Below are 57671 nucleotides of genomic sequence, written 5' to 3' on the forward strand. Positions count from 1 at the left end.
GAAAATGAAGCGGGCATCCGTAAAACAGGCGGCTTGATCGGCGGAGCCGTCAATCGTGTGAAGCTCGCGGAAAAACGCCAGGCCGAAAAATATCCGGAGCGCGGCAAGCCCCTCGATGGCATCAAGCCGGGCGAGTGGATCGACGATGGCTTTACCGATGCCACCGGCTTTCTGCCTTACAACTGCCCCGTGCGTCCACTTGGCTATGACGGCGAGCATTTCTATTTCGTCGACACGATGGGGCAGGTTTTCAATTCCGGCGACGGCGCGCTCGGTGTCGAGCGCCTGCAGAAGCTTTTTGCGGGTCATGAGGAATGGCTCGATTGGGCCTTCCCGGCCTTTGACAAGGGCGGCAAGGTTACGGGCTTCAAATCTGAGATGGTCCGCCGCGCTCTTTTCGCAGCCTGCCGCCAGCGCGGCGCATGGTCCTCAACTGACATGGTGCGCGGTCGTGGTGCGTGGCGCGACAGTCAGGGCAAGCTTTTGCTGCATTGCGGCGATCACATGTGGATCGACGGCGAGATCGAAGATACCGGCGAATATGGCGATTATCTCTATGTGCGCAGGCCGCGATCAATGTCGCCCTGGGCGGATCCGGTACAGCCAGAGGATAATCCTGCCACGGAAGTCGTGAAGATCCTGCGTACCTGGAATATGGATCGCGGCGATGTCGATGCCATTCTGATGCTCGGTTCGATCGGCGTTGCAATGCTCGGCGGTGCGCTCGATTGGCGCCCATCTCTGTTTATCGTCGGCGATGCTGGTACAGGAAAATCGGAGCTTACCGGCAAGTTTGGTCTGCTGAAGGCGATCCTCGGCAGAATGATGGTTTCGACGACGAACGCCTCCGAAGCCGGTCTCTACCAGCTGGTCGGACACGATAGCGTACCGATCGCGATCGACGAGCTCGAGGGCGAAGACGGTCAGGATCAAGCGCAACGTGTCATCAAGATGGCGCGAGACGCCGCCAGCGGGTCGGTTCGTATCCGTGGCGGGCAGAACCACAAGGGCGTTGAGTTTCAGGCGCAATCTACATTCTTCTTTTCGGGTATCAACCCGCCGCCGTTGCCTCCGGCCTCCCTGACCCGCCTTGCCATTATCCAGCTGCTGCCGCTGAAGGCGACCAGCAACAAAGCGCCGGTTCTTCCTGCCGCTGAGACAGTCGGACCCCGGTTGCTGCGCGTCCTGGCTGATGGATGGGACAAGCTACACTATCACCTCGAGGATTATTCAAACATTCTGCGCGAGCATGGTCACGATAGTCGTGGTCAAAAGACTTTCGGTACATTTCTGGCTGTCGCTCACACCATGCTCGGCGATGAAGGGCTGAAGGCTCTCGGCCTGCCTTCCGACGATCTGTCTCTGTGGGGGCAGTGGCTCGCAGCGGACAAGCTGCCGGAGCTCGAGGGAAAGTCAGCGACGTGGGAACAGTGCCTCGGCGCTATCCTCACCTCCGTGATCGACAATTTCACCGGCGGTCAACGTCGCACCGTGGCGCAGGAGCTCGAGCGGCTTCGAGAGGATCGGGAACAAGGCTTCAATGACACGCGCGACAAGCTGGCCGCTATCGATCTCGGGCTCCACGGTACCAAGGCGCAGCCTTTCCTTTGCATTCCGAACCAGAGCCGCATTCTGGCAAAGGCGCTTACCGGAACGCCATTTTCGAGCGGAACGCAAGGAAGCTGGAATTATGCCTTCAGGCGCGGCGAGCCGGGGATCGTGCATTCCAAGATCGATGTAGGCGGCGGCAGGATCGATAATCGCGTCACTGTCGCAGGGCGGCAGGTGCGGTGCTGTTTCATCGATCTCAACAAATTCGAGGAGTGGCAGAAGCGGTGATCGTCGCAACCATAGGCGGCACCGATCCGCCAATTTGTCCAAATTTTAGGAGCGAAACCCGGACCCCCACCCCTTGGCGTGCTGAAAACAGCGCGGTTGACGGTTTTTGGCCTGTTGTAGCCTAACGCATAACGAGTACTGCGCCATGAAAAACTGTCTAATTGTCTAATGGGTGTCTAATCGACATAGCGCAGTGAAAACAGACAGTTAGCAGGAGAATTAGACGCTTAGACAGTTAGACAGCAAATCCTACCTAATGCACGTACATACGCATACGCATGAGGATATTTATATGTCTAATTGTCTAAGTGTCTAAATATAAGAATAAGTGACTGATTTAATTGAATAATCAGCATTAGACAGAAGCTAGACAGTCATTAGACAGCGTGAGCGATGACAGAGAATAAAATAATCGGAAATGGTGAAGATACGGGGCTCGATTGGCGCTCCGACGCGGCTTCGTCGCTCGAGCGTCGCGAGCCGGAGAAGGCCGCACAGCGTGGTCGCGGCAGGCCGAAGGGCGCGGGAAACCGCAAAACCAAGGACTTTCAGGCTTGGTATGAGGCGCAGGGTTTCAAGGATCCACTGCAATTGCAGGCGGAATTCATGTCATCGGACCCGGTGGCGCTGCAATCGTTCTTCCTCGAGCACGAAAAAACCATGAAGGCCATCGGCAAGAAAACCGGCATCGCAGTGCCAGCACTGATCGACATCGTGAAAGAGCAGATGGCCTGCGCCCGCGATCTCGCACCATACCTGCATGGCAAAGCGCCAGTGCGTGTTGTGGTCGAGGATGAGCGCCTGCCGATGCTGGTCATCAATTCCGGCACGAACCAGATCGACCAGGCGCGGCAGGTTGCGGCGCAAAAAGGTCTGACGGTCGGTCGCCCAATGATCGATGCCACGCCTAATAAAATCAATGACTTAGCAGAAGCACAAACCGAAGGTCGGACGGCACAAGATCGGACGGAAGATAAAAGCAAATGATTGCAACACGTTATGCGATAAAGCAGATGATACGGTATCACCTACTTAGCACTGGTCATTTTGAGGGGACCGGCCCGTTTTGCCTGATCGGACTTTTTTCCCATCACGCCGCCAGCTCCGCGCGGACTGTCATCGGCAGCGAACTGGGCCCGGCTCGCCGGGCCTTCCCCGAAGACGGCCCCCCTCCCCCCTACCAGGGGTACGCTTGCGCGCACCGATCCCAATTTTGGCAATTCAGTCTCGGGGCTGGTTCTTTGGCCGCGAGCGTTTTGCCTCGCCTTGGGGCGGGGGTGCGGGTTGCAAAGTGCGCCGCGACCGTCCTCGCCCCTCGAGGGGTCGGGGGAAAAAGCTTCATCGTATTTGGGGAAGGAAAGGAAAAGCGGACGCCGCGCAGTCTACGCCTTCGGCTTAGCCTGCTCGGCGACTTGCTTTGGGTCGGCGCGCATGCGCTGTCGCGCGCGCCGACAAGCGGCCTATCCGGAAAGGTGTTCTGATGGCTCAACACATTGCGGATATAGTCAGTCGCGATGACATCAAGCTTTTCAGCGAAGAGGAAGTCCGCGAACTCGTCGGCAAACTCGAGATCGTTGGTGACTTCGATCCATTCAATTACACGCCGCCTGGCCCCGTTGGAGAGGCCTTCCTCAACTCGACCTATCTCACGACCTTCATCATGGGGCCGCTTGGCGGGGGCAAGACAACGCTCTGTGCCTTTCGCCGGATCATGGCAGCAACGCTCGCGCCGGTCGCATGGCACCCTGAAGACGGCAAGCCCACGCGCATGTGCCGCTGGATTGTCCTGCGCGATACCTTCCGATCAGCGGAAAAGACGGTTCTGGAAAGCTGGAAACAATGGTTTCCGAAAAACTTCCACGGTTCAAAGTGGGCTGGCGGGAATGATCGTCCCGTAACGCATACCCTGCGCTTCATGGGATCCGACGGGATCCGGATCGAGGTTATTACCGAATTCGCAGGCCTCGGCGAAAATTCTATCGAGACGCTGATGAAGGGCCGCGAATATTCAGGCGGCTGGCTCAATGAAGCAGATACGCATGCCGATGGCTCGCTCGACGATCTTGAACAGCGCGTCGGTCGTTATCCATCCTCGAATATCCTGCTCACCGTCCAGGAGCTCGAGGAGCTTGGCCAGCAGTTGGGCCGTCAAATCATTTCGGGACAGCGCCAGCGGTTTGTGATCGGAGACTTGAACGCTCCGACAGTTGATAACTGGGTCTACAAGGTTTTTGTCAAGAAGGTTACGGATGATCGCTTCCTGTTTCGCCAGCCTTCAGGGCGTTCGGAACAAGCCGAAAACTTGTTCAACCTGGAAAAGGACTATTACTCCCGCATCATCCGCAACCAGGACGAGCACTTCGTCAAGCGCATGGTGGATAACGAATTCGGCTACTCGCGCCATGGAAAGCCTGTGTTTGAGAGATACAATCGATCCATCAATGTTGCCCGTTATCGGATTGATTTCGAACCGAAACTCACGCTTGGCATAGGGATTGACGTGTCAACAAACACGCTCAACCCAGCGGCAGTATTCGGCCAGGTTAAGGGTTCGGGGCGAATTGCAGCTATCGATGAACTTTATATGGGCCATGGCGTCGGCGCTGCCAGATTTGCAGAAGGGCTTCTGCGAAAATTGGAAGCAAACTATTCAAACGCTGGAACGGTCCGGATCTGGTGCGACCCCGCCGCCGAATACGGCGCTGATCGCGAAGGCGGTCAATTAGCTGCATTGGACACCATAGCGATAATCCTCGGGCTACCGGTTCTCATTCCCGCTGGTGGTTCCAATGAGCTCGGAATGCGCCTCGACGCCGTGAAAACGGAGCTTCGCGGCTATCATGAGCCGAATAGTGAACTAATTATCTGCCCGGAAAAATGCCCGTACCTCTTGGAAGGCTTCGACGGAAAGTACCGCTTCAAGCGGAGAAAAGAAACGGCATCGACCGAATTTGAGGAGGAGCCAGAAAAGACGCACCCATGGTCTGACATTATGGATGGTCTTCAGTATCTGATCCTTGGATTTCGCGGTCGAGCTGGCGTTATTCGTGGAGCGGCAGATCAAGAAAAGCAGGGTAATCGATTTTCTGCAAATCGTCCTCGCGCCGGTAATGGCCCTTGGGGCTCCGGATCTCGCGGTGGCTTCGACCCGCATAAGGTCGGTCGCAGATGAAATACCAGATCGAATCCCCTGCCACCATATTCGACATGGCGGAGCTATCGGGATCGCGGACGCAACTTCATTGGGCTGTTGTGCGCGAAATGTGGTCCGCCGGTGAAACCTTTTCCCTTCGTGCTGATAGAAAGCTGATCGGCGTTTTTGGCCTCTACCCGCTCGAGAACGGCGCGGAACCTTGGTTCAACGTCCTACCTGAAGCGGCACAACACATGAATTTTCTCGTCCGCCAGATCCGGTTGACGCTAGCTTCCCGCTCTTACCCTGAGATTGTGGTGCTCTGCACCTCCAAGGCTGGCAGTCGCATTGCGCGGCTTGTCGGCTTTCGTTTCGTGGAAAACACAGAGTGCGGAGAGATCTGGCATGCCAAACCTTCTTGGGTCAAACAAGGGCGCAGAACTGCAAAAGCAACAGGCGGAAGCGCAGCAGCGGCAGACGCTCGCCAATCTTGCAGCTCAACAAGCTGAAACCGATCAGGCTGCGGCAGGGAAAACCGGGCGCAAAACCGGCAGTCGCATGCTCACCTTCCTGACTGATACGACTGGCGGCAATTCCAAATTCGGGCAGGCATAATGTTCGAAACAAGCAAGCTGAAAAGTCGCCGGAGCGCGGCGAAAAAAGAGCGGGACAGCTTTCAGCCTCTCATGGACGAAGCTTATCAGTTTGCTATCCCGTTCCGAAAATCCACCCGAGACACCGGCACTGGGGAAAAGCGTGTCGATCAGGTGTTCGATCATACCGCGATCGATAGCGCCTTTCGTTTTGCTGGCAAGGTACAACAGGATTTTTGGCCTGCTGGTGAAGAGAATTTCGAGCTCGAACCCGGTCCTATCGTCATGAACGTGAAGGAACGCGAAGCCATGACAGAAGCGCTTGGCCCGATCAGCGCGGTTGCGCAAGCGTTCTTCGATGATGGGGATTGGGATATGGCGTTTCATGAAATGGCGCTGGATCTGTCTGCCGGAACCGGCGCAATCCTGATGAACCCGACGCAAGATCCGGAGCTCCTTTGGGAACCGATATCGGTATCGATCGACGAGCTTTTGATCGAGCAAGGCCCGAACAACAAGATTTCCGCGATCTTCTGGACGCGCAAGATGTCCGTTCGCGTGCTCTTCGACACATGGTCTGAAGGCAGCTTCGGCTACGATCTGAAGGAAATCCACCGCACACATCCGGAAAGCGAGATCGAAGTTTACGTCGATACTGTTTACGACCGCAAGCGCAAGCGCTGGAACATGCTGGTGTGGTGCCAGAAACAGGAAAGCATCATTTTCCAAACGGAAAGCCGCACATGTCCGTGGCTGATCCCGCGCTATTTCCGCGTGCCTGGCGAAACTTATGGCCGTGGTCCGGTCATGCTCGCAATGCCGACGATCAAGACGCTCAACACAACTGCTCGCCTTCAGCTTCAGGCGGCAGCTATTGCCATGCTTGGCATATATACTGCCGTTGATGACGGCGTATTCAATCCAGATCTGGCCCCGATCGAGCCGGGAGTGTTCTGGAAAGTTGCTCGCAACGGCGGAACGCTCGGCCCATCCATCAATCGCTTTCCGGATCCGCGCCTCGACCTGTCGAACATGGTGCTTCAGGACATGCGCATGTCTGTGAAAGCTACCATGATGGATCAATCACTCCCGCCAGATGGCGGCGCTGTCAGATCCGCAACCGAAATTCTAGAGCGCGTCAAGCGCCTCGCATCCGATCATCTTGGCGCATATGGCCGATTGATCAAGGAAATCACCATTCCCGCCGTCAAGCGCGTGATCGAGCTCGCGTATAATCGCGGTCTGATTTCAAACGAAATTCCGATCGACCAGTTATTGATCCGCGTCAAGATCAAGTCGCCGCTGGCCATGGCACGTGAAGCACAGCGCATCGAGAAAATCGTCCAGTGGCTTCAGATGGTGATCATGATCCTTCAGCAGCGCGCGGTTCGTGTAGCCAAACTCGAGGACGCGCTCTCCGATATCGGTCGCCAGCTTGGTGTACCGGCAACATACATCGTCACGTCCCAAGAGCGTGAAGCGATGGACAAGCAAGAACAGGGCGCGGCCTTAGCTGCGGCGGGCGCTGCTGCACTTGGCGCTGACCCTGCAATGGCGGGCGCAGCAACAGCTGCATTAGGAGCGGCAGGATAATGCAACCACAAGATTTTCAGAACATTATTGAGAGCGCCTCCGGCGACGGATGGGATTTTTTTAACAAACAGATCGATCCAGCCATTCGAGAACGTCTGGGCGTCCAGCAAGCCAAAGACGATGGCGATAAAAAAGCCATTGCTGCCGCATGGGCTCGCTTCGCAGATAGCCCGGATGGACGCAAAGCCCTCGAGCGCCTCTTCGATACCACTCTTCGCCGTACCGTGTTTTTCGCCGCCCTTGGTCTCGATCCGACATCAATGGCTGTGTTCGGTGCCTTTCGCGAAGGCCAGAACGCGGTAGCGCACGAAATTGCCAGGCAGATCGGCATTGGCAATCAAGAGGCTGTCCAGCCTCGCGACATCTGAAAGGAAAGCGTGAAATGTTTAGACTTTTGACGAAGTATAAGCCTGTTTTCGAAGCCGAAGGTCTCGGAGGCGGTGGCGGCGGCAGTGGTGATGGATGGACCGCTCCGCAGGGACTTCCTGCCGAATTTGCCGGTGCCAATGCGGATGAAACGCTCGGCAAATTGCTCGGCGGCTACAATGATCTCAATACACGGTTCGGGGGTATGCGCGACAAGCTGTCAAAAATGCCAGCTGCTCCAGAAAAGCCGGATATGTACACTTTCGAACCCGGCGATAATCTGAAGCCATTCTTCGGTGACATATCGCAGGATCCCGCATTTACCTCTGCGCGCAATGCTGCCCACAAGCACGGTCTCAGCCAAGAGCAGTTTGCAGGCTTCATTTCCGATGTCTATTCGCCGCTTGTCGAACAAGGCGTACTGGCTGCGCCATTCAATCCAGCGGCGGAACTGAAAACGTTCCAGTCTGCAACGGGCTTGGACCAACGTGCAACGCAAGAGGCGCTTGTCGCAACCGAGACCTTTGCCAAAGGCCTTATCAATCAGCTGAAGGACGTTCCGGAAGCGCTGAAGAACGATGTCAGTGCGATGTTGCTCGGCATGACTGATACAGCAGCCGGCAATGTTCTCCTTCGCGCCCTCTCTGGTCGTTTGTCCGAAAACGGGATCCGTGTCGAGGGTCATGGCGGCGGCGAAGGCGCGCTCACGGCTGACGATCTCAAAAAGCTCGACAGCGATCCACGGATCGATCCGCGCAATCGCGATCATGAAGATCCGAAGAAGCGCTTCGATGAAGGTCTGCGCAAGCGCTACGACGAAGCCTATAATCGCCTCTATCCGGCCCGCTAAGTTGACCGGACTTGCCCTGTTCTATCGTCGAGATCAGCACAGGGCGGACCTGCAAAGCTCGCGGCCTCTCCGGCTTTGACCGGACCCGCGAGCCGCTGCGGCCTCTCCTCCCCGGTGTTTTCCCTTCAACATCGGAGATTAAAATGTCGCAGAACTCTCCTAACTGGAATACCACGCAATACGAGAACCGCGCGATGCACATCTACCAGAAGGAAGGCAACCGCCTTCGTCCAACCGTTACGCAGGCAATGCGTATCGAAAACAATGAAAAGGGCATCTTCTGGCTCGCTGGCAAAACCAAAGCCAAAAAGATCGAGCGCCGCGAACGCAATCAGCCAGGCAACGGTGAACGCAAGAAATTCGAAGTCCCTCTTGCCACCTGGAAGGCATTCGACGTCATCGAAGAATACGATGTTGATCGTATGTCTGTCGATGAAAAGGAAGTGATCTACCAGAGCGGTGCGAACGCACTCGGGATCGCCACCGATATTGAAATCTACGCCCAAATGGCAGCAAAGAAGCCCGCCGCCGATGCTGGCCTGGATTTTTCTGCCGGTCCCTTCTCCGCAGCGAACGCGCTTATGCTCTGCAAGGCGCTCCAGGAAGACAAGGTCAAGTGGGATGGTCAGGTTTATTGCGGCCTGCCTCCGCTCCAGTGGAACCAGCTGCTGGCGAACAAGATCGTCAATTCGTCGGACCATGTTGGTTCTGATCTTCCGTTCGTAAAGGCAACTGACACCCGTTTCTGGAATGGCGTCAATTGGTTCCTCTTCCCGGAAGAAGATCTGCTCGATCTTTATCCTGTTCCTTCGGCAGACAAGCAGGACTTGTTCATCTGGCACAAAACCGCGATGGGTTGGTGCAATAACACCGATCTCAGCGTCATCACCCAGTGGGACAACTATGAAAATTGGTGGACCGTCAACATGACGTGTAAAGGCGCTGCCTCGACGCTCCAGGAGGGCAAGGGCATCAAGCGTTTCACCACGTCGTCCAATTCGGCCATCGTGGTCAGCTAACAACCTTTCCCGGCAGAAATGCCGGGATCCCTTTTCGCCAACAATCAAGGAAAAGCTGCAATGGCTTATGATGCAAAAGGGTTTCGTACCCACGACTTCATGTTCAACCCGAGCGGTCTGGCTGGTGCCAATCTCAGCAAGCACAGCTATGTGACCAATGACGACCAAGCGGCGGTCGAAACCGTTGGATATTTCAACCCACTGGTGAAGCGGGTCAAGAAGGGTGATCACATCGACATGACGCTCGACCTCGACGGGACGCCAGTACGCCGCAACTACATCGTGTCGAACGTAACCGGCACTGTCGTCACGATCGCTGCGCAGAACGTAGCTTAACAGCTGCCGTTCGCGTTGCCCCTCGCGGGTTTTCACGCGCCCGCGAGGGATTTTCCCGGAGATCTCCATGGCCCTGCTCACCGTTCTGGATATCGTCAACACCGCCTGCGCGCGTATCGGTGAAGAACCGGTCGAAAGCCTGACCGAAGATCTGAACGGCGGACAGTCGGCCTCCCTGCTTTATGAGGAAGTCGTCGATTTCAATCTCGGCCTTCAGCCTTCCGGCTTCGCCTTTGCGCGCGAAGTGCGCCAGCTCACCAGGCTGACCGACGCGGTTCCCCTGACCGGATTTCAGTTCGTCTTTGACATTCCGCGCCCCTATACCGGCCTCCCCGTTTTCCTGTCCGACGATATCCGGCGTCCCGATCGCGTCTTCGACGATTTCATTCTGACCAATGGTCAGGTGCATTCCGACGCCGATCCACTGTTCGCCATGGTGAAGTTTCGCCCCGATCCGCATCATTGGACGGCGACCTTCCGGACGGCAACGATCACGGCGCTGGCCGGCCGCCTCGCCTTCGCCATCGCATCCGATCGGAACACCATGGATAGCTTCTACCAGGAGGCCTATGGCTCGGTTTCCGACAATTTTCGCGGCGGCCAGATGCGCGCGGCCATTTTTGAAGATGGTTTCGCCAATCCGCCGCGCCGGATGGCGACTTATCGCAACCCCCTCGAGCGTGCCTGGAGGTCCTGATCATGGTCGGCCGTCCTGGGCGAATGCAGACTGCCTTCACTTCCGGCGAGCATGATCCGCTCCTCGAGGAGCGCACTACCCTCAAGTATTTCGGGACCGGCCTGAAATATGCGGAAAACATCGCCGTCGCTCCGCAGGGCGGTTTTCGCCAGCGCGACGGCCTGCGCCATGTCGGCCCAGTGGCCGGCAGTGCCGAAAAGATCATTCCCTTCGACGCATCGAACGGCACGTCCTTCGATCTGGTTTTTGCCGGCACCAATTGCCAGGTGTGGTCCGCGACCTCCGCGATCGCCAGCTTCACGGTCGCCGGTATCGGCGGGCTGATTTCCGAAATGACCTATGCGCAGCGCCTCGATACGCTGCTGCTGTTTCATGAGGACCTGCAAAGCAAGCGCATCATCTACAGCAATAGCGGATGGGCGGTCGACAATCTGCCCTATGAGGCGATCCCGAATTATGACTATGGGGAGGACTATACGAATGGCGTTCCGGCAATCTGGCGGTTGGAATTTGTCGGCTTGGAGAGCAATACCTCGATATTCGTTTTGACCATTTCCGGACAGGAAACCCAGTCGATCACCTTCGTCAATGACCGGCCTGCCCTGATATCTGCAATCGAAAGTGCCATCGCCGACCTTCCGAACATCAACCCCGGTTTTTCTGTTGATACGGATCCTCCGTACATTATCGGCGATCCGGTGGAATGGCCGCGTGATCCCAAGAGGATCAAAATTACATTCTCTGGATCGGGCAATGAAGGTGACGGGTGGGCTGTATCAGGCCGCATCATCAACAAGGCCGACGCCGCGATCGTTTCCGTGAAGGAACGCGCTGGCGTTTCTCCCGGTGAACCCCTGATCTCGGCCACGCGCGGCTGGCCGCAATGCGGGACCTTTTTCAATCAGCGCCTTCTGGTCGGCGGCTTCAAATCTCTGCCCAATGCCTGGATGGCATCTAAGAGCGCCGACTACTTCAATTTCGACGAGCGCTTCACGGAAGCGAACGGGCCGTTCCTCGTGCCCATGGACAGCGCCGGCGGCGAGCGGATCGAGGCTATCGTTCCATCCCTCAATCTGCTGATTTTCACCAGTCAGGCCGAATACTGGATCGCCGAGCGCGCCCTTTCGAAAACCGATGCCCCGAACCATGTCCAGTCTTCCCGCTACGGGATCAAGCGCGGCGTCCCTGTTGTCGACAATGAGGGTGCCGCGATCTGGTGTCACCGCAACGGCGCGACGCTCGGCGAGCTGCGTTACACCGATGTCGAGGGGAATTTCGTTGCGACAGATATTTCGCTGCTCGCCTCGCATCTTCTAACCGATGTGACCGACATGGCGGTCCGCCGGTCCAACGCCTCGATGGACGGCAACCTGCACGCCATCGTGCGGGCCGACGGTCAGGCTCGGCTCGCGACTATCCTGCGCGAACAGGAAGTCACCGCCTTCACGCGGATGACAACGGACGGCCTGTTTAAGGCCACGGGCAAGAACGGCCGGAATGAGCTTTCCTTCATCGTCGAGCGGAACGGCAGCCGCAATTTCGAGCGTCTCGAAACCGGGCTTCTTCTCGACGAGGCGCAGGATTTCGTCTTTTCCAGTCCGCAGAATGTCATCGGCGGGCTTTCTCGCTTCAACGGCCGTGCGGTTTGGGTGATCGGCGACGGCAATGTATTCGGCCCTTTCACCGTTTCGGGCGGAACTGTCGTTCTGACCATCCCCGTGTTGAGGGCGACCGTGGGGACATGGAAACCTCCTGTCATTTCCACATTACCGCCACCGCGAGACATCGGGCCGAACACCATTCTGAAGCGGAAAGCCCGTATTCACACCGTGCATCTTTCGTTGCTCGACACGACAAGCGTGGCGATTTCGGTGAATGGCGGGATGCTTCAGGATGTCGATCTGTATCGCTACGGGCTTCTGGCGGATGTGCCGGAACTGTCGCAAGGCGTCACCACCACCATCAAAATCCGCAATCTGCGCGGTTACGCCGATGCCCCCTATGTGACCGTTTCGCAGCTTCGGCCCGGTAGACTGAATGTCCGCGCGATTACCGTGGAAGCAGCATTATAGGAGGTCGCTTTGGAACTAGCCATCGCAGCAATCGGCAAGGTCGCGGCAGGCCTCGGCCTATCATCCGGCGGGGCAGCGGCGACGGCCGGCACCGCTGCCGGCGGCGCGACGGCTGCCGGATCCGGCGCGCTCACCGCGCTCCAGGGGTTCTCGACCGCGCTTCAGGTTCTTGGCGGCATTGGCGCCGGCGCTGCCGCCGCGCGTGCTTCCGAACAGGCCGCAGACCAGGCTGACCTCGAGGCCGGGCAGGAACAGCTTGCCGGTGTCCAGCGCCAGAACAAGATGCGTCGCGAGCTGGCGCGTGTCCTCGGGCAGAACGATGTCGCCTATGCGGCCGCCGGCATCGATCTTACCCAGGGCGTTGCCGCCGACAGTGCGGCACGCGCCCGACAGCAGGCCGCGACGGAAATCTCCATCGATCAGCAGGACACGGATTTCCGGCGGTCGTTGTACCGCATGCGTGCGCAGGGCTTGCGGCAGCGGGCGAAATCGGAACGTGGCGGCGCGCTTCTGGGCGCGCTTGTCCCCGTCGCACAGTATGGCATCAGCGTAGCGGAGCGCGGATAATGGCAAACATGCAACGTCGTTCTCCTGGTGAAGTTGCCCGCTTCTCCGGCAATGCTCTCATTTCCACCGATCTGCCCTCCTATGCGGTCGATACCGGCCAAGCCTCTCGCGTCCTCGCCGACGCCGCCGGCAGTCTGTCCGGTGCGCTATCAAAGCTCGCGGACAAGGCAGCACAACGCGAAGGCATGATCGAAGGCCTTTCCGCCGGACAAGCCTCCGGTGCGGCCTATCTTCAGGCGCGATCTGTAGCAGTTGAAGCCGCCGGCGCGGCCGGTTCAGCCCCATGGCAAGAACAGGCGAAAGCACTTCTTCGAAAAGAGGAGGGATTTCGGGACAGCCCCTATTATGATGTCAATGCGTGGCGCGTTGGTTATGGCTCCGACACGATCGTGAATGCGGAAGGTAAGGTTATCCGCGTCACCCAGGGGATGAAAATTTCTCGAGAGGATGCCGAACGCGACATTGAGCACCGCCTTAACAATGTGGAGGGTGCGCGGGTTCGTCAGCAGCTCGGCGGCGTATGGGATGCGTTGCCCGACAATGCGAAGGCAGCACTCGCTTCCGTGGGGTATAATTATGGCTCGCTCCCCAAGCCAGTGGTTGCAGCTGCCAAAACAGGCGATTTACAGGCGATAGCATCCGCCGTCAGCGGTCTTTCGGCCAATAAGCAACGGCGGCAGCGCGAGGCGGCCCTTATTCTCGGCAGTGGCGCAACATCGGCCGCGCCCCCGGCATCGTCGGCTTCCAATACGTATCAGGCACCCGTACTGGATACCAAGCCGCTGGCGCTGCGCCGTGATGGCACCATTCGCGGCGAGGCCTTCGACGATGCCGCCATGTCTTCCGTCGCCTGGCGCATGCAGGCCGGTCTGTCGACGGATCTCTACAATGCGCAACAGCAATTCCGGGATGATCCGGCGGGTTTTCAGGCGGCATCAGCGCAGATCCGGCAAAACTACCTCGAGAGCATCGACGATCCGCAGGTTCAGGAAACCTTCGACAAGGCTTTCCAGCAGCGCACGGAGGCATACCGGCAGGATGTCGCCGCCCGATACGAGGCGCGGCTTCGCCAGCAGCAGGAGGCAGATTATGCCTCCGGTCTGGCGGCGCGCCAGATCGACCTCGAGCGCCAGGCGCAGGTTCTCGGCGCAAATCCGAAGGGCGACGAAATCCTGTCGGAACAGGTGCGCACCACGCAATTGTCGATTGACGCCGCTGTCAGATCCGGGACGATCACGCCGGCGCAGGGTGAAAAGGCCAAGATCGATATTGCCACCACGGCAGCGCGCGGCCGTATTCAGGGTGTGTACGATGCGCTGTCGACGCCGGAACAGAAAGAGCAATATTCGCTTGGCCTGCTCGAAGACTGGAAGGAAGGCAAAGGGCCTCTGTCCGCCCTGCCCTTCGCGACGGTCAAGGCCATGTCGGACACGCTGCGCCGGGACGCGCTTGAGCAGAAAAATATCGCAAGGGCACAGAACAAGGTCGAGGCGGCCAAAATCGGCGCGCTCATTGAAGATGACATTGCCAGCGTTTCTGCCAGTGGCAAGGGGCTCGATCCGACTGAAACGAACCTGACGCCGGAGCGCGTCCGATCGCTGCTCGGCGAGGAAGGTTTGCAGAAGTGGCAGCAGAAAAGAGAGACTGCCGGCCGCGTCTTCGATGCGACCAATGGCATGAATACCCAGTCGGCCGATGACATTGCGGAACGCCTGGCCATCATGCAGCCGAAACCGGGCACGGCTGGTTATGCTGAAGATCTGGAAATCTTCACAGCCGCACAGAAACAAGCCACGGCTGTCATAAAAGAACGTTCGGCAGATCCGGCGCTGGCTGTCCAGAAGGCATTTCCGGAAGTCCAGGCGGCGGCGGATGCGGCGGATCCTCAAGATCCGGCGTCGATGCAATCCCTTGTCGCAGCCCGCATCAATGCTCAAAAAGCTATCGGCATATCCGATTTCGAGCAATCTCCGCTGACATCGGACGAAGCCCGTGCGCTCGCACGTCCCATATCTGCGCAGGCGGATCCACGGCTTGCCTCTCAAGCCATGATGGATACTGTCACACAGATCCAGCAAACTTACGGTCCTTATGCCGACCAGGTGGTTTCGCAGATGCTCGCTTCTCAAGGCGTTAGTAAGGAGATGGCTGGCCTCGGCGCTGGCTACTTCCGGCGATTGATGAAGGGGCAAGGGCCAACAGCTTCCGACAAGAGGAAAGGTCAAGTTATCAGCGAAACCGACGCGGCAGATGCTGCCGGTTCTCCGATCGCGAGCGATGCCTTCCCGCTGCCGAATTATAGGCAGCGCCAGGCGCTCATATCGCAACCTGAAAAAGCGGCAGAGTTTGATCAGAAATTCGGCCCCGGTGCGTCCTTGCAAATCCTTGGGCGATCCGCTCCCGCTTGGGAGGATCCGGACAAGAACTATCGAACGCCAGCTGGTTTGGTGGAAACAGGAAATATTGACCTCAACAATCGTCCTGTTGTGAAAAATGATGACGGCAGCATAAGCACCGTAAGATCGATTTCGATCAATGAGGATGGCGTCGAGGTGCTCATTCCCACTATTTCGCCAAGCGGTACGGTTCTCACGGATGAAGGCGCGGTCGAGCTATATCGTTCCACCGGAAAACACCTGGGCAAATTCAAATCATCCAAAGAGGCCGATGCCTACGCGCAAACTCTTCATAGTGCTCAAGCCAGACAATATCGCGGCAGCAAGAGTTGACTTAACTCTCTGCGAATTACGCTCATCTCGTAAAAATCTGCGAGGTGAGCCATGGCCCCGAATTACTTTGATCAGTTTGATGAAGCTGACGACACTTTATCTGCCGCACCGGATCCGGGGCTCGTCGATCGTTTCAAGCTGAATTTCGAAGCGGGCAACCGCTACAACACAATTCTCGGCGCGACATATGATGCATCGACCGAAAGCCGTCAGGCAGATCGCGCCCGTTTCGATCGCAATTATGAAGCGTATCCCGAATGGCAAGGCTTCCTCGAGGGAACGACGGCTCTTGCCGGTCAGATTGCAGGCACCGCCGCGAGCCCCGAAAACTTCATTCCCATCGGTCTGGGAGAAAAGATATTGGTCGCTGGAAAGGCCGGAGTTACCGGGCTTTGGGCAAAGATTTTCTCGGGCGCCGTCGATGCGGCCGCAACGAACGCCGTCACCGATGCAGCAATTCAAGGCATCGATATAGCGGGCGGAAACGCAGAAAAGTTCGATCCGCAAAGATATGCCATAAGTGTTCTTCTGGGCGCTGGAATTGGCGGTGCTGCCGGTGGGCTTGGTCACGCTGGCGGGCGAGCGCTCGAACGTTTCAGATCCTCAACCTCAGAGGCTGAAGCGGCTCGCGTCGAAACCGGCAAGGGCGCCAATTTCTTTGACGCGCTGGACGATGATGCCCCCTCGCCTAACGCGAATACTTCTGATGTTGCTGCGCAAATTGCCCCGCCTCCGGATCCTGCTGCAACTGTCATAGAAGCTGCTCCGCCTCGCATTGAAAAAGTACCGTCAGCAGAACCGGTGCCAGCGCGTTCCGGCGATACTGCCGTTGACGCAACATCTCGAATTATACCTGAAGAGGCCATCGAGGCGCAGCCCGCAAGAGTGGCGCCCGAAACGATCGGCGAGCGCCTTTCCGATCAAGCTGCTGAAACGCGCGGCGTCGAGAAATTCACTCCGGCACAAAATATCAAGCCGGCGCGTGAGGCTGCACTTATTGCTGATACGGCACCACGCATAGATGACGCCGCTGCTCAATCGGCACCTGAAGCGAAGTCTCCGGTCAAGATTGACGAAACGCCGATAGCGACAGCTGCGAAGGACGTAGGTGACTTCCTCATGTCCTCGCCTTCAGCCGGTCTGAGGGCGCAGCGCACACGATCAACCGAAATGGCGGCGCAGATTCAGAGCGCTGCCGCACATATCCAGCGTGTCCGTGAAACAGCAGACGCGCTGGCGAAGGCACTTGATATTACCGCGACCCGGCAAGGTCGTATTTCTGGCGGAAAGCGGGTTCTTGGCACTTTCGATAACCGCGATAGTGTTGTGCGGGTTCGCTCCCTCGACGATTTCGATACGCTGACGCATGAGTACGGCCACCACATCGATGCGCACATTCCCGATGTGAAGGACTTCATTAAACAGAATTCGAAGGCGCTTTCGGTTCTCGATTATGATCCTGTGGCCGGTCGCGACTATGAAGGCTTTGCCGAGTTCTTCCGGCTCTGGATCACAAACCGGGAATACCTCAAAAAGAGCCAGCCGGACCTTGCCGACAAATTTGGCAAACTATTGCAGGAAAAAGCGCCTGACATGGCGAAGGCCGTGGACGATGCTACCGATGCCTGGGACAAGTTTCTGACAGCACCAAGCACAGTGGCTGTGCGTTCCACTATCGTCTCGGCGAAAAAGGATGGCTGGCTCAAGTCTGCCCGGAAGGAACTGAAAAAAGGCGGTTTCGGCGGAACGATCGCTGACGTTCTTCAGCGCATGTACACGTTCACCTTCGATGACCTTAACCCTGTCAATCGTGCGGTTTCATATCTGAAGGATTTGCACCTGGCGAATACCGGCAAGCCGCTCAATATCAATACATCGTCGGATCCGTACAAGCTCGCCCGTATGTCGCGTGGTGCTTATGCGGCTGGACATATGGATGTGATGTATGGGGTTGCCCCCTATCGTGGCATCAATCCGGAAAGTCCTTCGCTCCGGGACGCGATTGTCGAGGCAACCGGAAAGCCGAACGCGCTTTCGGGATGGGATGAAGAACGGGTCGCGGATTTTGGCTCCTACCTCTGGTCGCGTCGGGCCCTCGGAGAATGGGAGCGATTTCGCAATGGTGAAATTCCCAATCCTCCGGACAAGCTCACTCGCGCCGATCATGAGGCCAATGTCGCCGAGCTCGAAAGGCAGTTTCCGGCTTTTGCTTCAGCTGCCGCAAAGGTCCACGAATTCAGCCGCGCGCTCTGGAAAAAGAAATATGACGCTGGCCTTATCGATCTTGAAACCTTCGAACGGGGCAACCTGATCAAGGACTATGTTCCCGGACTGCGCGATTTTTCAGCAGATAGCGAGGTAAAGGCAGACGGTAACAAATCCGGACGTGGTGGATCCATGAAGGGCGGGCTTGCCAAGCGCTTCAAGGGTTCCAAGCGCGACGTTATCAATCCGCTGGAAAGTCTTGCTGCGGATGCTTACGAAACGAGCATGACGATCGCTCGCAATGATGTCGTCAAAGCCCTGCATCGGCTGGCTCTCAATGCCGGTCCGGGAGGCGGTGCAATCGCCGAAATCGTTCCGGCGAAAGAGCTCCGCGCCAATATGGTTGATCCGATAGAGGCGGTGCAATCCGCCGCAAAGAATGCCGGTTTGAGTGAGGCCGACATTACTGTTTTGCGCGATGCTGTTGAAAGTGCCGTCGGCTCGGAAAAAGCTGCCGTGTTCCGTCCAGCTATGATTAATGAAAAAGGCGAGCCTATTGTCTTCTTCCGCGATGGCGGGGATCTCAAAGCCCTGCGCCTGGCCGATGGCAAATTCGGCCACGAAATGTACAGCGCCATCACCATGATGAGCCGGACGGAAAAGAACTTCTGGCTCGACCTGGTCGCGATCCCTGCCCGCTTGCTGCGAGCCGGCATTACCCTGTCGCCGGAATTTATCGGCGCAAACTTCATCCGTGACCAGTTCATGGCCGCCGTTATGTACGGAAAGCCCCTGCGCCGCGTGTCTGCAACGCTCCAGGGGGCAACCGACGATATCGTCGGCAGCGATGCCGCAAAGTCCTACTCCCGCATGTTCGGCATATCCGGCGGGGCCGAAACTGCCTCGCTGTCGGAAGTGATGGCGCAGCGCGACATCGATGGCCTTCGCCGCCGGGGCTGGGTAGCAAACCGCCTGTCCTCTTTCCGCGGCGTTCTCCAAACGGCGGAGATCGCGGAGACCGCCACACGCATCGGCCTGTTCCGCACGTTCAAGGAAGAGGCGAAAAAGCGCGGGCTCGACGATTATGAAGCGCTCCTCGAGGCGTCGTGGCGCGCCCGCGACTATATGGATTTCGACCGGCGCGGATCCGGCATGGCCGCGCTGTCCCGCGTCACGCCGTTTCTCAACGCCTCGATGCAGGGGCTTGATAAAGCGGGCCGCCATATGATCGCACCGCTCGCAAAGAAGGTTCTCGGCCTGAATGTTTCGGCAGAAGATCAGCTTGCGATGTCGCTGGCCGTGAAGACCTGGGCCCGGCTTGGTGCGCTCGTCGTCGGCTCCATTTCTCTTTATGCCCTCATGAGCCGCCATGAGGATCACGACGAGATTTCCGAAATGACGCGCGCCACGCACTGGATGATCAAATCCGGCGACAAGTGGACCGCCATTCCCAAACCATTCGAAATGGCGACGGCCATCAATCTTGGCGAAGCGATCTATGATATGTGGGCGCACAAGGATCCGCGCGCGCTGCACCGCTGGGGCGACAGCCTCTACGAAACCATGATCCCGCCTTCCATCATGGAAGGCAATCCTTTGATCTCGAGCTATTTCGAGCTCAAATCCAATACGAATTTTTTCACAGGTGCGCCGATCGTGCCGGACCAGCTTCAGGGCATGGAGCCATTCCTGCAATATACGTCGCGGACAAGCACTCTTTCCAAGCAACTCGGCCGTATCTTCAACGAACCGCCCGTCGTGATCGACCACCTGATCACGGCGCATCTGGGATCGTGGGGGCGGAATGCTCTTTCGCTGTACGATCTGGCCCAGCCGGACGCGCCCGGCTTCGCCTGGGACGATGCGGCTATTTCACGCCGCTTCATCAAGGATGCTGCTCGCGGCGCGCAATCCACCACCATGTTCTGGAAGATGGCCGGCCAGCGCGAAGGAACGCTCGAGGGCAAGGTGAAAAGCTGGCAGGCCATGGTCGAGGCTGGCGACGATGCAGGCGCAGCCGATTATTACGCCAAGCTCGACAAGATCTCGAAAGCCTATGTCGCGGTTTCCAGCCTCGATGCCGACGCCCGGCGGCTCCATCCCATGGTGCGGGCTCGCAACGCCATCCAGGCGATCGGCATGGTGCGCCGGGAAATGGCGGCTGGCAAACTCGTCGACCGCGAGGGCGAGCCGATCTTTGTCTCGCCGGCCGAGCGGACGGCGGCCGACGACGTGCTTTCCACGCTTTCCATGGCGTTGGCCAGAAACGGCCTGAAAGAAGCCGGTGTCGAGGGGTGGGCGCAGCGGGAGCTGATACCCGAAGACGGGTTTTACCGTGAGATCACCGCCATCAATCCGGGCATTGCCGAGCGGCTGGGTGATGCATATGCGAACAAAAAAGTCTGGACAGCCGAGGCGACAAATTCAGCTTGGCCGGAGGTTCGCGATCGCGCGCTTGCTGATGGTTCCGCCGCTTTCGTCGGCGACCTAGTGGCGGAAGTGAAAGCCGGTGGACTTGCTCTGGAAGGGATGAAGCGCTCGAGGAAGAAGAAGCCCGCCCTCATGCCCTGACGGTTGACCAGAGTACGCCCCTGCGATGATCGGCTGATCCAATCGCAGGGGACTATCCATGAGCGTTGCACTTCCGATCGAAGAAGATCCGCGTTTCCGCCGCTATACCGCCAGTGCCGGACAGAAGGTTTTTTCAATACCATTCCCCTTTCAGCAAGCCGAAGATGTCGTCATTTGCCTTGTAGTCGATGACCTTTACACAGAAATCGGCCGATCTCTTTTTGAGATTTCTGGCGCAATGGCTCCGGACGGTGGGAGCGTCACTTTCGCTGTGGGGCGAAGTGCAGGTGAAGTGATCGCAATTATCGGATCGGCAGTCTTGGAGCGGCTGTCTTCCATCGTTCGGGACGGACGGTTTTCATCCAAGCTCACGGATGATGAACTAGATCGTAATCGCATAATTCAACAGGAACAGCAGCGCGATATTGGCCGAGCGCTCAAAGCTCCCTATGGGGGCAAGGGCGGCTCTATTCTGGCAACGTCGCCGTCAACTCTTCTTCACCTGGACACCGAAGGTAATATCAGGGCGAGCGAAACGCCTGTGAACGAAAAGACGCTTCGTGAAGAAGCTGATCTCGCGCTGGCCTCGCTGCTCGGCCAGGCTGGCCCGATAGAAGTCCCGCTGTATGACACATGCCTTGCTGTCACCTTCGCCCAAATCAAGCCCACGATTAACGCAATCCATACTGGTGGTTATTCAGCGGCGGGCGACGGCGGTGATGCTCTGTACAAGCGCGTGTCATCGGAACCATCCCATGATGGTAAAGTGCAGTCGGCAGACGGGGCTTGGTGGGAGATGGTTGGGTTCTATGCGGCGCTTCCCAATGCTCTACCTCGCCCTTATCTCAAGAAGGTCCGTGAGCAAATCAGCGTTTTTGATGCGCTTCCCATTTCTCTGGCTGATTCAATTGGCCAACACGAAGACACATCCTCTGAATACCTCGAAGTAACTGCGGCCATCTCAACAATCGTTGACGATCTATCCATCAGAGGCGGCAGACTTTTCATCCCTCGTGGCCTTTATATGATGAGCACCGTCTTTCCGAAAAGCAACGTGCACATGGTCGGTGAAGGAAGGGGGATCAGCATTCTCCGCACCGCGCCGGGCATTGACAATATGATCCTATACAACCCTTATTCCACGGCCATCGAGATCGAAAACGTATCTCTGTCGGGGATTACGTTCGATGGGAATGGTAGCGGTATCCTTGCGGCACGATCTGCGGTTGATCTGTCTTTTGTCAACGGCTTCACCGCCAAAGATTGTGATTTTGTCAACGCAACAGGATATGGGTTGGGTTTGCAAGCAAAAGGGTATGGCCTTATTGGGCAACAGAAAGATGTATTTATTGAGAACTGCCGCTTTTACAATAACGGCTCCGGTGTACCGGGTGGCGAAACTTATGACGGTATCGACATAAAAGACGCTGACCGTTTAATAATGATCGGCTGTTTAGCTTGGGATAACTACGACAAAGGGATAGATGTTCGCGGTCGCGATATGACCCTGATCGGCAATGTTACTTATGACAACGGCGTGTATGGATTGGGAATCGGCGTCGAAAAGACAGGAGACCCACGGCCCGGAAATATCGTTGTAATAGGGCACCACGCTCACAGTAATGGTAATGATGGGGTAGTCGTCTATGGCGGCCCCGCATCCGGGCCACGAATGAATTTAGATATGATTGGATTAAGCTCTCACGAAAATGCGGGGCATGGATTGAATTTAAACGCAATCGACAACTCGCGGATTGGCATCACAGGTGGGCGGCTTTGGTCAAACTCGGGCAGTGGTATTAATTCTATTGGTTTTGAACAATTTTGCATCGCAAACACTCAGATATCGTCAAACCAGAGGTTCGGTATTGAAGCAGCTAGCGGCGTCATAAACATGGTGGGTGGCTCTCTTAATGGTAATACTCTCGGCCACGTTAATAATCCTGCTCGTCTTTCTGCCGAAAATGTCAGATCATATCAGTCCATAAATTCCGTTCGCGTTCAGGCCGCCATAGATATTTCTTCTACAGGGGTAAAAACTTTCTCTATACCTCACGGGCTATCGTTCACCCCGGGAATTAACAAATGTTCACTCACTCTTTGCCGGGACGATTCGGGATATGTGCAAGATTTTTCCATTGGCTGGATGTGGGTTGCATCTGTAAGTTCAACGGACATAGTAGTTCAGGTGAACGTGTCTTCTGCTTCTGCCACAGCAGGCGCAAAAGCAGGGATTAATCTCGATATAAGCCGGTAACGATCGCTCCTGTATATCAGCGGCGAACCTGTCAGCTGCTTGCGGAGGACAATTCCCTTCTAGCCAAGCCAGTGCGGAACTGTTCCATAGGTCTCTCAATTGAAATATGGAGCAAGGCAGCCGCAACAACCGAAATAGAAACGATTATTAATGACCACAAAAGGTCACCCCTATGCCCCGTAATGAGAAATCCGGTAATCGGCCAATGGACAACATAGAGTGGGTAACTCAGTTCACCAATTGCGCGATCCCACTTTATCCGTCTTGTGTAATGAAATATGACAGGCATAAATAGGGCAAATATAATAAGAGAAAGGTCGTTCCTGAAAGGGGTAAATATACCAACCATGAATGGAATTATTGGAATGTGTCTGATATATGTTAATCCTGCTGCTAACAGTACCGCAAAAATAGATACGGAAAGAGCGGGGAAACTTATCTTGTCCAGTATGTGTGAATACAGTTTCCATACATGAAATCCAACCACACCGGCCATATAAAGCCAGAAATAGTTTGCTGAATTCCTCATGAAGATTGGGCTAAGTGGATCGTAATTAAAGACGATATGGCAATGGATCAAAAAGGCGGCGATTAAAATCAAAATTGAAACAAAAAACTTACGGACGAAAAATGGCGATATGGCATAAAATAGAATCTCGATACCGACCGACCACATTTGAGGAAGGTTGGTGAAATTAGATAATCTTCTTGTGTCCGTTATCGATGTAACCCATATCAATGAGCCAGTATTATCGGGTTTAAACCACCAAAAGGTTTCTATGCCGAAAAGAGTCATTTTGCTGAAAGAATAATACGCCCATTCAAGGGCACCATTAAAATTAGGTAAAAGCTCAGGACGGATCAATAACGCTACAATTGCCGAAACGAATAAGTATGTAGGTATGAGCCTAAGGTATCTGGCTAAATAAAAAGCAGTAGGGTTTATATCAGTATACTTTTCATTAAGTACAAGAGTTATAAAAAATCCTGATATAATGAAAAAAATCATTACGGCAAACGTTCCGCCGATAAATGGATTACTAAAGCCATTGTGAGTTATCACAACGCAGATTGCCAAAAATAAACGTAAAGATCCCATAAACCGCCCACCTGTCGCAAATGGCACGCTTATATCGTCCAGCCTCCGATGAAACAACACTCTTTGTTCACTGCCCTTGAGACGGCGGCGCTTCTGCTGTGCTTTGCGCCATGCGCACGATCCTGAGATTTTCCGAACAACGGAAGCACACGGAAGCGCGTACGTCATCTCAATCGGTTGATCGAACCGGTGGCGAATTACCATCAGGTTTCAGCAAACCGAGGCCTGACATGTTTGAAGCAAAAACCTACCGGATCATTACTGGCGTCGCGGAAGCGCGGGGCATCGCACCAGCCGCGCTCGCTGCCGTCGTCGAGATCGAGAGCGGAGGCGTAACCTTCGCGCGGATCGAGGGTCGCGACGTTCCCGCTATTCGCATCGAGGGGCATTATTTCGATAGGCTCGTGCCTGCCTCCAAACAAAAGCAGGCCCGCGCCGCCGGCCTCTCTTCACCAAAGGCCGGGGCGATCAAAAATCCGAAAAGCCAGACTGACCGCTACCGCATGTTCCAGCGCATGTGCGACATCGATAAAGACGCCGCCATCATGTCCTGCAGCTGGGGTGTCGGCCAGGTGATGGGTGTGCACTGGCGGAAGTTGGACTTCGCGACGCCGGCCGCATTTCATACCTTCGTCATGGGTGGATTGCGCAACCAAGTGGAAATCATGGTGCGCTTCATCGAAGAGAACGATCTGCTCGACGAACTCCATCGCCGGGACTGGGCTGGCTTTGCGCGGGTTTATAACGGTCCTCGCTACAAGGACAATGCCTATGACACCAAGATGGCGAAGGCCTATGCCGCCTACGGCGGCGCTGCCTCGCCCTCCCCTGCCGCCGGGATGCTGCGCTCGGGATCGTCCGGCGCAGGCGTCCGCGAAATTCAGACGCTGCTCCAGCGGGCAGGCTATGCCGTGGCGATCGATGGCGATTTCGGCCCGGCCACACGGCAGGCGGTTCGAGACTTCCAGGACGGGCTCGGCCTCGAGGTCGACGGCGTCGTCGGGCCAAAGACACAGGAAGCCCTGAAGGAATATCAGCACGCGCCAGACGAACAGCCAGGGCAGATTGCTCCGGGGGCCGTGCCGGCAGTAGAGAATGCCGTCAAGGGCGGCGGCCTGATCGCCGTGGTTCTTTCCCTGCGGGATCAGATTTCGGATGTCGCCAGCCATCTCTCCGGCCTTGGCATGAAGTTCGCCGACCATATTTCGTCCGGCCTGCTCGCCGCGTCCGGGGTGATCGGTGCCGGACTGGCGGTCTATGCGCTTGTCGGCATCTGGAAATCACGGCGCACGATGGAGCAAGGATGATGCAGGTTCTGATCCTCGCATTCCTGAAAAGGCATCTGGCTGCTTTCGTGCTTATCGGCTCGATCCTCCTGATCGGCTCCTTCGTTTACCTGAAGGGGGTGGTCGGATCGCGGCGACCGGGACAAGGCAGCCGCCCAGGAGCACCAGATCAATCGAGCTACCAATCGGGGGAAGATCAATGAAAAGGTTCGCAAACTGGATGACGCTGGCCTGTGCGGCGCTCTTGGCGGGGTGTACCGCGACGACAAATGCCAATGACGGCGCAGGATATGAAATGCTTCGCCCCAGTGTGGCGACGAGGACCTTCATCCTTCAGCATGACCGGCCCTTCGCCAATGAAGTCGCCGCCCACAATGTTCAATGCGGAAAAGACCGCGCCTGCCGGAAGTAGGGCCGATGATGTCGATCAGTGAATTTCTCGACGTGCTGGGGATCAAGCTCGGCGTGTTCGTTGCAGGCCTCTCCGGGGGCATCCTGCGCGGTTTATCGCGCCGGCGGTACACTGCAAAGGAAATGATCGCTTCGCCCATCTGTGGCGCTCTGGCGGCCGCCTATCTCACAATGCCGGTGCTGCATTATCTGCGCGCCGTGAGCTGGCCGCTTCCCGACGAGCCTATGGCGGCCATGAATGCTACGGCTTTTGTCGTGGGCGCATGCGCTATGTGGATTTCCGATCTGCTGATAGAAATCGTTGCGCGCTGGATCCGTGGCGGAAAAAACGCGCAGTAATTTTCTGTGGAAAACCGTGTCCGACACTGGATGATAAATCAGGATAGAATAAATGTGATCGAGGTAGAAATATCAAAAAGTCGGATTTGCTTCTATCAATAAGTAACTGATTTTGTTTAACCTCATGGTTACTCTTAATCAGCGGGTCGTAGGTTCGATCCCTACATCACCCACCATTTTCTCTTCTGAAAACAAACGCTTCCGCTGATAACTGATCCTGAAGGATCAGACAAAATATTCCCGTTCGGATAGACATGTGTCTCCGTATGAGCAGATGATTCCCTGCTTTAGAGAATGCTTCAGCTCCGGTTTTCTCATACACACCCCAATACATTACCGATAATTAATTGGCATATTCATATGCGGTTCATCTAAAAAGACAGACATTACTCGCATGCCTTTAATCGGCGCCCCTGTAAAAGAGTAACGGAGTCAAATAGCCATGAAATCGAAGACCGCATTTATCGCTGTAATTGCAACATCTTTGCTTTCTTTCCCTGCACTAGCACAAGAAAACAGCAGTGCAAATACTGATAAACCGGCAGCAGAGACGGCCGTTACACCAAGCAAAGATATGAAGGGCAAACGGGGCCCTATTGATCTTGAGAAATTCTCTCGCATGGATGATCTCAAGGCCGCCGATACCGATGGCGACGGCATACTTTCTCGAGCCGAAATCGAAGCACTGGCGCTCAAGCGTATCGTGAGCCGTGCAGCCGACCGCATGGAACGTCGTCTCGATATCAATGGCGATGGCAAGGTTACGCTTGCGGAAGTGGAGAACCAGCGCAAGAAGGAATTCGCTGCACTGGATCGGAACGAGGATGGCAAAATTGATCGCAGCGAAATGCGTGCTGCGAAGATGCATCACCAGACCAGAGGCTCTCACCACAAAGGCCCACATCACATGGGCAAACACAAGGGTGGTGAGCACAAAGGCCCGATGAAGGATCAAGCCGAGAAGCCACAGGAATAAAGCTGAAAGCAAAAACCCGGGCTCAATGCCCGGGTTTTTAATGTGCCAATATTAATGTCACCGCTCAGGAGCGGACGACGCCCTTCTTGAAAATGACATTGCCATAAAGTCGTTTCTCGCCCGTACGAATGATCGCGAAAGCATCGCGAGCGCGGTGATAAAAGGCAAATCTTTCAATCGGATCGACAGAAATCTTCCGTCCCTCGGCCGCTTCTATGACCGCTTCAAACTCCTTGAAAATCGCTGGCGTTTCATTGGGCGCCTGCATGACAGCAGCTGGCTTGTCGACAAAATCGTCCAAAGGCAGCAGTGACAGAACGGCTTCCGCCATATCCGTTGCGGTGGTTCCCGGAAAATCCAGTACGTGGACACCAGAGGACTGCGCCGGATAATTGGCATCGACAATCACAAGATCGTCTCCGTGCCCCATATCGGCAAGAACCTCGAGCAACGAGCCGGTCAGCAATGGATTGATATTCTTCAACATAAGACGTCAGTTCCCATAAAAATTCTGTCGCCTCACACTAAACAACTCGCTTTCAGAATCGCAAGGTCCAAGTATGGGAAGGCGACCGACATTATCTCGTCGTCGGGTCCAGCTTGTCGCGTAGCCAATCACCCACAAAGCTGATCGATAGCGTCGTGAACATGATCACAAATGACGGCGCGAGCATGATCCACGGTGCACGAGTGAGATATTCGCGACCATAACCAACCATATTGCCAAGACTGGTCATGGGCGGCTGCACGCCCAATCCCAGAAACGAAAGGCTGCTTTCGAGAAGAATAATCTCCGGGAATGTCAGCGTCATCGAGACGATCAGCGTCGAAGCAATGTTCGGGAGGATATGCTTGAGATAAACGCGCGACGGCGTAGCGCCGAGCTGGGTAACCGCTGCTGCATAGCCTTGTGCATTCGCTGAGACAGCCAACCCGCGCGCGATACGGGCATAACGTTCCCAACCGTAAAAGCCCATAAGGCAGGTCAAAAGCAGAAGCGAGCTACCGAAGAATGCAAGTACGGCAAGCGACAAGATCAGGAATGGAAGTGCTGCCTGAAAATCAGCCAGCATAACGACAACCTGCTCTACGGCACCTCGAAAATACGCTGCGAGAAAACCGAGCGTCGTTCCGAATACCTCAGAGATAATCGTGGCGCCAAATGCGATGAGCAGCGAAATACGAATGGATTCGATAAGGCGTGAAAGCACGTCACGTCCCAGCTCATCGGTGCCCAGCCAGTGCTGTGCGTTCCCCGGCAGTGCGAGGCGGTTTTTCAGGTCAAAGGCTGTGATGTTGTAGGGTTTTATCCAGTCCGCAGCCAGAGCAATCAGGATCATTGAGGCTATCCAGATAAAGCCGATGATGACCATCAGCGGAATGCCTTTACGGTTCTTTTTCGGCTGCACGGCAACAGCGGCGGTATTGGCGGTCATATCCGTCATCAGTTCAGCCTCACGCCTTGCCCTGCGCCTGACGCAGACGCGGATCGAGATAACCATAGAGAAGGTCGACGATGAAATTGGAAATCACCATCGTCGCCGCCACGAGAAGCAGGATGCATTGCACGATAGCAAGATCGCGATTGGCAACCGAGACCACGAGCAACCTGCCCACGCCCGGCCATGAGAAGAGCGATTCAACAACCACTGCTCCTGCAATCAGCGATCCGACCATAAACCCGACGATAGTGACAATCGGAATAGCCGCGTTAGGCAGTGCGTGCCGCCATACCACATTGCGCCAGGACACACCTTTGGCGCTCGCCGTACGAATATAGGGTTGCCCCAGAATCTCGATCATCGCACTGCGGGAGAAACGCGCCAGAATCGCGGCGCCACCTAGCCCCATGGTGATGATGGGTAGAATGGCATGCATCCAGCTATCCTGTCCGCCCGAGGGCAGCCAGCCCAACGAAACTGAAAACACCAGCACGAGCAGCAGGCCAAGGACAAAACTCGGTAAAGTGAAGCCGATGACGGCAGTAGCCATGACAGCCCGGTCAATGAAGCTGTTGCGATGCAGCGCAGCATAAATTCCGGCCGGAATGCCAAGCCCAAGCTTGATCAGCAATGCCGTTATCGTAAGCTGAAGCGTTGCGGGAATGCGCTCGGTCACCAGTGTGATTGCAGATTGGCCGTCGCGCATCGATATTCCCAGATCGCCGCGCGCGATAGCTCCGAAATAACGCAAATATTGCTGCCAGAGCGGGTCATCAAGTCCCCAGTTCTTCCGGAAGGCAGCTATGGCTTCAGGTGGAGCATCCGGCCCCATGATGATCTGGGCCGGATCACCGGACATGCGCAGGACGACGAAAGCAAATGTTACCACGAGAAGGATGGTGACAAACGCGCGAACCCCGCGAACCATCAGAAATCTAAGCATGATAATTGTCCGTCTGCAGGGGTCCTGCAAAATGGCAGGCCACTTTGCGTCCCGCTGGCATGTCGAGGAGTTCAGGTGTCTCGCTGCTGCAGCGCGCAGCCGCAAAACGACAACGTGGATGAAAGGCGCAACCATCAGGTCGCGCGGCAGGGTTCGGTGGCTCTCCCTGCAGGATGATGCGGTCGCTTAGGGGAACACCGGTCACCGGCACACTGGACACCAGCGCCTGCGTATAGGGGTGGAGCGGTCGAGCAAAAATTTCGTCTGAGGATGCTTCTTCGACGATACGGCCCAGATACATAACCGCAACGCGATCCGCAATATTACGCACCACCTTCAGATCATGGCTGATGAAAACCATGGCTATGCCTTCACGTTCCTGCAAATCGCGCAAAAGGTTCACAACCTGCGCCTGGATGGAAACATCCAACGCCGATACAGGCTCATCGCAAACGATGAGTTGCGGTTTACATGCGATGGCGCGTGCAATGACGACACGCTGGCGCTGCCCGCCCGAAAGCTCGTGCGGATAGCGAGAAGCCTGATCGGGACGGAGACCGACCGCTCGCATCAGCTCCGCAACACGCGCTTTCTGCTCAGCAGGTGTTCCAATGCCATGGATTTCCAGCGGCTCGGCAATCTGACGACCAATCGGTAGGCGTCGGTCCAAAGCTGCCAGAGGGTCCTGATAGACGAGTTGCATACGCGCCCGTAAAGCGCGCCAGCCAGCAGTCTTCTGGCGAGGCAGGGCTGAACCTTCGAACGTGACTTCTCCCTCACTGGGTTCTTCGAGACCTAGAAGCAACCGACCCGTCGTGGATTTACCCGAACCGGACTCGCCAACGATGCCCAGAGTTGTTGCCGGAGCGACCGATATGGAAAGCCCGTCGACGGCGCGCACTGCGACCGGTTTTGCAAAAGGGCCTTTGCGCGACGTGTATGTTTTAACAAGATCGCGAGCTTCGATGAGAGCGGCTGTCATTGTGCTATTGCCCTTGTGCTCGCCGGCGTTGAAATATGGCCACCGATGGACGGCAGCAAATGCGATGCGGCCGGATAGGGATGAAAACAGGCGACCATACGCCCCTCACCGGCATCGTCCTGCGGAACACCGAGTCTCGGCAGGCTTCGTGCGCAGAGGTCACTCGCGCTCAAGCAGCGTGGCGAGAATGCGCAACCTTGCGGAAGTTTGCCGGGCTCAGGAACTGTGCCCTCGATGGGTATGAGCCGGCTGCGCCCGCCCTCAAGGCTGGGAATGGAATCGAACAGGCCGTGCGTGTAAGGATGACGCGGAGCAGTAAAAAGCGCTTCGGTCCACGCCTGTTCGACGATACGCCCGGCATACATGACGGAGACCCGTTCGCAAATTTGCGATACAGCCCCAAGATCATGACTGATAAAGACCACAGCCATGCCGGTTTCCGCACGCAATACAGCCAATAGATCAAGAATTTGAGCCTGAATCGTAGCATCAAGTGCTGTCGTAGGCTCATCTGCAATCAGGATATCGGGATTACCTGCCAGCGCCATGGCAATCATCAAGCGCTGGTTTTGACCACCGGAAAATTCGTGCGGATAATTATCGATGCGTCGGCCTGCATCCGGTATCCCCACCAGTTCCATCAATCGCAAAGCTTCCGCCCGAGCGGCTGATCCTTTCAGGTTACGATGAAGCCGCACGGCTTCCTCAATCTGTCGCCCAACCCGGATAACCGGATTCAACGAACTCGACGGGTCCTGAAAGATCATCGCAATACGACCACCCCGAACACCTTCGAGCGTGCTGCGCGATGCGGTCAGCAATTCTGTTCCTTCTAGGAGAACACTACCGGAGATCGACGCCTTCTTCGGCAGGAGGCCGAGCGCCGCCAGCCAGGTCACAGACTTGCCGCAGCCAGACTCCCCGACTAATCCGACGGCTTCGCCCCGCTCAATCGAGAGGTCGATACCATGCAGAACCGGCACGCCATCAAAGGCTACTTTGAGATTGGAAATTTCGACCAGCGGCATCATGCAATCCTTCTGGTTCATTCACAGTCGCGGGGCTTGAAACCCCAAAGGAAAAGCGAGCCCGGCCGAACCGGGCCCGCCTCTACAAATGGATCAAGCCCAGTTGTTTTTGCGGAAATCCATTGCGAAAGCAGGGGCCGCCTTCCACTTCAATGATTTCGGCTTGGCAGTGAACGTCGCATTCTGGTGAAGGACTGTGTAAGCGGGGTCTTCCCGTTCACAGATTTCCAGCATCCGCTTGAACGCTTCCTTGCGTTTGGCATGGTCGGTGCTGGTTTCCAGAATGACGGAAAGCTTGTTTGCTTCCTCATTCGTCCACTCGCCGACCTGCTGCTGCTGGCCATTCGGACCATGCTGGCTGACGATGGAAGAAACCGGATCGTTGAATGGCGCGGAATTGGACCAATCGCGCACAGCACGTCCTGGGCTCTTCTCCAGAACCTGTTGCCAGTTTTCCTGCATCTGTATTTCGACGTTCAGGCCCACCTGATTCCACATCTCCACAAGGATCTGCGCAGTCGGGGTCTGGTTGGTATAGTAATTGTTGAGTAGGCGGTAAGGGATTGCATCCCCCTTGTAACCGGCCTCTTTCAGAAGCTGCTTGGCGAGGTCAGGGTTATATTCTGGAACATTCCACCCCTGAACGAACATATCACCATAATAGTCCCACTGGAGACCGGCCGGAACGACCGTACGACCGGCCCACAGCGAATCCACGATCGCCTGGCGATCGATCGCATGGGTAAATGCGCGACGCACCAACGGATTTTCCAGTTGCGGATGGAACTTGTCGAATACGGTCAGACGATGGTTGAGGATCGTGCCACCTTGAACTTCGAAAGCATCATTCTTTTCGATGCCTTCGATCTGATCTGGTGGAATATCGCAAGCAAACTGGTATTCGCCAGAGAGCAGACCATTGATGCGGGACGCAACTTCCGGCACTTCGATGAAGCGGATCTGCTTCAGCGGCGGGCGTCCGCCCCAATATTCGTCATGAGCTTCGAGTACCAGCATATTGTCCGGCTTGAACTCTACAACCTTGTAAGGCCCGGTGGTAACCGGCTTGCGCGCCCAGTCGAGATAGCTCGGCGACTCTTCCCAGCCACGACGGCTCATGATCTGGCTACCGTAACGGGAGATGCGGCCTTCCATGGTCACGTCGGGCGTACCGTTCTTGAAGCGCACTGTATATTTGTCGACTACTTCGACACCGAGAAGCGCCGGCCACGAGCGGCGTGCCGTTGCTGGCACTTCAAGCGGCAGTTCCTTGCTTTCACGACCGAGCGGGTTTTTCTCCGAGACGTAAATGGTCTTGCCTTCGGCTGGTTGAGTGTCACCGAACATACGTTCTTTGCCAAAAGTGAAGGCAATGTCTTCGGCGGTCATCTCGTCGCCATTGTGAAACTTCACACCTTGCCGGAGCTTCAGTTCAACGGTCTTGTCGTCAATGCGGGTCCATTCGGTCGCAAGACCTGGCACCGCTGAAAGACTACCCAGCCAGTCACGGTCGATCAGCGCTTCCCAGAGGCTGGAGAAGAAAACACGTTCACCCACATTCGACTGTTCACGAAGGACGTCGAGCGTATTGCTATTTGCCACCTTCTGCACGGCAATGGTGATTGATGGACGATTGTCAGCCTGTGCGATTGCAAAGCGCGGCAGGATGAGCGAACCGGCAGCACCGGCTGAAAGGCCGAGCATCCCGCGTCGGGTCAGATTGATCATTTGGTTGCTCCTGAGATCAATGGTTGCGCGTTGTCAGCCCTTGCGGGCCGGATCTGTAATGGGTGAGTGTCCGGTCGGCATGAGACAGCCGCCACGACAGGGCCTTCTGGGCGTAGTCGCGAACGAGAACCGCATAAGCGGGGTCTTCAGCCAGATTGTTGAATTCGTGCGGGTCTGCCTTCAAATCGAAGAACAGCGGCGGCAGGGCCGCAAAATGTACGTACTTGTAGTTTTCGTCCTCAATTACGCAAAGGCTGCAATCATCTTGCGAAAGCTGCACCGAATTCTGCGGTTGATCGTAGAAGACGTCGCGGAAGTCGAACTCGTAATGCAGTTCTGTACGCCAGTCGGCGGGCTTTCCCTCGCCCAGAAACGGCAGTAGCGAACGTCCGTCGCAAGCACATGGCGTTTCCCCGCCCAACCATTCGAGGATGGTCGGCATGACATCGATGCTTTCGGAAAAGCCTTCTTCGATCTGGCCAGCGTACCGGTTCTGTCCTGCATCCTTTATGACCAAAGGAATGCGGAAGCTCTCGTAATTGTAGCCGATCTTGCCAAGCAGATGATGATCGCCGAGCTGCTCACCGTGATCGCTGGTGAAGATGACAAGAGTATCGTCCCACTGACCCGTTTCATCAAGGTAAGCGAAGACCCGCCCCAGACAATCGTCGATTTCCGTAATCAGGCCACAATAGGTGGCGCGCATTTGGCGAATCTCACCTTCGTCAAGCGTTGCGCCCGACCCTTCCGCCCCATGAAAGAACGAACCGCGCCTGATGTGATCGATATAATGCTTCATAAGGGGATGCTGTGCCGCTTCGGCATCCGGACTATCCGCGCGAACGGGCGCAGGCATATCTTCGGCCTTGTACATCGCATGATAAGGCGCAGAGGCGACAAACGGCGGATGCGGGCGATAATAGCCGAGATGTAGGAAGAAAGGCTTGCCGTCCCTTCCCTTAAGATAAGTCAGCGCGCGTTCGGTGAAGAATGTAGAATCCGAAAACTCCCTCGGGATACGCGACGGCTTGTCGGTAGCGCCCGGAACGGAATGCTCGCCTTCCGGCAGCCAGATATCTTCGCGATTCTCCGGCAGTTCAAAGCCGTTCTGAGCCACCCAGCCGAAATAGCCGTCCATATTGGGTTCGAATGCGCCCACAGAGCGAAACCCGTCCATGATATCGCCCAGAACCGTAAAACGCGGATCTCTGTGGGACGTCGAACGCGGATCAGGTGTCGTCGTTGTGTAACCGATGAGCGCGGGATCGTAGCCGATGGCGCGGAGAGCTTTGCCGAGATTCAAATGGCGCTGATCAAGCGGAACCGTGTTCTGCACTGCCCGATGGTTCATCAGGTAGAGCCCCGTAAGCAGGCTTGCTCTTGCCGGGCCACACGGCACGCAGGTCGTGACGTGATTACGGAAGGTCAAGCTTTCCCGGCAAAGGCGATCAAGATTGGGAGTTTTGAGGAAGGGTTCGCGCCCCTCTGCCCGCATCAGGTGAGGGATAAAATCTGCTCGCCATTGATCAACGACGATAAGCAGGACATTTTTTCTGGTCATGTTGGCCTCGTTATTTCCGAGGCTTACTAGAACCCTTATATATCAAGGGCATGACCCTTGTGTAATGTTTTGGTGAAGCTCTGATTACAGAAAACGCCGGCCAAGGGCCGGCGTTTCGCTTAGATCAATGGAATAGTCGATTATTCCGCCTTGGCTTCGATATCGACTTTGTCGAGCAGCAAGATCGGATCCTGCGATGCAGCTACCATTTCGAGAGCGCCAATTCCCTTCTCAGCTTTCGCTTTGACGGTGAGCTCGAAAATATTCGGCTTTGCGAGGAAGGTAGAAAACGCCGTCGCAGCATCCTGCAACTGTGGCTGGTCCGCTGCCAGCTCTTGCAGAGAGGCGGCAGCCATCAGAGACATCGCGCTACGCACTTCATCTTCCGACATATCTTTTTCTTTGGCATAAGTCTTGATAGCCTTGGAGATGATGCCCTTTTCCTCAATTTTCAGGTTTACCTGCTTGGCCTTGAGCCCAAGCAGAGCAACCTGCATCATCACCTTGTCGCCAGAGAAGAATTCCTTGGTTAGACCGCCCATCAAACCGGACATGGATACGGTACCCATATCCTTGCCGCTGATCGAGATGTCCTTGATGATCAGATTCTGGTTTGCTTCATCCCAGCTTGCCTCAAAGTTTGACGACATGGTGAGACTATCATAGCCAAGTGCCCGAAGCTGCTGGTAAAACTCGTCATCAGCCTGTGTCGGCACTTTGAGCGACATATCTTCATAAGCGATGCGCACATCGGTCGGAATACCGTTGTAAGGCTTGTTGAGAGCCACTTCGTAGCTCTTCATGGCGAACTGAATGCGTTCAGGCAGCGAAGGAACCGACGGCTCTTCGGTTACAGCCTGATCTCCATCGTCCGCGTCTTCCTCGCTTGCATCCACATCTTCAGACTTTTCATATGGCAGATCGGCGTCGATCCCCACTACCTTAAGTGTGCCGAATTCCGGAAGCATGGTCGTGAAAGGGAAGTTTTCAACTTCTTCTTCATTCAACGCCGCAAACTTTTTCAGAGCTTCAACTGAAGTCGCCCAGGAGAAGCCCTTCAAGGAAGCTTCCTCCATCTTCATGTAGTCCTGACCTTCGGAGAAGGCCAAGCCCTTAATGGTCGCATCCATTTTCTGATTGTCGAAAGCAACTGCGACGCGTTCGATACCGCCCTTGCCCTTCGATGCATCAGTTGGCTCGATCTTCATGCCGAGCATTTCAACATCGCCCTTGCCGATGGTGTCGAACAGTGAGCTCACCTGAAGAATAAGCTCGCGTGTTTCCTCCGGTGAAAGTTCGTCTGCATTTTCGAGAGACTGTAGCTTCTCCAAGGTTTCGGTGAACGGCACGGCTGGCATACGAGCCGTGAAGCCATTGCTGCGAATTTCATCATAGCTGAAGCTCGCATCCTTCGTCTTCATGACGATATTCTTCGCCGAGAAAGGACCATAGACGGGCTTTGCTTCCTTGTCGTCCGGGCCTGCCTTTTCGGTATAGAGACGGGCGAGGAAGACACCATCAACGTCCTTGCCCGCTGCGGCACCCATGGTGCCAGTCATCTTGTCCGCGGCTTTTTCACCGTCTTCACCCGGCACTTGGATCGTGAAGTCGAAAGCCGTGCCGCCCGCCGTATAACGAGCAACCTTACCAAGGTTAATATCTTCCAGTGCAACGTCCTTGTAGACGATGTTCTGTTCGTTATTCGCGACGGTCTGGATAACCTTGATTTCCTGCGCAGTCAGGCGCTTTGCCGAAAACCGACCAACGCGCTCCGGCAGCGTCAGACCGCTATTGCCGAAAGTATCTTTCAGCATGGCGGTATCGAAATTAGCGTCCTCGATTGCCACGCTTGGAATTGAAATCTTGTAGTTTCCGATCTCCGTATCAATGCCCGACGCATTCAGCATGCCGGTGAGAAACAGAAACTTCGGACGACCATCAACCGAAGCGATACGAACGTTGGAGCCATCCTTCAGCGGCAACGTCACGTCGCGCAGGTGAATACGCCCGAGAAAATCTGCCTCAACCGAAGAGGCCTTGCCGCCACGCTTTTCAAGCTGCGATGTAATGGTCTTCTCAAGTGTGATCTTGTATCCTGTCAAACCGGCGGCAGCGATGGCGATTACCGCAACTGCAGCCCACAGCGCCTTGCGCCCACCCTTACGGGTTCCGTTCTTTGCCTGCTCCACGATGCTGGTCCTTTCAGCGCAAATTAAAACGGTGTCTGTGCAAGCCATTGCCTAGGACGAATTCGCAGACGAAAGGGAGGCTTCGACATCGCGTAAATACGGCTGAAACAACTGCTTAAAACACACAGCCTGAATCGGTCAGGCAGACAGATGCTCTAACTACCTGAAATTGCAAGCGCAAGCAGGATCGCAAAAGTTTCTCACAATATTTTACAGTTTGCTCAAGCAATACTCGAGCAAAGCAACGGGCAAAGCATTCACATTCTCGATGAAATATCTACGGAGCCATTTCAGCTATTGAACCGGCTACTATCCTTTTCAATCAAACATAGAGATACTGTCAGCCACTCAAAGCGGCTGATCAGGATGCGGAGATGAACCGTAGGCTCCCCAAATGGATTGATCGAAATTCACGATGGCACCCGTCATCAAGCCGGATTCTTTCGAGGCCAGAAAGGCTATCGCACGGGCAACTTCGGTTGGATCAATCAGCCTGCCGAAAGGCTGACTCTTCGCCGCTTCATCCAGCCAGTTCTCCGGCGCATTATGAAACTCACGCTGGATGCGATCCTCACCATCCGATGCCATCCAGCCAATATTCAGGCTATTGATGCGGATCCGATTGCGCAGAACCGAATAGGCAACATTCCGGGTCAGTGTGTCCAGCGCCCCCTTGGAAGCACAATAAGCTGCAATGAAGGGCTGACCGCCCATCGACGACATCGAAGAAATGTTGACGATTGTCCCTTCGACCTTATCGCGTCGGAACAGTTTTATTGCCTCTTGAATGAGGAAGAATGGCGCTCGCGTATTCACAGCAAATAAACGGTCGAACAATTCCGGACTGGTGTTCAGAATGGTGCCCCGATCCGTTAAACCGGCAGCGTTTACAAGAACATCAAGCCTTCCAAAAACACGGTCGGCTTCCAAAACGATTTTACGGCAGTCTTCCACCTTCTCAAGATCAGCCTGCACGAAGACGGCTTTGGCTCCGAGATTTGCCAACTGATCGACTTGCGCCCGCCCCTTTTCAGCCGAACGCCCGCATATCACGAGGCCTTCAGCGCCCCTTTCTGCAAATAGTTTCGCTGTTGCTGCTCCAAGCCCCTGCGTGCTTCCCGTAATAACAGCAACTTTTCCGTTGAATTGTCCGTCCATTCTGCGCTCCGAAATTCAAGAGCATTTCCAGCAAAAGTGCGAAGCGGTTTTGCGTCGGATAATGCGTGAAAACAAAAAGATAGAGCGGTTCCACGATTCAGTTTCAACCGGAACCGCTTCTAGTCAAACCCTGCCGCCCAGTTCGGCAGTCAGATCGGCGAGTTCCTGTCCGCCCGCCATGAGGCTTTGTAATTCGTCCATGTCCACATCGTTCTTCGTACGCGTTCCAAGCGTCACACCGCGATTGAGAACTGTAAACTTGTCACCGACCGCATGAGCATGACGAACATTGTGCGTGATGAAGATCACCCCCAGCCCGCGAGAGCGCACCAGATTGATGTATTTGAGAACCATGGCCGTCTGCCGCACACCCAGCGCAGAAGTCGGTTCGTCGAGGATCAGCACTTTTGCGCCAAAATAGACGGCACGGGCAATCGCAACGCATTGGCGTTCACCACCGGAAAGCGTTCCGACCGCCTGCTGCGGATCACGGACATCGATCCCGATCTTTCGCATCTCTTCGCGCGTTACTTCTTCGGCCTGCTGCGTGTCGAACCAGCGGAACGGTCCAACACCTTTTGTCGGCTCGCGTCCAAGAAAGAAATTGCGCATGACCGACATCAGCGGGATCATCGCAAGATCCTGATAGACCGTAGCAATGCCATGATCGAGCGCATCGCGTGGGCTTTTGAAGGTGACCGGCTTTCCTTCGACCAGAAAGTCACCGCTCGTCGGCTTGTGAACCCCGGAAAGCGTCTTGATCAAGGTCGATTTACCGGCACCATTATCGCCAAGCAGACAATGGACCTGCCCCGGTTCGACGCTCAACGAGACGCCGTTCAATGCAATGACCGGGCCGAAATGTTTAACGAGATTGCGGACTTCGATGATGGGTGTCGTCATGGCAAATCTCCCTCTCAGCGCTCGCCGGTCGCGCGCTTGCGAATGAAATTGTTGAAGAGCACCGCGATCAGAAGCATCCCGCCCAGGAAGACCAGATACCAATCCTGGTCGATCTGGGTATAGGTCAGCCCAATCAACACCATGCCGAAGATGATTGCGCCGAAGAATGCGCCAATTGCAGAACCATAGCCGCCGGTCAGCAGACAGCCGCCAATGACCGCAGCGATAATCGCCTCGAATTCCTTCTGGAAGCCACGGCGCGCATCGGTTGAGCCGGCATCAAGAACGGTAAGGATAGCTACTAATGCCGCAGCCATGGCTGTGCACATGAACAACGTCGTTTTGACGCGACGCACGGGGACACCGGAATTGCGAGCAGCCAGAGCGTCGCCACCTGCGGCGAAAATCCAGTTGCCGAAGCGCGTGCGCACCAGCACATAGGTTGCAATAAGCGCGATGGCGATGAACCACAAAACTTCGACCGGCACGCCTTTCACCGAAGGCTCACCATTGGGGAATTTGTCAATCAGGTCGTTCTCAACCATCCAGGCGAAAAATCCCTGAAACGCATCACCGGAAAAAAGCCCGGCAAGATAACTGCCTGCAACGGCTTCCTTGACACCTCGCAACTGCGTAGCGCCGCCTGTTGCCCATTTTAGCCCGACAAGCGACAGACCGCGCAGAATGAACAGGAAAGCGAGCGTTACGATAAAGGATGGCAAGCCGGTCCGGATTACAATCTGGGCATTCACCACACCCACAAATGCGGCAAACAGCAAAGTGACGATAATTGCGACGCCAAGCGGCACCTGCCAAACGACCAGGGCAGCGGCAAAGATCAATCCAGCAAAAGCCACCATCGACCCGATGGACAGATCGAACTCACCGCCGATCATGAGAAGTGCCGCAGCAACCGCCAGAATGCCGAGCTGCGAAGCGGGAGCCATGAAGTTCATGATGCCGGCCGCAGTAAACATCGCCGGATTGGCAACTGAGACGAAAAAGATCGTAATAAGGATCAGGCCAGAAACTGCTCCTAATTCGGGCCTGCTCAGGAGCCGTTGCAGTGGGCTCGCCGACTGAAGTCGCTCATCTTTCGATAGCGCCGTCGTGCTGGCCTTTTCATGGGGAAGTGGCTCACTCATGATCTTCTCCTGCTGTATTCTGGGTACAGAGACCCGTTCCCGCCCATTTTCATGGGCGGGTTCGATATCAGATAGTCTAAATGATGCTTACCGGATGCCCTTGGCCGAAAGTTCCACGACCTGCTTGGCCTTATCCTTGGTGATAAGGTTCGGGCCCGATGGAACATTACCACCCGGCATCAGACCGTATTTCGCGTTAAGTGCGAGGAACGATACCGGCAGATAACCTTGCAAGAACTGCTGCTGGTCGATGGCGAAGTCTGCCTGTCCCTTTTCAACGGCCTCCAGGAAGCCAGCCGACATATCGAACGTCGCAACATGGATTCCACTGCGACCGCTTTCGGAAGCGGCTTTCACAGCAGGTTCACCCGCGAGTGTTGCATTGAGCGCCAGGATCGTGTCGACGCTAGCATCAGATGCCAAGGCAGCACGAACCTTGGCTTCGTTCTCAGCAGGATCGGTCGATGTCGGCAGAACCGTTACATCACCGAAGCCTTCCTTGAAGCCTGCACAGCGTTGATCAAGCGAGACATTGCCGACTTCCTGATTGACGCAAATACCTTTCTTGCCACCAGCATTCTTCAGCGCTTCACCCGCGACCTTACCAGCATCGAACTCGTCCTGACCAACATGCAGCAGAGCTCCGAGCTTCTTCGAGGCATCGGAACCGGAGTTCATGGAAATCACTGGAATACCGGCTGCTACAGCACGCTGAATCGACGGCCCAAGCGCATCCGCATCTGGGATGGAAACCACAATGCCCTGCGGCTTCTGATTGATCGCAGCGTCGATAAGCTGGGCCATCTGCACCATGTCAAAGGTTTCCGGCGCACGATAATCGACCTTCACACCCGTATCCTTTGCCGCTTCGGCAACGCCGTTCTTCACCACCGACCAGAACGGGTCCGAAGCCTGACCATGGCTAACGACGACGATATTAATATCGGCCGCGTGAGCTGCGAAAGACGCAGCCAATAAGGCCACACCGGCTACGGCCGACTTCAATAGAGATTGCATGTTCACTCCTCCCTTGTCCGGCGCTCCCCGCCGGTTTGCATTAACGCCTTACTTCCCACTGCAGCATCCCGGCGCTCCTCCAAGCGTTTCCCCGTTACCACATGCAGATCGTGGATCTATTCAATAGAATGAAACATTCATAACAAATTATCGTGGAATTATAATTCCATTTCTGGTAGCTCATGTCAATCGCATAAGCTGCCGACGATATGCTTATTTCCCAAAGGAGTCGCGCGGCGCCAAACGCTTCGACCATCGTTTCTGGAGGAATGGACAATGGCTGATAAAGCTGGGGTTGTTGTGGCAGGCTTGATCGGATCCGGCTTCATGGGCAAGACGCACGCCCTTGCTCTTGCAAATGTCAACCGCATCTTCGACTTACCGATCAACGTCCAGCTTCATACATTGGCCGACGTGAATGCGGAAACAGCGGCAAGAGCCGCAAAACAGTTGGGATTTGCACATGCCACCGGCGACTGGCGCACACTGATCTCAACCCCGGATATCAATCTCCTCGACATCACAACGCCAAACCGGTTTCACAGGGAAATGGCGCTCGCCGCCATTGAAGCGGGCAAACATGTCTATTGCGAAAAGCCGCTTGCACCCACCGCTGCCGAGTGCCTCGAAATGGCGCTCGCCGCAGAACGGAAAGGTGTCCAGACAGCCGTTGGGTTCAACTATCTGAAAAATCCGATGATAAAACTGGCCAAGGAAATCATCGACAGCGGTGAACTGGGCGAAATTCGCAATTTTCGCGGTATTCATGCGGAAGACTTCATGGCGGACGCTCACATTCCATGGACCTGGCGTCTTGATCCGGCAGGTGGTGGAGGAGCATTAGCCGATATAGGCAGCCATATCATCGCTACAGCCCGCCATCTTGTTGGACCGATAACGGCGGTAATGGGAGACGCCGTCACAATCATCAATGAGCGCCCAGATAGTTTGAACCTTTCGCAGATGAAACCTGTGGAAGTGGACGATGTTTGCCGCGCTTTCGTACGTTTTGAAAACGGGGCGACCGGTACACTCGAAGCAAGCTGGATCACCAGCGGTCGCAAGATGCAGCACGGTTTCGAGATTTCCGGATCGAAAGGCTCCCTGTTCTTTTCGCAGGAACGCTTCAACGAACTCGACCTGTTTCTCTTTTCCGACAAAAAGGGACAACAGGGCTTCCGCAAGATTTTCGCCGGACCTGAACACGAACCCTATGGCGCATTTTGCGTAGCTGGCGGCCATCAGATTGGCTTCAATGATCTCAAGACAATCGAAGTGCGCGACTTCCTGCTTGCCACAATGGGACAGAAGAACAATCACGCCGATTTTCGCGAAGGATATGAAGTCCAGAAGACAGTAGAAATCATCTACGCCTCCTCCCGCGAGCGTCAGTGGAAAAATGTCTAGCCTACACGGGAGGTCGGATGGACGATGAACTCGCCATCCACCGTCATGATTTTCGCACGAATACCGTAGACATCATGCAATAGCTGTGGCGTGAGAACTTTCGTTGGTTCCCCATCCGCAACGATATGTCCCTTGTCGAGCAGAATAAGGCGCGTGCAATGCTGTGCCGCAAGGCTCAACTCATGCAATGAGGCGACGACAGTCCTGCCCTCTTTTGCAAGTTCAGCGAAGCTTTCCATCAGCCCAAGCTGATGAGAAGGGTCGAGCCCGGCCACCGGCTCATCGGCGAGTATTACAGGCGTATCCTGCGCCAGAACGCGTGCGATCAGCACGCGCGCCCGCTCTCCACCGGAAAGCTCGATCGCCGACCTTTCCCGAAATCGCGTAACCTCCATGCGCTGCATTGCAGTCTCGATGAGCATTCTATCCTGCGCACTCAGGCTCGCAAATACCGGCTTCAGCGCGGAGCGGCCCAGCGAAACAAGCATTTCGACCGATACCGGCCACGCAACATCGCGATCCTGCGGCAGATATGCAAGATTCTGCGCTTTCGTCGAAGCACTCGTCTGCCGCAAATCATCCCCGTCGAGGGAAATTTCCCCTCTGGATACGACAAGTCCAAGAATGGCGCGTAACAATGTCGTCTTCCCGGCACCATTGGGTCCGATCAGTCCGATGAATTCACCGCCATGAATATTGAAACTTGCGTCGCTGAGTGCTGCCTTCCCGCCGAGCGAAACGGAAAGATTTTTTACCGAAAGCGAAGTCATACGAGCTGCCTCCGATATTTGAATACAAGCCACAGAAAGAATGGTGCGCCAATGATTGCCGTCAGAACGCCCAGTTTCAGTTCACGACCCGGCATGACGACACGCACCAATACGTCAGCCGCCAACAACAGGGCGGCCCCGCCAAAACCGCTTGCAACCAGCAATCGCGATGGACGCGCACCGACAAGCGGACGCAGAAGATGAGGAACGACCAGCCCTACGAAACCGATGGCACCGGCAACAGCGGTGGAAGCACCCACGCAGGCAGCTGTACCCAGCACGGCAAAAAGCTGCACACGAGCCAGATTGACGCCCATCGTTGCCGCAGCATCGGCCCCCAGTGTCAGACTGTCGAGTGATCGCCCGAGTGCCAGGAGCATCGCCCAGCCAATAAGGATAAATGGTGCGGCGAGAGCCACATGCGTCATCGATCTGTCGGCCAGCGAACCGAGCATCCAGAAGACGATTTCCATTGCGGCAAACGGGTTGGGCGACAGGTTGAGCGCCAGCGCCGTCAATGCACCAGCAAGACTGGTTACCGCGACACCGGCCAATATGACCGCAAGCGTACCGGCATTGCGCCCCGCCAGAAGCTTGACGAGAAACACCGACACAAAGGCACCTACCAGCGCGAGGAGCGGCAAAGCCAGCGGAAACAGAAGCGACAGGCCGCTATAAATAGCAATAACAGCGCCGAATGACGCGGATGCGCTCACGCCAAGAAGGCCGGGTTCCGCGAGCGGGTTGCGCAGATATCCTTGCAAGGCAGCGCCGGACAATCCAAGCGAGGCCCCGATAAGGAGCGCGAGCAGTGCGCGAGGCAGGCGAATTTCGCGCATGACCAGCACGATCATTTCGCTATCATCACCGAAAAGCGCCTTGAGGCTGTCAGGGATACTGATCGCAGCCGGCCCGGTCAGCAGCGAGACGATGAAGAGCAAAACCACAAGCATGGCCAGCCCGACGAGCAGAAGATAGAAGCGGCTACGTTCAGTCACGCGCCGCCTCCGCAAGTTCCGCTACGGCTTCAACGCTGAATGGACCACCGCAAACCGTCAGATTATCCGCTATCGTCACCGCTCTCGCCTGCTTTTCAAGCGCCCGCAACGCCGGATGTTCGAAATTCTCGAAAGCCAGCGCAGGCGCACGATCTCTTGAACTACGCACCAGAATATCCGGCTTCTCGAGCACCAGCTTTTCCAGCGGCAGCAGAGCTGAACCGCTGACCCCCGCCTTGTCGGCCAGATTATCAAGTCCGGCAAGACGCACAGCCTCATCCACCAGTGTTCCCCGACCTGACGTGTAACTGTTGGCATAATAAAGCGCGACCGTCTTGCGGCGAACCGGAAGCTGGATTGCCGCCAAAGCAGTTTTCATTCTATCGATTTCCCGACTGGCTTCCGCCTGTCTTCCGAGTAACTCACCCATACGATGCAGATGGTCTTCTATATCGCCGAACGAGTGTGCTGGCGCGAACTCTTCCACACGAACACCGAGCCTGCGCAATAGCCCAACCGTTGCCCTCGACGAGAATGTGCCCGCCAGCACAAGATCAGGTTTCATCAGAAAGACTTCTTCTGCCTGCGCATGGTTGACCGGAAACTCCCGGGCTTTTGCTGCCATGACGGACAATTCCGGGTCCTGCGACAAGTACGAAACCGACTGCAACTGGCCCTTATTGGCCAGCAGCAATGCCAGCTGATCGGTGCATACGTTGATGGAAACGACGTGATGGGGAATGTCCCCCGCGTCTGCCGAATTTCGAACGAATAAGGCCAGCCCCGCCGCGAGGCAGAAGCTGGTGATCCATTTTGCGGCTGTCCTTTTCATTCTCTGTTCAGCCTCAGAAATTCCGGGTCAATCCGAGATTGATCGTGCGTCCCGGTGCAATATAGCCAGAGGTGGTCTGATAGTCCTTGTCAAAAATATTCTCGACCGAGAACTTCAACTGCGACTGCATGTCGATGGAATAGAGCACCACGAAATCAGCCGTCACATAATCTCCGAGTTTCTTGCTATTTGCAGCATCTGCATAACGCGAACCGCTATAAATCAGCCTTGCAGTCAGATCGAGCTTTTCAATCGGCGTGAAATTGACCTCTGCCGCCCCCTTGAAACGTTCGCGATAGGGAAGGTCGTTTCCGGTGTCTTCATCGATTGGCCGTTTGAAGTCCACTATGCCTTTGACACCCCACTGATCGTTGAAGCGATGATCGAGCGTCGCTTCAAACCCGGTTATGTGAGCCCGATCAACGTTTATGGGCAACCAGAAATGTGTTTGCTCATCCTCTCGCCAACTGATGCCCTGCTTTAACCGGGTGTCGTAGAAAGCCATATCCAGAGTAGTGCCAGCACCGATCCGCCAATTCAAACCGAGTTCATATGAACCCGATTTTTCGGGTTTCAGATCAGGGTTTCCCGACATCGGATAATAAAGATCATTAAACGTCGGCGCGCGGAAACCTGTCGCATAGGAAGACCTCAGCACCAGATCGGGCAAAATTTCATAGCTCGCGCCAAGGTTATAAGTGGCAACGTCGCCAAATTGACTGTTATGGTCGTAACGAACGCCACCATCAACGCGCAACGCCTCATATTCCAGCGAATACTGACCAAATACTGCAGCCAGATCACGACTGGTTTCATCGTAAGCAACGGTGGTGTTGATCTCCTCACGATAGGCTTCCACACCACCAGTCACGGTATGATTGACGTTGCCGGTATCAAAACTCCTCTCCGTCGACGCAAAGACCCCATAACGCTTGGTTTCAAACCGGTCCGAACCGCTCACGCCTTTCCGGAAGTTGCGGCTGTTGTCGATACCGGTGCTGAATTCCAGCGTGGATGACCAGTCCGCCGTATGATCGATGCGCGTTCCGATCTTGCCCGTAAATGCGGTACTATCGGCCTCATCCGGTGACGGTGCCTTGGCATCATATTGATTGCGCCCTCGGCTAAGGAGACCATCCGTATAAATTTTACCCCTATCGAAATCCTTCGACAGGGAAAAATTGAAAGAGCCTTGCAGAAATCCGTCGCGATCCGGCTCATGGCCATAGGCATCCGATGTGGTGAAGTCATATCCTTGCGTGCCGGTTATGGCTGCACCGAAAGCATAGTCGATACCATCATTACTCCGCCCCTGAATGGACCCGGACGCATACCCACCCCATGGGTGGCTGACACCGGTAGAAAGACTGCCGCACCAAGGGCGTTCACCACAGGCTCCACCCTGCTTCGTGATGATGTTGACCGCCCCACCCATGGCATCAGCGCCATATTGCGCAGAATGAGCCCCCTTGGCGATTTCGATGCGCTCGATAGAGGTTAGAGGAATATTGGAAAGCGCGGTCGAGCCACTCGTTGCCGACGCGGTGCGCACGCCATTGACCAGAACAACTGTTTGATCAGAAGACATTCCGCGAATAAAAACTCCGGCGGAAGAACCCTGCCCGCCATTCGTCTTTATGGAGATACCGCTATAGGACTTCAGCAGCGACTGCAGATCAGGAGCAGCCGACCGTTCGATATCTGCTGAATCGATAACAGTCACAGACGAGGTCGAGCGCTGCAGCGAAGATGCGCGGCGCAATGGCGTGACCACAATTGTATCGAGGACGACGCTGCCGTCGCCATCTGGCAGATTTTGAGCAAGCGTCGTGGACGGCAGCGCAAGAACGCTGGCCGATACGAGTAGAACCGATGATTTTAAAAGGCACATTTTCCCTCAACCCGCCGAACCGGAGACCGATACCGGCTTTTTCTCGCACCGCAGGTTGAAGTGATGGTGGCATTAAAGGCCCTTCTTCCCGACGGCAACATTTCAACAATGTCACCGCCACGGACAGCCGCGCCTGGACACACCCCGTATCCATGCATGGGTGACCGGATACGGCAGGTCTCCTGACTTCCGGGTCGTCGCTTTCCCTCCGCCTTCCCGAGTGCATCAATTGCTCTCAGTGGCTTTCACCGCTTGCGCGGCTGTGGAGGACAGCTCTCCGGTTACAGTTGCGGGGGCAGTCGCGGCATCAGCCAAATAAGCTTCACCGTGTTCCCTTTTCATCCGCCTGAACGGCGGAACCGTTTCCTGAGAATTGCGATAGCAATATGGTTAAGGATTCGCAACTCCGCTAAAGCGCCCTCCGGCGCAGAAAACTGAATCACATTCGCAAGGAATGGATTCAGCCATCTGTTTTCAAAGAATTTTCCTATCGCAGGAATGCACGAAAACGCTGGAGCGCAAAATAAAACAATACCGAGCCGATAATGATCAGTGCCAGAAATTGCGGCCAGACGACACCTAGCCCTGCTCCGCGAAACAGGATCGATTGCGCTAATATGACGAAATGCGTATTCGGCGCTGCCAGCATGATGGTCTGGATGATTTCAGGCATGCTTTCGCGGGGTGTCGTTCCCCCTGAAAGTACCTGCAAAGGCAAAAGCACCAGCATCAGCAACATACCAAACTGCGGCATGGAGCCAGCCGATGTCGCCAGAAAGATACCGAGACTGGTGGTTGCGAAAAGCTGGAGCGCCGCACCAACCAGAAAAAGCAACACCGACCCATAGATCGGTACGGCAAGTAGGCCTTGGACTACAAAAACCAACGCAAAAGCCGAAGCGACCAGCACAACCAACCCCATCGACCATATCTTGCTGACCATGATTTCAACCGGCGTGACGGGCATCACCAATAGATGTTCGATGGTTCCATGTTCGCGTTCCCGAATGAGCGCCGCGCCCGTCAGGATAATCGACAGCATCGTAACCGATGAAATCACATTGTTGATCGCACCGAACCAACCCTTGTTCAAATCCTGATTGAATCTCGCCCTGAGATTGAGTTCAACCGGCGTTTGTGCGCTACCGCGATAGCGGTTGAGGAATTCGCTTACCTCGCTCGACACAATCGACTGCACATAACCGCCCCCGGTAAAGGCTTGGCTCATTCGGGTTGCATCGACATTGAGTTGGATTGTTGGTGAGCGGCCTGCCAGAAGATCACGCTGGAAATTCGGCGGTATGTTCAGTGCAAATGTATCCAGCCCCTCATCCATCCGGGCATCCATCTCATAGGATGAAATCAACTTCGGAGGCACGAAATATGGCGGATAGAATGCCGTCGTTATCCGGCTCGAAACCGGCGACTGGTCTTCATCTACGATTGCTATCGCCGCATTGTTGAGAGTCTCAGGCATCGCCTTAGAGGCTGTATAGATCGCAAGCGTGAAAGCGTAGACGATGAGGATCATCAGCATCGGGTCACGTGCAAGGCCACGCAGTTCCTTCACGCCAAGCTGGAATATGTTGGATATCCGCATCTTAGCTCGCCTGTTTCTTGAGAAGAACGATGGCGAGCACCATGAGTACCGGCACCGCTATCAATAGGGGTAGAAACGAACTTGCTAGATCGGCAAATCCTAACGCCTTCGAGAAAACCCCGCGCGAAATGGTCACAAAATAGGTCGCCGGATAGATTTTACCGATGAACGCTCCTGCACCTTGCAGCGACGATACGGGATCAATAATACCAGAATATTGTACAGCCGGAATGAGTGTCAGAAGCGCCGTTCCGAAAATCGCTGCGATCTGGCTGTTCATGAAAGTGGACAGCACCAACCCCATGCCGGTCGCAATCGTCACATAGAGCAGCGCCGCCAGCGCATAAGTCGGAAAGCTCCCCGTGAACGGCACCTGGAAAATAAACACCGCAAAGGCAGTCAGCATCAGGAAATTGAGAAACGCCAGCCCGATATAGGGTAACTGCTTGCCGAACAGAAACTCAAATTTCGTCACGGGCGTCACGTAGAAATTGATAATCGAGCCCAATTCCTTTTCCCGAACGACACTCAGTACTGCCAGCATTGCAGGGATCATGAGAAGCAGCAGCGGAATGACCGCCGGCACCATTGCCACGAGGCTTTGTACATCTGGGTTATAACGGTAGCGTATCTCCAGATTGAAACTGCCGACCGTGGCAGCGCTACCATAAAGCTCGCGGGCTTTCTGCGCCAGCCAGTTGGCATGCATCCCCTGAACATAGCCTTTAACTGTCTCAGCACGAGACGGCATCGCGCCGTCAATCCACGCAGCTACTTCCACGGGGCGTCCGCGCATTACATCTGCGCCGAAATTCGGTGGAATTTCAATAGCAAGACTGATTTCACCGTCACGCATCCGTCGATCAAGATCATCGTAATCTGTTAAGGCAGGTTGCTCAGAGAAATAGCGCGAACCCGCAATCTGCTGGGTGTAATCACGGCTGATCGTCGTATCGTCACGATCAAGCACCGCAAACTTTAGATTTTCGACATCCAGATTAATTCCGTAACCGATAACGAACATCAGGATGACGCTACCGAGAATGGCAAGCGTTGCACGGATCGGATCACGTTTCAGTTCCAATGCCTCACGCCGCGTATAAGCCAGCATGCGCCGCAGGTCGGGCAACCAGCTTGAAGCCTTCTTTGGATGTGTTTCCCCTGCCTCCGTCGCCTGTTCTGGAAGAATTGCAGGTAATGGGGCTGACTGTTCTGTTTCGCCGATGGCATCCTGAAGATATGCAACGAAGGCTTCTTCCAACGTCTTGGCGTGGCGACTTTCGGTAATCGCCTTCGGTGTGTCGCTGATCAGAACTTTACCAGCGTGCATCAGCGAAATCCGGTCGCAAAGTTCGGCTTCATTCATGAAATGAGTAGAAACGAAGATCGTCACATTGTCTTTGCGCGACAGATTGGCGAGGATTTGCCAGAAAGCATCACGAGCCACCGGGTCCACACCAGATGTCGGCTCATCAAGAATGAGAATATCGGGCGAATGGATCAAGGCCACAGCGAGCGACAGGCGCTGACGAATGCCCAGCGGCATGGCATCAGGCAACACGTCCATGACACCAGCTAGGTCGAGACGCTCGGTCAGTTCCTTGATGCGCTGTTCGGTCAATACCGGCTCCATACCGAAAAGCTTGGCATGAAGTTCGAGATTTTGACGAACGGTCAGTTCCGAATAGAGCGAGAATGCCTGAGTCATGTAGCCGACACGGCGACGTATATCGATATCCTTGGGATCGACTTCGCGCCCGAACAGTTTCGCCGTCCCCTCGCTGGCTGGTAACAGCCCAGTCAAAACCTTCATTGTCGTGGTTTTGCCGCAACCGTTCGACCCCAAAAACCCGAAGATTTCACCACGCGGAATTCGAAAACTCACATCGTTCACCGCAGTAAAGCTGCCGAAGCGAACGGTGACATGTTCTGCTTCAATCGCGATTTCTGCATCCGCACCGAAATCGCGGCGAGGAATTTCGATATCCTGATGGCCTTTCCGCAATTCTTCTGGCAGGAGCGCGATGAAAGCTGCATCGAGATTTGGAGTGTTGGTGCGCTCCAGCAATTCCTGCGGTGTACCCGTCGCCAGAATCTGCCCATCATTCATGGCAATCAGCCAGTCGAAGCCCTGCGCTTCTTCCATATAGGCCGTGGCGACGATGACGCTCATTCCGGGGCGGTCCTTCCGGATATCATTGATCATTTCCCAGAACTGGCGCCGGGATAGAGGGTCAACGCCGGTCGTCGGCTCATCAAGTATAAGCAGGTCAGGATCATGAATGAGCGAGCAACAGAGACTGGTCTTCTGCTTCATACCGCCTGATAGTTTGCCAGCCGGGCGATCCGCGAAAGCCGACATGCCCGTGCGGCCTAAAAGATCGGCGATGCGACGTTCACGCTCTTTTCGATCATGTCCGAACAGCCGTCCGAAAAAGTCGATATTCTCGAACACCGAAAGCGTGGGATAGAGGTTCTTTCCAAGTCCTTGCGGCATATAGGCGATACGGGGATAGGCGGACTGAAGATGACGCTTATCCGAAATATCACCACCAAGAACCTCGACGCGGCCCTGCTGTATAGTCCGCGCTCCGGCGACCAACGATAACAGACTTGATTTTCCAACCCCGTCAGGTCCGATCAGGCCGACCATACGGCCGGCGGGAATATCAAGATTAACATCGCGCAGGGCGCGTGTTTTCCCGTAGGTCAGCCCTACACCTTGCGCTTGGACGACAAAGCTGTTGTCATTGGCGCCAGCTTTGACCGGAACATCGTTCATTTCACGGTTTCCGCGAGATTCTTCGGCCACTCAGCATTAGGATCAAGCTTGACATAGGCCATACCCGGCAATCCGGTTTTCACCTGCTTTATGTATTTCTCAAGCAGTTCTTGTGGAACCTTCGCTTTGACGCGGAACACGAGTTTCTGGCGTTCCTCCTCCGTTTCCACGGTCTTTGGCGTAAATTGCGCCACATCTGCCACAAAGCTGATTTTGGCGGGAATAACATATTGCGGTGCCGCATCAAGGACGATGCGTGCATCGGCACCTATGGCAACACGGCCAGCCTGCGCTGTAGGTAGGAAAAAGGTCATATAGACATCGCTGAGATCAACGAGATTGAGGACTCGCCCACCAGCAGACAGCACCTCGCCTGGTTGGGCCACACGATACTGGACCCGGCCCGGCTTCGGCGCTACCAGCGTAGCATCACGAATATCAGCTTCAACACTCGCAATCGCAGCCTTCGCAGCCTCAACAGACGCTTCAGCGTCAACGACCTGCGCTTTGGCGGCACTAATGGCCGCTTCCGTCGCAGCCAGTTGCGCCTTAGCCGCCCCAACAGCAGCTTCAGCACCCTCCGCAGTCGCGCGATCATCGTCGAGAACCTGTTGCGAGACTGTGCGCGTTTCTACCAGTTGCTGCGAGCGAGTGAAACGGCGTTGCGCTGCATTAAACTGTGCTTCACGCTGGGCCACAGTCGCCTCGGCGGCTGTCTGTTCCGCTTGCCGCTGTTTGACCAGACTGTTCGCAGTTTCAATACTTATTTGCGCCCGGCGCAATTGCGCCTCAGCCTGCTTGCGCTGGCTTTCCAGTTGATCCGTATCCATGCGAGCGAGGATGTCATTTGCCTGCACGAAATCGCCCTCATCCGCGAGGATTTCGCGAATGCGCCCTGGACTCTTTGTCGAAATATCGATTTCAACCGCCTCGATGCGACCGTTGCCCTTGGCGATGCCTTCCGGCAACCCGTCGCCGTTCAGCGTTTTCCAGGCATAATATCCGCCTGTGGCAAGGACGATAATCGCGCCAGCCAATATCCATTGTTTACGGTTGAAAGCCATAACGAAACACCCTCATTGCCATCGTCTTCACAACACCGCCTTCAAATGAAGCACCGGCGGGCGGTCGCTGTCTGCAAGGATTTTCATTGTCCCCACCGCCCCGCCTCTGACATCAGCCAGAACCTTCTCGGGAGGATATGGAACTACCTTCTCATTTAGCAACCGGCGAATTGGGGGAAACGATCCAGAATCGCAAACGCCCGGTTAAGCTTGCTCTAATCGCAATCGCAACTGCCAGCCTTGATTAGGATCAAGAACTGCTAAAAGGTTCCCATTCTTATAGAAATTGGACGCGGGTGCTGGTTTGATGAAACAGAGGGGAGCAACGCCGACAGCACCCGCTGGCTGTCGACAGACGACGTTACGGAAAGATCGCGCTCATGCGCTCGACAGATTGATTTAGCCGGGGTGCCATTCGAGTAGGGCCTCGGCACCCCGGGTCACCGACTCTGGTGGAAACCGGCAACGATTGTTGGTTAGCACCCGCTCAAACGAAGCTCTTTGATTTCAATCAAACAAACGACAATTCAGCAATCCATCGTCATTTTTTGCTGTCAGTTTTTCGCGGCCGGCATTTGACCCACGTCTTCTTCAGATAGTTCGACACACCTTTGAGCTTCGGATCGGAGAGGAAACCCTGGCGAAAGAGAATGCTCCCTTTCACTTCCGGCAAAGATTCATTGAATTCTAGCTGGCGTTTAATTTCGGTCACGCCCTCACCCGCCTGCCAGGTGGGTTCAAGTGTGGTTCCGGAACCGGCACGATAAAGTGCCAAGCCAATATAGAGATCGGTCTTCGTCCCGCGAACCGTATCTGCCCACCATTTCGCAATCGTTCCGTAAGCCACATCCTTGCGGCCAAAGGACCAGTAAATCTGCGGCGCGATATAGTCGATTATGCCTTCTTTCACCCATCGCCGCGTGTCGGCAAAATCTCCGTCATAGTTGGTTTTTCCGGCACGGGTTGCAGAACCGCGCGGATCGTCCGCAGCATTGCGCCAAACGCCGCTCGGGCTGATGCCGAAACGGACATTTGGTTTGATGGCCTTTATCCTGTCCGAAATTTCGCGCACCAGCGTATGAGTATTGTAGCGACGCCATTCGTATTTGCTCGAAAAGCGTGTGCCAAACTGTGCATATGATTTGTCGTCATTGAGTTTCGATGATGCTGTTTCGTAGTAGAAATAATCATCGAACTGAATGCCATCGACATCATATTTCTGCACGACCTCTGCCGTCACATTCGTCACCCATTCGCGAACCGCAGGAATACCGGGATCAAGGACATAACGGTCGGCTGAAACAGCGACCCAATCGGGATGTGACTTGAAAACACTGACTGGCGACTCGTTTGACGAATTCCGCAATTCCTTGCGGGTAGACGGCTTCGTATCCATCGAAACACGATAGGGATTAAGCCATGCATGCAGCTCTATGCCGCGTTTGTGCGCTTCCTGAATTGCAAATTTGAGCGGATCAAAGCCTGGATCTTTACCCAAAGTTCCAGTCAGATAGGACGACCACGGCAAATAGGATGACTGATAAAATGCATCGGCAGCCGGTGAAACCTGAAAGATGACGGCATTGATACCATGCTCGGATGCTTCATCGAAAAGCCTGATCAATTCTTGCTTCTGGCGATTTATTCGTTCGCCATCGTCCTCGATGCGGGACGAACTGCGCGACGGCCAATCGAGATTGAGAACTGTCGCTATCCAGCTGGCATGAAATGCGTCGCAGTCCAGGGGCATGAAATCGTTCCGTCTAAACAACTTGTCAGGCAAGGGGTTTGATATGGCTCTTTAACGCATTAGCTTAAAGATACAAAAACAACAGCGAGGGCAACATGTACAAGAATATTCTCGTGACGACCGATGGGTCAGAGTTTGCAGAACGCGGGCTCGTCCACGCATTTAAACTGGCGCGGACAGTCGGCGCGAAGGTAACAGTATTGACTGTGACCGCTCCCTATTCCGTTTCCGGGCTTCCGGGTGGCTGGACTGATAGCCCTGCTTTCATCGAGCGCTTCGAACAGGAATGGAACGAATATGCCGATAAATCCCTCGCCCGCGCCCGGGAGCTGGCGGCTGAAGCTGAAATCGAGGTCCATACGTTGCATGAGGTTGCCCCGCATCCGGCGACATCCATCATCGAGACAGCCAAGGAACTGCGCAACGATCTTATCGTCATGGCTTCCCACGGTCGTCGTGGATTAAAAGGAATGCTTCTCGGCAGTCAGACTTATGAAGTACTGACTCGCGGCAACACACCGGTTCTGGTGGTAAAATAAAGGTGAGCGCAACGAATAGCCCACGTCTTTCGTGATTGACGGAATGGGTTTCCGGCTGGCAGTCAAAACTTTTGCTTTGCCCGCTTCGGCATAAAATAGGTTCGGATATTGACGAGTGCTTCAGCGACGTCAGCGGCATCCTGGCGGGTGGCTTTGCGTTTTGTCTCGCCGAGCTTGCGAATTGGCGCAATGATATCGCCGGTGACGGCATGACCGCGAAGAACCGGCTGCCAAAGTCTCGGCGCGTATCCTGTTGCCAGCAAAAAGCAGAGGTCCCAATCGAACGGATCAAAGGTTTGATCATCGATCCTGGTGAACCTGGGCCGGTAGTCTTTCGGGGTTTCAGAGAGGCTCCCCGAGATACGGTTATATTCCGCAACGATCGTCTGCACGGCCCGATGTTCGGTTGTTTCCATCGGCAGGTTCAGGGCGTCCGGGCCAGTCAGTTCCGGGATCCATTTGCGTGGGTCGATGAACTTTGGGCCAATGATCAGAGCCGTAAGATAACCATCGAGACCGCTCATTGACCAGATTGGCGATGCCGGACGGCGTCCCCTGATAAAGGCTTCGAACGCCGCGTCATCAAGCTTCGGTCGATCCGTCGTCCCCTGGCTGTTGTGCATCATGCCGCCCGTCGCTCCTGCTGCGTCATCGCTTCACGCTCAGCCTTCCAGGCCCACGGCAGGAGACTTTCCATTTCGTTGGCTTTCACTTTGCCGGAGATGATGCGCTCCAGCACATCGGCAAGCCAGACCTCGGGGTCCACACCATTCAGTTTACAGGTGTTGACGAGCGATGCGAGGACAGCGAAAGTCTTTCCACCCCGCTCGTTGCCCACGAACAGCGAATTCTTCCTCGTCAGGGCCACGGATTTCATTGAACGCTCGACCACATTGGAATCGATCTCGACCCGGCCATCATCAAGGCAGGCTGTCAACCCGCTCCAATGGTTGAGCGTGTAGCTGACGGCCTTGCCAAGCGCCGATTTCGCCGACACCTCGTCGCGCAGTTCGGTGAGGTGGACTTTCAGCTCTCTCATGACTGGAGCAGCCTCGCGACGTCTCACGACGAGCCGGGTATCGGCGCTTTCGCCGCGCAGTTTTGCTTCGACCCGATAGACTTCCGCAATCCTGGCAAGGATCGACAAAGCCTCCGAAGAACCCGTCAGCTTGACGACATCGACGAACTTGCGCCGCGCATGAGCAAGGCAGAAGGCCAGCCGCATGGGTGCGACATTGCTCTTGCCCCGACGTTTGACCATGGTTTTATAGGCTTGGTATCCATCGACTTGAAGCACGCCGGTAAACGACGACAATTGCCCCTCGATCTCGCGGGCGCTGCGGCTTTCGGCAAAGATATAGGCCACGGCCGGCGGTGCCGGACCATTCCAGGGACGGTCGTCAACCGCCTGCGCCCATAACTGGCAGACCTTGGTTCGTTTGCGCCCCGGCTCGAGCCGCGGCAACGGCGTCTCGTCACAGAACACTCTCGGCTGCGAGCGGATAAAGGCGGTAAGCGCGTCATAGAGAAGCTCCAGCCACCAGGCGACCCGCATCACCCAGGCGCCAAGCGTACCGCGATCGATGATGACACCGCAGGAGGCCAGCATTTGCGCCTGTCGATTGAGCGGGAGATGCCAGGCAAACTTCGAAACAGCGACATGCGCGGCAAACGCCGTGGTCACCATGCCACCGTCCATCACGCGCGCCGGTGCAGGTGCTTGCACGATGGCACTCTCACAGGCCCGGCATGCATAGCGCGGCCGGATCGTCCGTTTGACCCGGACAACAGCAGGTACGATGTCGAGCGCCTCGCTGACGTCCGTGCCGATGCAATGCAGTTCGAACGAACAGCAGGGGCAAATCTTGCTCTCCGGCTCAATGATCTCTTCATAGCGCGGAAGATGCTTGGGCAAGCGGCCGATATTGCGGGCAGACGATCGCCGTGCCTGTGTTTTGTCTTCACCGGCCGGTGCGGCATCGTCATTGGCTGCAACGGGAATATCGCTTAGATCGCCCAGGTCGAGCGTTGCCTGGGCTGGATCGATGATCGTCATCTTCTCCGATTTCGTCCCGAAGAGCTGGCGCTCAAGGAAGGCAATACGCGCTTTGAGATCGGCATTCTCTTCGTCGAGTAAGAGAATGATCCGGGTCAATTGCGCAGCATCCTGGGGCAAGGGATCGGGTCGAAGCAGCATGACCGACCCTATCATATTAGCCTGAATCTTCAAGCAAAACCAATAGGATCAGCCTACTTTTGAGGGTCGTCTCACCGCGTTTCGCTTGACCCGCGTCCAGTCAATGCCAGCTAGCAAAAGCGAGAACTCCTGGGCACTCATCTGCATCGCACCATCGCGGATCGGGGGCCAAACAAACTTTCCGCTCTCCAACCACTTTGTCGCCAGGATCATGCCTGACCCATCCCAGTAAATGCAGCGAAGTCGATCCAGACGCTTGGCGCGGAAAACGAACACGTCGCCACAATAGGGATCGGCCGCGAGCGCTGACGCCACCAAAGCCACAAGGCCATTCATGCCGCGCCGGAAGTCGACCGGTTGCGTAGCCACCATGATCTTCACGCCACTCGGCGAAACTCCGATCACCGGCGACCTCGCAAGGCCGCCACCATCGCTTGCGCCAGTTCAGGTGCTACCGGGCCGATAACCGTCATGCGCGCGCCAGCAATCTCGATCTCAATTCGACCCGCGGCAAAGTGGGCGACATCTGACGGCGAGCCTGGAGCCGGCGTTCGATCGCCAACTACCGTCACCGGCACGAACATCGCCTGCTGCGCACTGGACCTCGCAGATCGTTGAGAGGTCAGCCCAGCGTCCCGGCGCCAGACGTTCAGCAAGCCGCGATTGACGCCCCAGCGCCGGGCAACGGCCGAGATGTTAACATCAGGTTCCGCGCTTTCCGCAAGGATCCGCGCCTTCTCCTCGTCAGTCCAATTCCGCCGCTGCCGCCGGCCGGTAATCACCTCGATCCGACGATACTTTCCCTCA

47 protein-coding genes and 1 riboswitch (2 of these 48 only partly in view) are annotated in these 57671 nt (G+C 55.6%); of the genes, 22 read left to right on the forward strand and 25 right to left on the reverse strand.

What is annotated here, in order from left to right; all coding sequences use genetic code 11:
- The 15 genes from MKS82_RS15155 to MKS82_RS15225 form a co-directional block, all read left to right on the forward strand.
- Positions 1 to 1839, forward strand: the 3' portion of a protein-coding gene (locus MKS82_RS15155; protein ID WP_240578959.1) for a hypothetical protein. It extends 9 nt beyond the left edge of the window; the window shows 1839 of its 1848 coding nt (coding positions 10-1848); the start codon falls outside the window, past its left edge; the stop codon is at positions 1837 to 1839.
- Positions 1840 to 2232: 393 nt separating this feature from the next.
- On the forward strand, positions 2233 to 2826 hold the full coding sequence (locus MKS82_RS15160) for a hypothetical protein (protein WP_240578960.1): 594 nt from the start codon (positions 2233 to 2235) through the stop codon (positions 2824 to 2826).
- 493 nt (positions 2827 to 3319) lie between these two features.
- Entirely contained in the window at positions 3320 to 5011 is a 1692-nt protein-coding gene (locus MKS82_RS15165) for a hypothetical protein (protein ID WP_240578961.1), read from the forward strand.
- A 366-nt stretch (positions 5012 to 5377) separates the two neighbouring features.
- On the forward strand, positions 5378 to 5587 hold the full coding sequence (locus tag MKS82_RS15170; protein WP_240578962.1) for a hypothetical protein: 210 nt from the start codon (positions 5378 to 5380) through the stop codon (positions 5585 to 5587).
- The gene (locus tag MKS82_RS15175; protein WP_240578963.1) at positions 5587 to 7158 is read left to right on the forward strand and encodes a portal protein; all 1572 of its coding nucleotides are present in this window, start codon (positions 5587 to 5589) and stop codon (positions 7156 to 7158) included. Before MKS82_RS15170 ends, MKS82_RS15175 begins: the two co-directional genes overlap by 1 nt.
- Positions 7158 to 7526 (forward strand): hypothetical protein, encoded by a 369-nt coding sequence (locus tag MKS82_RS15180; RefSeq protein ID WP_240578964.1) that lies wholly within the window; start codon positions 7158 to 7160, stop codon positions 7524 to 7526. The genes MKS82_RS15175 and MKS82_RS15180 overlap by 1 nt, the downstream gene beginning before the upstream one ends.
- A 14-nt stretch (positions 7527 to 7540) precedes the next feature.
- Complete coding sequence (locus MKS82_RS15185; RefSeq protein WP_240578965.1) at positions 7541 to 8374, forward strand: capsid assembly protein; 834 nt, start codon at positions 7541 to 7543, stop codon at positions 8372 to 8374.
- Between the two features lie 143 nt (positions 8375 to 8517).
- Entirely contained in the window at positions 8518 to 9393 is an 876-nt protein-coding gene (locus MKS82_RS15190) for a phage capsid protein (RefSeq protein WP_240578966.1), read from the forward strand.
- Positions 9394 to 9453: 60 nt separating this feature from the next.
- A complete protein-coding gene (locus MKS82_RS15195) occupies positions 9454 to 9729 on the forward strand; it encodes a hypothetical protein (protein WP_240578967.1) in 276 nt (91 codons plus the stop codon).
- A 67-nt stretch (positions 9730 to 9796) separates the two neighbouring features.
- The gene (locus tag MKS82_RS15200; RefSeq protein ID WP_240578968.1) at positions 9797 to 10426 is read left to right on the forward strand and encodes a hypothetical protein; all 630 of its coding nucleotides are present in this window, start codon (positions 9797 to 9799) and stop codon (positions 10424 to 10426) included.
- 2 nt (positions 10427 to 10428) lie between these two features.
- Positions 10429 to 12498: a hypothetical protein gene (locus MKS82_RS15205; RefSeq protein ID WP_240578969.1), complete on the forward strand. Its 2070-nt coding sequence runs from the start codon at positions 10429 to 10431 to the stop codon at positions 12496 to 12498.
- A 9-nt stretch (positions 12499 to 12507) separates the two neighbouring features.
- Positions 12508 to 13065: a hypothetical protein gene (locus MKS82_RS15210; RefSeq protein ID WP_240578970.1), complete on the forward strand. Its 558-nt coding sequence runs from the start codon at positions 12508 to 12510 to the stop codon at positions 13063 to 13065.
- A complete protein-coding gene (locus tag MKS82_RS15215; RefSeq protein WP_240578971.1) occupies positions 13065 to 15794 on the forward strand; it encodes a lysozyme in 2730 nt (909 codons plus the stop codon). Before MKS82_RS15210 ends, MKS82_RS15215 begins: the two co-directional genes overlap by 1 nt.
- 51 nt (positions 15795 to 15845) lie before the next feature.
- Positions 15846 to 20570, forward strand: coding sequence for an LPD38 domain-containing protein (locus MKS82_RS15220; protein WP_240578972.1), 4725 nt, complete (start codon positions 15846 to 15848; stop codon positions 20568 to 20570).
- 58 nt (positions 20571 to 20628) lie between these two features.
- Positions 20629 to 22827, forward strand: coding sequence for a right-handed parallel beta-helix repeat-containing protein (locus MKS82_RS15225; protein ID WP_240578973.1), 2199 nt, complete (start codon positions 20629 to 20631; stop codon positions 22825 to 22827).
- A 31-nt stretch (positions 22828 to 22858) separates the two neighbouring features.
- On the opposite strand, the gene MKS82_RS15230 is transcribed toward MKS82_RS15225, so the two are convergent.
- Positions 22859 to 24130, reverse strand: a complete 1272-nt coding sequence (locus tag MKS82_RS15230; RefSeq protein WP_240578974.1) for an acyltransferase family protein — start codon at positions 24128 to 24130, stop codon at positions 22859 to 22861.
- 26 nt (positions 24131 to 24156) lie between these two features.
- Between MKS82_RS15230 and MKS82_RS15235 the strand changes: the two genes are divergently transcribed.
- From MKS82_RS15235 to MKS82_RS15255, 5 genes are all read left to right on the forward strand, one after another.
- Positions 24157 to 25233 carry an N-acetylmuramidase domain-containing protein gene (locus tag MKS82_RS15235; RefSeq protein ID WP_240578975.1) on the forward strand — a complete coding sequence of 359 codons (1077 nt, stop codon included), beginning with the start codon at positions 24157 to 24159 and terminating at the stop codon, positions 25231 to 25233.
- On the forward strand, positions 25230 to 25415 hold the full coding sequence (locus tag MKS82_RS15240) for a hypothetical protein (RefSeq protein WP_240578976.1): 186 nt from the start codon (positions 25230 to 25232) through the stop codon (positions 25413 to 25415). The genes MKS82_RS15235 and MKS82_RS15240 overlap by 4 nt, the downstream gene beginning before the upstream one ends.
- Complete coding sequence (locus MKS82_RS15245) at positions 25412 to 25624, forward strand: hypothetical protein (RefSeq protein ID WP_240578977.1); 213 nt, start codon at positions 25412 to 25414, stop codon at positions 25622 to 25624. Before MKS82_RS15240 ends, MKS82_RS15245 begins: the two co-directional genes overlap by 4 nt.
- Before the next feature lie 8 nt (positions 25625 to 25632).
- A complete protein-coding gene (locus MKS82_RS15250) occupies positions 25633 to 25962 on the forward strand; it encodes a hypothetical protein (RefSeq protein ID WP_240579036.1) in 330 nt (109 codons plus the stop codon).
- A 442-nt stretch (positions 25963 to 26404) separates the two neighbouring features.
- Positions 26405 to 26938 carry an EF-hand domain-containing protein gene (locus tag MKS82_RS15255; RefSeq protein ID WP_109989112.1) on the forward strand — a complete coding sequence of 178 codons (534 nt, stop codon included), beginning with the start codon at positions 26405 to 26407 and terminating at the stop codon, positions 26936 to 26938.
- A gap of 64 nt (positions 26939 to 27002) precedes the next feature.
- Here the strand turns inward: MKS82_RS15255 and MKS82_RS15260 are convergent, their stop codons facing one another.
- From MKS82_RS15260 to MKS82_RS15315, 12 genes are all read right to left on the reverse strand, one after another.
- On the reverse strand, positions 27003 to 27425 hold the full coding sequence (locus MKS82_RS15260) for an RbsD/FucU family protein (protein ID WP_109989111.1): 423 nt from the start codon (positions 27423 to 27425) through the stop codon (positions 27003 to 27005).
- Between the two features lie 91 nt (positions 27426 to 27516).
- Positions 27517 to 28383, reverse strand: coding sequence for an ABC transporter permease (locus MKS82_RS15265; RefSeq protein ID WP_109989110.1), 867 nt, complete (start codon positions 28381 to 28383; stop codon positions 27517 to 27519).
- Positions 28384 to 28393: 10 nt separating this feature from the next.
- Entirely contained in the window at positions 28394 to 29323 is a 930-nt protein-coding gene (locus tag MKS82_RS15270; protein ID WP_240578978.1) for an ABC transporter permease, read from the reverse strand.
- On the reverse strand, positions 29316 to 30305 hold the full coding sequence (locus MKS82_RS15275; protein WP_109989108.1) for an ABC transporter ATP-binding protein: 990 nt from the start codon (positions 30303 to 30305) through the stop codon (positions 29316 to 29318). Before MKS82_RS15275 ends, MKS82_RS15270 begins: the two co-directional genes overlap by 8 nt.
- The gene (locus tag MKS82_RS15280; RefSeq protein WP_109989107.1) at positions 30302 to 31336 is read right to left on the reverse strand and encodes an ABC transporter ATP-binding protein; all 1035 of its coding nucleotides are present in this window, start codon (positions 31334 to 31336) and stop codon (positions 30302 to 30304) included. Before MKS82_RS15280 ends, MKS82_RS15275 begins: the two co-directional genes overlap by 4 nt.
- A gap of 90 nt (positions 31337 to 31426) precedes the next feature.
- Complete coding sequence (locus MKS82_RS15285; protein WP_109989106.1) at positions 31427 to 33061, reverse strand: ABC transporter substrate-binding protein; 1635 nt, start codon at positions 33059 to 33061, stop codon at positions 31427 to 31429.
- A 16-nt stretch (positions 33062 to 33077) separates the two neighbouring features.
- Entirely contained in the window at positions 33078 to 34622 is a 1545-nt protein-coding gene (gene pehA / locus MKS82_RS15290) for a phosphoric/sulfuric ester hydrolase PehA (protein WP_109989105.1), read from the reverse strand.
- Positions 34623 to 34762: 140 nt separating this feature from the next.
- Entirely contained in the window at positions 34763 to 36811 is a 2049-nt protein-coding gene (locus MKS82_RS15295) for a hypothetical protein (RefSeq protein WP_109989104.1), read from the reverse strand.
- Positions 36812 to 37159: 348 nt separating this feature from the next.
- Entirely contained in the window at positions 37160 to 37969 is an 810-nt protein-coding gene (locus tag MKS82_RS15300; protein ID WP_109989103.1) for an SDR family oxidoreductase, read from the reverse strand.
- Between the two features lie 123 nt (positions 37970 to 38092).
- Positions 38093 to 38872 carry an ATP-binding cassette domain-containing protein gene (locus MKS82_RS15305; RefSeq protein WP_109989102.1) on the reverse strand — a complete coding sequence of 260 codons (780 nt, stop codon included), beginning with the start codon at positions 38870 to 38872 and terminating at the stop codon, positions 38093 to 38095.
- A 14-nt stretch (positions 38873 to 38886) separates the two neighbouring features.
- Entirely contained in the window at positions 38887 to 40017 is a 1131-nt protein-coding gene (locus MKS82_RS15310; RefSeq protein ID WP_109989101.1) for an ABC transporter permease, read from the reverse strand.
- A gap of 87 nt (positions 40018 to 40104) precedes the next feature.
- On the reverse strand, positions 40105 to 41034 hold the full coding sequence (locus MKS82_RS15315) for a sugar ABC transporter substrate-binding protein (protein WP_109989100.1): 930 nt from the start codon (positions 41032 to 41034) through the stop codon (positions 40105 to 40107).
- 276 nt (positions 41035 to 41310) lie between these two features.
- Here MKS82_RS15315 and MKS82_RS15320 point away from each other — a divergent pair, with 276 nt between their 5' ends.
- Positions 41311 to 42441 carry a Gfo/Idh/MocA family protein gene (locus tag MKS82_RS15320; RefSeq protein WP_109989099.1) on the forward strand — a complete coding sequence of 377 codons (1131 nt, stop codon included), beginning with the start codon at positions 41311 to 41313 and terminating at the stop codon, positions 42439 to 42441.
- Here MKS82_RS15320 and MKS82_RS15325 read toward each other — a convergent pair.
- The 8 genes from MKS82_RS15325 to MKS82_RS15360 form a co-directional block, all read right to left on the reverse strand.
- A complete protein-coding gene (locus tag MKS82_RS15325) occupies positions 42438 to 43211 on the reverse strand; it encodes an ABC transporter ATP-binding protein (protein WP_109989098.1) in 774 nt (257 codons plus the stop codon). The genes MKS82_RS15320 and MKS82_RS15325 overlap by 4 nt on opposite strands.
- Positions 43208 to 44209, reverse strand: a complete 1002-nt coding sequence (locus MKS82_RS15330; protein WP_109989097.1) for a FecCD family ABC transporter permease — start codon at positions 44207 to 44209, stop codon at positions 43208 to 43210. Before MKS82_RS15330 ends, MKS82_RS15325 begins: the two co-directional genes overlap by 4 nt.
- Entirely contained in the window at positions 44202 to 45041 is an 840-nt protein-coding gene (locus tag MKS82_RS15335; RefSeq protein WP_109989096.1) for an ABC transporter substrate-binding protein, read from the reverse strand. The genes MKS82_RS15330 and MKS82_RS15335 overlap by 8 nt, the downstream gene beginning before the upstream one ends.
- A 13-nt stretch (positions 45042 to 45054) precedes the next feature.
- Positions 45055 to 46932 (reverse strand): TonB-dependent receptor domain-containing protein, encoded by a 1878-nt coding sequence (locus tag MKS82_RS15340; protein WP_109989095.1) that lies wholly within the window; start codon positions 46930 to 46932, stop codon positions 45055 to 45057.
- Positions 46933 to 47087: 155 nt separating this feature from the next.
- A riboswitch (cobalamin riboswitch) is annotated at positions 47088 to 47311 on the reverse strand.
- Positions 47312 to 47419: 108 nt separating this feature from the next.
- Positions 47420 to 48532: an ABC transporter permease gene (locus MKS82_RS15345; RefSeq protein WP_109989094.1), complete on the reverse strand. Its 1113-nt coding sequence runs from the start codon at positions 48530 to 48532 to the stop codon at positions 47420 to 47422.
- 1 nt (position 48533) lies between these two features.
- Positions 48534 to 51314, reverse strand: coding sequence for a ribosome-associated ATPase/putative transporter RbbA (gene rbbA / locus MKS82_RS15350; RefSeq protein ID WP_109989093.1), 2781 nt, complete (start codon positions 51312 to 51314; stop codon positions 48534 to 48536).
- The gene (locus tag MKS82_RS15355; protein ID WP_109989092.1) at positions 51311 to 52378 is read right to left on the reverse strand and encodes an HlyD family secretion protein; all 1068 of its coding nucleotides are present in this window, start codon (positions 52376 to 52378) and stop codon (positions 51311 to 51313) included. Before MKS82_RS15355 ends, rbbA begins: the two co-directional genes overlap by 4 nt.
- Positions 52379 to 52919: 541 nt before the next feature.
- A complete protein-coding gene (locus MKS82_RS15360) occupies positions 52920 to 54128 on the reverse strand; it encodes a glycoside hydrolase family 10 protein (protein ID WP_109989091.1) in 1209 nt (402 codons plus the stop codon).
- A gap of 95 nt (positions 54129 to 54223) precedes the next feature.
- Between MKS82_RS15360 and MKS82_RS15365 the strand changes: the two genes are divergently transcribed.
- Positions 54224 to 54667 carry a universal stress protein gene (locus MKS82_RS15365; RefSeq protein ID WP_109989090.1) on the forward strand — a complete coding sequence of 148 codons (444 nt, stop codon included), beginning with the start codon at positions 54224 to 54226 and terminating at the stop codon, positions 54665 to 54667.
- Positions 54668 to 54729: 62 nt separating this feature from the next.
- Here the strand turns inward: MKS82_RS15365 and MKS82_RS15370 are convergent, their stop codons facing one another.
- The 4 genes in view from MKS82_RS15370 to tnpA are tightly spaced (at most 48 nt apart) and all read right to left on the reverse strand, a layout consistent with a single transcriptional unit that may run on beyond the window.
- Positions 54730 to 55293 carry a UPF0149 family protein gene (locus MKS82_RS15370; protein ID WP_105528924.1) on the reverse strand — a complete coding sequence of 188 codons (564 nt, stop codon included), beginning with the start codon at positions 55291 to 55293 and terminating at the stop codon, positions 54730 to 54732.
- Positions 55290 to 56864, reverse strand: a complete 1575-nt coding sequence (gene tnpC, locus MKS82_RS15375) for an IS66 family transposase (RefSeq protein WP_240578979.1) — start codon at positions 56862 to 56864, stop codon at positions 55290 to 55292. Before tnpC ends, MKS82_RS15370 begins: the two co-directional genes overlap by 4 nt.
- Positions 56865 to 56912: 48 nt before the next feature.
- Positions 56913 to 57269, reverse strand: coding sequence for an IS66 family insertion sequence element accessory protein TnpB (tnpB, locus tag MKS82_RS15380; protein WP_105528926.1), 357 nt, complete (start codon positions 57267 to 57269; stop codon positions 56913 to 56915).
- On the reverse strand, positions 57266 to 57671 hold the 3' portion of the coding sequence (gene tnpA, locus MKS82_RS15385) for an IS66-like element accessory protein TnpA (RefSeq protein ID WP_168436537.1). It continues 53 nt past the right edge of the window; only the last 406 of its 459 coding nucleotides appear in the window; its start codon lies off the right edge, out of view; its stop codon occupies positions 57266 to 57268. Before tnpA ends, tnpB begins: the two co-directional genes overlap by 4 nt.

Origin of the sequence: Ochrobactrum sp. A-1 (assembly GCF_022488005.1) — a bacterium.
Taxonomy (GTDB): Bacteria; Pseudomonadota; Alphaproteobacteria; order Rhizobiales; family Rhizobiaceae; genus Brucella.

Excerpts from the sequence above, each read along its gene's own strand:
- MKS82_RS15160 (WP_240578960.1), top strand. The coding sequence starts at position 2,233 with ATGACAGAGAATAAAATAATCGGAAATGGTGAAGATACGGGGCTCGAT.
- MKS82_RS15165 (WP_240578961.1), top strand. The coding sequence starts at position 3,320 with ATGGCTCAACACATTGCGGATATAGTCAGTCGCGATGACATCAAGCTT.
- MKS82_RS15170 (WP_240578962.1), top strand. The coding sequence starts at position 5,378 with ATGCCAAACCTTCTTGGGTCAAACAAGGGCGCAGAACTGCAAAAGCAA.
- MKS82_RS15175 (WP_240578963.1), top strand. The coding sequence starts at position 5,587 with ATGTTCGAAACAAGCAAGCTGAAAAGTCGCCGGAGCGCGGCGAAAAAA.
- MKS82_RS15180 (WP_240578964.1), top strand. The coding sequence starts at position 7,158 with ATGCAACCACAAGATTTTCAGAACATTATTGAGAGCGCCTCCGGCGAC.
- MKS82_RS15185 (WP_240578965.1), top strand. The coding sequence starts at position 7,541 with ATGTTTAGACTTTTGACGAAGTATAAGCCTGTTTTCGAAGCCGAAGGT.
- MKS82_RS15190 (WP_240578966.1), top strand. The coding sequence starts at position 8,518 with ATGTCGCAGAACTCTCCTAACTGGAATACCACGCAATACGAGAACCGC.
- MKS82_RS15195 (WP_240578967.1), top strand. The coding sequence starts at position 9,454 with ATGGCTTATGATGCAAAAGGGTTTCGTACCCACGACTTCATGTTCAAC.
- MKS82_RS15200 (WP_240578968.1), top strand. The coding sequence starts at position 9,797 with ATGGCCCTGCTCACCGTTCTGGATATCGTCAACACCGCCTGCGCGCGT.
- MKS82_RS15205 (WP_240578969.1), top strand. The coding sequence starts at position 10,429 with ATGGTCGGCCGTCCTGGGCGAATGCAGACTGCCTTCACTTCCGGCGAG.
- MKS82_RS15215 (WP_240578971.1), top strand. The coding sequence starts at position 13,065 with ATGGCAAACATGCAACGTCGTTCTCCTGGTGAAGTTGCCCGCTTCTCC.
- MKS82_RS15220 (WP_240578972.1), top strand. The coding sequence starts at position 15,846 with ATGGCCCCGAATTACTTTGATCAGTTTGATGAAGCTGACGACACTTTA.
- MKS82_RS15225 (WP_240578973.1), top strand. The coding sequence starts at position 20,629 with ATGAGCGTTGCACTTCCGATCGAAGAAGATCCGCGTTTCCGCCGCTAT.
- MKS82_RS15230 (WP_240578974.1), bottom strand. The coding sequence starts at position 24,130 with ATGGTAATTCGCCACCGGTTCGATCAACCGATTGAGATGACGTACGCG.
- MKS82_RS15235 (WP_240578975.1), top strand. The coding sequence starts at position 24,157 with ATGTTTGAAGCAAAAACCTACCGGATCATTACTGGCGTCGCGGAAGCG.
- MKS82_RS15240 (WP_240578976.1), top strand. The coding sequence starts at position 25,230 with ATGATGCAGGTTCTGATCCTCGCATTCCTGAAAAGGCATCTGGCTGCT.
- MKS82_RS15245 (WP_240578977.1), top strand. The coding sequence starts at position 25,412 with ATGAAAAGGTTCGCAAACTGGATGACGCTGGCCTGTGCGGCGCTCTTG.
- MKS82_RS15250 (WP_240579036.1), top strand. The coding sequence starts at position 25,633 with ATGTCGATCAGTGAATTTCTCGACGTGCTGGGGATCAAGCTCGGCGTG.
- MKS82_RS15255 (WP_109989112.1), top strand. The coding sequence starts at position 26,405 with ATGAAATCGAAGACCGCATTTATCGCTGTAATTGCAACATCTTTGCTT.
- MKS82_RS15260 (WP_109989111.1), bottom strand. The coding sequence starts at position 27,425 with ATGTTGAAGAATATCAATCCATTGCTGACCGGCTCGTTGCTCGAGGTT.
- MKS82_RS15265 (WP_109989110.1), bottom strand. The coding sequence starts at position 28,383 with ATGACGGATATGACCGCCAATACCGCCGCTGTTGCCGTGCAGCCGAAA.
- MKS82_RS15270 (WP_240578978.1), bottom strand. The coding sequence starts at position 29,323 with ATGCTTAGATTTCTGATGGTTCGCGGGGTTCGCGCGTTTGTCACCATC.
- MKS82_RS15275 (WP_109989108.1), bottom strand. The coding sequence starts at position 30,305 with ATGACAGCCGCTCTCATCGAAGCTCGCGATCTTGTTAAAACATACACG.
- MKS82_RS15280 (WP_109989107.1), bottom strand. The coding sequence starts at position 31,336 with ATGATGCCGCTGGTCGAAATTTCCAATCTCAAAGTAGCCTTTGATGGC.
- MKS82_RS15285 (WP_109989106.1), bottom strand. The coding sequence starts at position 33,061 with ATGATCAATCTGACCCGACGCGGGATGCTCGGCCTTTCAGCCGGTGCT.
- pehA (WP_109989105.1), bottom strand. The coding sequence starts at position 34,622 with ATGACCAGAAAAAATGTCCTGCTTATCGTCGTTGATCAATGGCGAGCA.
- MKS82_RS15300 (WP_109989103.1), bottom strand. The coding sequence starts at position 37,969 with ATGGACGGACAATTCAACGGAAAAGTTGCTGTTATTACGGGAAGCACG.
- MKS82_RS15305 (WP_109989102.1), bottom strand. The coding sequence starts at position 38,872 with ATGACGACACCCATCATCGAAGTCCGCAATCTCGTTAAACATTTCGGC.
- MKS82_RS15310 (WP_109989101.1), bottom strand. The coding sequence starts at position 40,017 with ATGAGTGAGCCACTTCCCCATGAAAAGGCCAGCACGACGGCGCTATCG.
- MKS82_RS15315 (WP_109989100.1), bottom strand. The coding sequence starts at position 41,034 with ATGCAATCTCTATTGAAGTCGGCCGTAGCCGGTGTGGCCTTATTGGCT.
- MKS82_RS15320 (WP_109989099.1), top strand. The coding sequence starts at position 41,311 with ATGGCTGATAAAGCTGGGGTTGTTGTGGCAGGCTTGATCGGATCCGGC.
- MKS82_RS15325 (WP_109989098.1), bottom strand. The coding sequence starts at position 43,211 with ATGACTTCGCTTTCGGTAAAAAATCTTTCCGTTTCGCTCGGCGGGAAG.
- MKS82_RS15335 (WP_109989096.1), bottom strand. The coding sequence starts at position 45,041 with ATGAAAAGGACAGCCGCAAAATGGATCACCAGCTTCTGCCTCGCGGCG.
- MKS82_RS15340 (WP_109989095.1), bottom strand. The coding sequence starts at position 46,932 with ATGTGCCTTTTAAAATCATCGGTTCTACTCGTATCGGCCAGCGTTCTT.
- MKS82_RS15345 (WP_109989094.1), bottom strand. The coding sequence starts at position 48,532 with ATGCGGATATCCAACATATTCCAGCTTGGCGTGAAGGAACTGCGTGGC.
- rbbA (WP_109989093.1), bottom strand. The coding sequence starts at position 51,314 with ATGAACGATGTTCCGGTCAAAGCTGGCGCCAATGACAACAGCTTTGTC.
- MKS82_RS15355 (WP_109989092.1), bottom strand. The coding sequence starts at position 52,378 with ATGGCTTTCAACCGTAAACAATGGATATTGGCTGGCGCGATTATCGTC.
- MKS82_RS15360 (WP_109989091.1), bottom strand. The coding sequence starts at position 54,128 with ATGCCCCTGGACTGCGACGCATTTCATGCCAGCTGGATAGCGACAGTT.
- MKS82_RS15365 (WP_109989090.1), top strand. The coding sequence starts at position 54,224 with ATGTACAAGAATATTCTCGTGACGACCGATGGGTCAGAGTTTGCAGAA.
- MKS82_RS15370 (WP_105528924.1), bottom strand. The coding sequence starts at position 55,293 with ATGATGCACAACAGCCAGGGGACGACGGATCGACCGAAGCTTGATGAC.
- tnpC (WP_240578979.1), bottom strand. The coding sequence starts at position 56,864 with ATGCTGCTTCGACCCGATCCCTTGCCCCAGGATGCTGCGCAATTGACC.